The 56,656-nt window shown below is 60.6% G+C and carries 50 protein-coding genes and 1 pseudogene (1 of these 51 cut by a window edge); 32 read left to right on the plus strand and 19 right to left on the minus strand.

All coding sequences use genetic code 11. The features are described 5' to 3' along the window. The first annotated feature begins 252 nt into the window (after positions 1-252). The 14 genes and pseudogenes from AC3WTM_RS15845 (at position 253) to AC3WTM_RS15910 (ending at position 15,653) form a co-directional block, all read left to right on the plus strand. Positions 253-1,875, plus strand: coding sequence for a methyl-accepting chemotaxis protein (locus AC3WTM_RS15845; RefSeq protein ID WP_102669794.1), 1,623 nt, complete (start codon positions 253-255; stop codon positions 1,873-1,875). Then, positions 1,875-2,411 (plus strand): chemotaxis protein CheW, encoded by a 537-nt coding sequence (locus AC3WTM_RS15850; RefSeq protein WP_102669795.1) that lies wholly within the window; start codon positions 1,875-1,877, stop codon positions 2,409-2,411. Before AC3WTM_RS15845 ends, AC3WTM_RS15850 begins: the two co-directional genes overlap by 1 nt. After that, positions 2,408-3,679, plus strand: a complete 1,272-nt coding sequence (locus tag AC3WTM_RS15855; protein ID WP_102669796.1) for a CheR family methyltransferase — start codon at positions 2,408-2,410, stop codon at positions 3,677-3,679. Before AC3WTM_RS15850 ends, AC3WTM_RS15855 begins: the two co-directional genes overlap by 4 nt. Then, a complete protein-coding gene (locus AC3WTM_RS15860; RefSeq protein WP_102669797.1) occupies positions 3,676-4,356 on the plus strand; it encodes a chemotaxis protein CheW in 681 nt (226 codons plus the stop codon). Before AC3WTM_RS15855 ends, AC3WTM_RS15860 begins: the two co-directional genes overlap by 4 nt. After that, positions 4,353-6,632, plus strand: a complete 2,280-nt coding sequence (locus AC3WTM_RS15865) for a hybrid sensor histidine kinase/response regulator (protein WP_102669798.1) — start codon at positions 4,353-4,355, stop codon at positions 6,630-6,632. Before AC3WTM_RS15860 ends, AC3WTM_RS15865 begins: the two co-directional genes overlap by 4 nt. Beyond that, positions 6,629-7,639: a chemotaxis response regulator protein-glutamate methylesterase gene (locus tag AC3WTM_RS15870; protein ID WP_102669799.1), complete on the plus strand. Its 1,011-nt coding sequence runs from the start codon at positions 6,629-6,631 to the stop codon at positions 7,637-7,639. The genes AC3WTM_RS15865 and AC3WTM_RS15870 overlap by 4 nt, the downstream gene beginning before the upstream one ends. A gap of 48 nt (positions 7,640-7,687) precedes the next feature. After that, positions 7,688-8,771, plus strand: a pseudogene (locus AC3WTM_RS15875) (diguanylate cyclase domain-containing protein). 125 nt (positions 8,772-8,896) lie between these two features. Beyond that, positions 8,897-9,992 (plus strand): peptide chain release factor 2 gene (gene prfB, locus AC3WTM_RS15880; protein ID WP_095965010.1). Its coding sequence is split into 2 segments (ribosomal slippage): positions 8,897-8,968 and positions 8,970-9,992, totalling 1,095 coding nucleotides; the frame shifts between segments, so codons are not numbered across the junction. A 114-nt stretch (positions 9,993-10,106) separates the two neighbouring features. Continuing rightward, complete coding sequence (gene lysS / locus AC3WTM_RS15885; RefSeq protein ID WP_102669801.1) at positions 10,107-11,609, plus strand: lysine--tRNA ligase; 1,503 nt, start codon at positions 10,107-10,109, stop codon at positions 11,607-11,609. A gap of 98 nt (positions 11,610-11,707) precedes the next feature. Beyond that, positions 11,708-12,424 (plus strand): TetR/AcrR family transcriptional regulator, encoded by a 717-nt coding sequence (locus AC3WTM_RS15890; protein WP_102669802.1) that lies wholly within the window; start codon positions 11,708-11,710, stop codon positions 12,422-12,424. Positions 12,425-12,489: 65 nt separating this feature from the next. Next, complete coding sequence (locus tag AC3WTM_RS15895) at positions 12,490-13,044, plus strand: hypothetical protein (RefSeq protein ID WP_090453338.1); 555 nt, start codon at positions 12,490-12,492, stop codon at positions 13,042-13,044. A 32-nt stretch (positions 13,045-13,076) separates the two neighbouring features. After that, positions 13,077-14,354 (plus strand): flavohemoglobin expression-modulating QEGLA motif protein, encoded by a 1,278-nt coding sequence (locus tag AC3WTM_RS15900; RefSeq protein ID WP_102669803.1) that lies wholly within the window; start codon positions 13,077-13,079, stop codon positions 14,352-14,354. Between the two features lie 58 nt (positions 14,355-14,412). After that, the gene (locus AC3WTM_RS15905) at positions 14,413-15,327 is read left to right on the plus strand and encodes an alpha/beta hydrolase (RefSeq protein ID WP_102669804.1); all 915 of its coding nucleotides are present in this window, start codon (positions 14,413-14,415) and stop codon (positions 15,325-15,327) included. Next, complete coding sequence (locus AC3WTM_RS15910) at positions 15,324-15,653, plus strand: PA3694 family proteiin (protein ID WP_102669805.1); 330 nt, start codon at positions 15,324-15,326, stop codon at positions 15,651-15,653. Before AC3WTM_RS15905 ends, AC3WTM_RS15910 begins: the two co-directional genes overlap by 4 nt. A 74-nt stretch (positions 15,654-15,727) precedes the next feature. Here AC3WTM_RS15910 and lptF read toward each other — a convergent pair whose 3' ends face one another. From lptF to AC3WTM_RS15925, 3 genes are all read right to left on the minus strand, one after another. Next, a complete protein-coding gene (gene lptF / locus AC3WTM_RS15915) occupies positions 15,728-16,525 on the minus strand; it encodes a lipotoxin F family OmpA-related lipoprotein LptF (protein WP_102669806.1) in 798 nt (265 codons plus the stop codon). A 45-nt stretch (positions 16,526-16,570) separates the two neighbouring features. Then, positions 16,571-16,984 carry a DUF4398 domain-containing protein gene (locus AC3WTM_RS15920; RefSeq protein WP_102669807.1) on the minus strand — a complete coding sequence of 138 codons (414 nt, stop codon included), beginning with the start codon at positions 16,982-16,984 and terminating at the stop codon, positions 16,571-16,573. A 267-nt stretch (positions 16,985-17,251) separates the two neighbouring features. Then, positions 17,252-17,596: a hypothetical protein gene (locus AC3WTM_RS15925; protein ID WP_008051389.1), complete on the minus strand. Its 345-nt coding sequence runs from the start codon at positions 17,594-17,596 to the stop codon at positions 17,252-17,254. 202 nt (positions 17,597-17,798) lie between these two features. On the opposite strand from AC3WTM_RS15925, the gene ppc reads away from it, so the two are divergent. The 6 genes from ppc (at position 17,799) to AC3WTM_RS15955 (ending at position 24,411) form a co-directional block, all read left to right on the plus strand. After that, positions 17,799-20,429, plus strand: a complete 2,631-nt coding sequence (ppc, locus tag AC3WTM_RS15930; RefSeq protein ID WP_102669808.1) for a phosphoenolpyruvate carboxylase — start codon at positions 17,799-17,801, stop codon at positions 20,427-20,429. Positions 20,430-20,717: 288 nt separating this feature from the next. Continuing rightward, entirely contained in the window at positions 20,718-21,365 is a 648-nt protein-coding gene (gene adk / locus AC3WTM_RS15935; protein WP_057716198.1) for an adenylate kinase, read from the plus strand. A gap of 94 nt (positions 21,366-21,459) precedes the next feature. Further along, positions 21,460-22,134 (plus strand): tRNA (adenosine(37)-N6)-threonylcarbamoyltransferase complex dimerization subunit type 1 TsaB, encoded by a 675-nt coding sequence (tsaB, locus tag AC3WTM_RS15940; protein ID WP_057716197.1) that lies wholly within the window; start codon positions 21,460-21,462, stop codon positions 22,132-22,134. 255 nt (positions 22,135-22,389) lie between these two features. Further along, positions 22,390-22,695: a hypothetical protein gene (locus AC3WTM_RS15945; RefSeq protein WP_102669809.1), complete on the plus strand. Its 306-nt coding sequence runs from the start codon at positions 22,390-22,392 to the stop codon at positions 22,693-22,695. Continuing rightward, positions 22,695-23,555 carry a DUF72 domain-containing protein gene (locus tag AC3WTM_RS15950; RefSeq protein WP_102669810.1) on the plus strand — a complete coding sequence of 287 codons (861 nt, stop codon included), beginning with the start codon at positions 22,695-22,697 and terminating at the stop codon, positions 23,553-23,555. The genes AC3WTM_RS15945 and AC3WTM_RS15950 overlap by 1 nt, the downstream gene beginning before the upstream one ends. Before the next feature lie 34 nt (positions 23,556-23,589). After that, positions 23,590-24,411, plus strand: coding sequence for an isocitrate lyase/PEP mutase family protein (locus AC3WTM_RS15955; RefSeq protein ID WP_102669811.1), 822 nt, complete (start codon positions 23,590-23,592; stop codon positions 24,409-24,411). A 22-nt stretch (positions 24,412-24,433) separates the two neighbouring features. Here the strand turns inward: AC3WTM_RS15955 and AC3WTM_RS15960 are convergent, their stop codons facing one another. Continuing rightward, positions 24,434-25,054: an energy transducer TonB gene (locus tag AC3WTM_RS15960; RefSeq protein ID WP_102669812.1), complete on the minus strand. Its 621-nt coding sequence runs from the start codon at positions 25,052-25,054 to the stop codon at positions 24,434-24,436. A gap of 93 nt (positions 25,055-25,147) precedes the next feature. On the opposite strand from AC3WTM_RS15960, the gene AC3WTM_RS15965 reads away from it, so the two are divergent. Beyond that, on the plus strand, positions 25,148-25,930 hold the full coding sequence (locus tag AC3WTM_RS15965) for a class I SAM-dependent methyltransferase (RefSeq protein ID WP_056721019.1): 783 nt from the start codon (positions 25,148-25,150) through the stop codon (positions 25,928-25,930). Between the two features lie 112 nt (positions 25,931-26,042). Here the strand turns inward: AC3WTM_RS15965 and AC3WTM_RS15970 are convergent, their stop codons facing one another. Then, positions 26,043-26,681, minus strand: a complete 639-nt coding sequence (locus AC3WTM_RS15970) for a TetR/AcrR family transcriptional regulator (RefSeq protein ID WP_102669813.1) — start codon at positions 26,679-26,681, stop codon at positions 26,043-26,045. A gap of 93 nt (positions 26,682-26,774) precedes the next feature. Between AC3WTM_RS15970 and AC3WTM_RS15975 the strand changes: the two genes are divergently transcribed. The 3 genes from AC3WTM_RS15975 to AC3WTM_RS15985 all read left to right on the plus strand — a co-directional run bounded on the left by AC3WTM_RS15975 (position 26,775) and on the right by AC3WTM_RS15985 (position 32,149). Further along, complete coding sequence (locus tag AC3WTM_RS15975) at positions 26,775-27,875, plus strand: efflux RND transporter periplasmic adaptor subunit (protein WP_102669814.1); 1,101 nt, start codon at positions 26,775-26,777, stop codon at positions 27,873-27,875. Positions 27,876-27,881: 6 nt separating this feature from the next. Next, positions 27,882-30,947: an efflux RND transporter permease subunit gene (locus AC3WTM_RS15980; protein ID WP_102669815.1), complete on the plus strand. Its 3,066-nt coding sequence runs from the start codon at positions 27,882-27,884 to the stop codon at positions 30,945-30,947. A 920-nt stretch (positions 30,948-31,867) separates the two neighbouring features. Further along, a complete protein-coding gene (locus tag AC3WTM_RS15985; protein ID WP_102669816.1) occupies positions 31,868-32,149 on the plus strand; it encodes a DUF6124 family protein in 282 nt (93 codons plus the stop codon). Between the two features lie 67 nt (positions 32,150-32,216). Here AC3WTM_RS15985 and AC3WTM_RS15990 read toward each other — a convergent pair whose 3' ends face one another. The 3 genes from AC3WTM_RS15990 to plsB are packed head-to-tail and all read right to left on the minus strand — an operon-like array spanning position 32,217 to position 35,885. Beyond that, positions 32,217-32,906: a DUF4197 domain-containing protein gene (locus AC3WTM_RS15990; RefSeq protein WP_008019573.1), complete on the minus strand. Its 690-nt coding sequence runs from the start codon at positions 32,904-32,906 to the stop codon at positions 32,217-32,219. 27 nt (positions 32,907-32,933) lie between these two features. Continuing rightward, the gene (locus tag AC3WTM_RS15995; RefSeq protein ID WP_090453364.1) at positions 32,934-33,332 is read right to left on the minus strand and encodes a YbaY family lipoprotein; all 399 of its coding nucleotides are present in this window, start codon (positions 33,330-33,332) and stop codon (positions 32,934-32,936) included. 60 nt (positions 33,333-33,392) lie between these two features. Continuing rightward, positions 33,393-35,885 carry a glycerol-3-phosphate 1-O-acyltransferase PlsB gene (gene plsB / locus AC3WTM_RS16000; RefSeq protein WP_102669817.1) on the minus strand — a complete coding sequence of 831 codons (2,493 nt, stop codon included), beginning with the start codon at positions 35,883-35,885 and terminating at the stop codon, positions 33,393-33,395. 236 nt (positions 35,886-36,121) lie between these two features. Here plsB and AC3WTM_RS16005 point away from each other — a divergent pair, with 236 nt between their 5' ends. Continuing rightward, positions 36,122-36,331 carry a cold shock domain-containing protein gene (locus AC3WTM_RS16005; RefSeq protein ID WP_007954750.1) on the plus strand — a complete coding sequence of 70 codons (210 nt, stop codon included), beginning with the start codon at positions 36,122-36,124 and terminating at the stop codon, positions 36,329-36,331. Between the two features lie 136 nt (positions 36,332-36,467). Here AC3WTM_RS16005 and AC3WTM_RS16010 read toward each other — a convergent pair whose 3' ends face one another. From AC3WTM_RS16010 to AC3WTM_RS16025, 4 genes are all read right to left on the minus strand, one after another. Next, entirely contained in the window at positions 36,468-36,845 is a 378-nt protein-coding gene (locus AC3WTM_RS16010) for a hypothetical protein (RefSeq protein ID WP_057716183.1), read from the minus strand. An 81-nt stretch (positions 36,846-36,926) separates the two neighbouring features. Then, complete coding sequence (locus AC3WTM_RS16015; RefSeq protein ID WP_102669818.1) at positions 36,927-37,736, minus strand: putative RNA methyltransferase; 810 nt, start codon at positions 37,734-37,736, stop codon at positions 36,927-36,929. Further along, on the minus strand, positions 37,736-38,887 hold the full coding sequence (gene dapE, locus AC3WTM_RS16020; protein ID WP_102669819.1) for a succinyl-diaminopimelate desuccinylase: 1,152 nt from the start codon (positions 38,885-38,887) through the stop codon (positions 37,736-37,738). Before dapE ends, AC3WTM_RS16015 begins: the two co-directional genes overlap by 1 nt. A 235-nt stretch (positions 38,888-39,122) precedes the next feature. Continuing rightward, positions 39,123-41,714 carry a glycosyltransferase gene (locus AC3WTM_RS16025; protein WP_102669820.1) on the minus strand — a complete coding sequence of 864 codons (2,592 nt, stop codon included), beginning with the start codon at positions 41,712-41,714 and terminating at the stop codon, positions 39,123-39,125. Between the two features lie 264 nt (positions 41,715-41,978). Here AC3WTM_RS16025 and tcdA point away from each other — a divergent pair, with 264 nt between their 5' ends. Beyond that, the gene (gene tcdA, locus AC3WTM_RS16030) at positions 41,979-42,797 is read left to right on the plus strand and encodes a tRNA cyclic N6-threonylcarbamoyladenosine(37) synthase TcdA (protein WP_046041104.1); all 819 of its coding nucleotides are present in this window, start codon (positions 41,979-41,981) and stop codon (positions 42,795-42,797) included. Between the two features lie 103 nt (positions 42,798-42,900). Here the strand turns inward: tcdA and AC3WTM_RS16035 are convergent, their stop codons facing one another. The 4 genes from AC3WTM_RS16035 to AC3WTM_RS16050 all read right to left on the minus strand — a co-directional run bounded on the left by AC3WTM_RS16035 (position 42,901) and on the right by AC3WTM_RS16050 (position 46,082). Further along, positions 42,901-43,305 (minus strand): SufE family protein, encoded by a 405-nt coding sequence (locus AC3WTM_RS16035; protein ID WP_102669821.1) that lies wholly within the window; start codon positions 43,303-43,305, stop codon positions 42,901-42,903. After that, positions 43,302-44,507 carry an aminotransferase class V-fold PLP-dependent enzyme gene (locus tag AC3WTM_RS16040; RefSeq protein ID WP_102669822.1) on the minus strand — a complete coding sequence of 402 codons (1,206 nt, stop codon included), beginning with the start codon at positions 44,505-44,507 and terminating at the stop codon, positions 43,302-43,304. The genes AC3WTM_RS16035 and AC3WTM_RS16040 overlap by 4 nt, the downstream gene beginning before the upstream one ends. A 145-nt stretch (positions 44,508-44,652) precedes the next feature. After that, the gene (gene dapD, locus AC3WTM_RS16045) at positions 44,653-45,687 is read right to left on the minus strand and encodes a 2,3,4,5-tetrahydropyridine-2,6-dicarboxylate N-succinyltransferase (RefSeq protein WP_102669823.1); all 1,035 of its coding nucleotides are present in this window, start codon (positions 45,685-45,687) and stop codon (positions 44,653-44,655) included. Between the two features lie 32 nt (positions 45,688-45,719). Further along, on the minus strand, positions 45,720-46,082 hold the full coding sequence (locus tag AC3WTM_RS16050) for an ArsC family reductase (protein ID WP_154861814.1): 363 nt from the start codon (positions 46,080-46,082) through the stop codon (positions 45,720-45,722). 181 nt (positions 46,083-46,263) lie between these two features. Here AC3WTM_RS16050 and AC3WTM_RS16055 point away from each other — a divergent pair, with 181 nt between their 5' ends. Beyond that, a complete protein-coding gene (locus AC3WTM_RS16055; protein WP_102669825.1) occupies positions 46,264-47,895 on the plus strand; it encodes a Na+/H+ antiporter in 1,632 nt (543 codons plus the stop codon). A 24-nt stretch (positions 47,896-47,919) separates the two neighbouring features. Here the strand turns inward: AC3WTM_RS16055 and dapC are convergent, their stop codons facing one another. From dapC to map, 3 genes are all read right to left on the minus strand, one after another. After that, complete coding sequence (gene dapC, locus AC3WTM_RS16060; protein ID WP_102669826.1) at positions 47,920-49,119, minus strand: succinyldiaminopimelate transaminase; 1,200 nt, start codon at positions 49,117-49,119, stop codon at positions 47,920-47,922. 158 nt (positions 49,120-49,277) lie between these two features. Continuing rightward, a complete protein-coding gene (locus AC3WTM_RS16065) occupies positions 49,278-51,980 on the minus strand; it encodes a [protein-PII] uridylyltransferase (protein ID WP_102669827.1) in 2,703 nt (900 codons plus the stop codon). Positions 51,981-52,021: 41 nt separating this feature from the next. After that, positions 52,022-52,804, minus strand: coding sequence for a type I methionyl aminopeptidase (map, locus tag AC3WTM_RS16070; protein WP_102669828.1), 783 nt, complete (start codon positions 52,802-52,804; stop codon positions 52,022-52,024). A 371-nt stretch (positions 52,805-53,175) separates the two neighbouring features. Here map and rpsB point away from each other — a divergent pair, with 371 nt between their 5' ends. From rpsB to uppS, 5 genes are all read left to right on the plus strand, one after another. Then, positions 53,176-53,913 carry a 30S ribosomal protein S2 gene (gene rpsB / locus AC3WTM_RS16075; protein WP_007978390.1) on the plus strand — a complete coding sequence of 246 codons (738 nt, stop codon included), beginning with the start codon at positions 53,176-53,178 and terminating at the stop codon, positions 53,911-53,913. Between the two features lie 189 nt (positions 53,914-54,102). Beyond that, a complete protein-coding gene (tsf, locus tag AC3WTM_RS16080) occupies positions 54,103-54,966 on the plus strand; it encodes a translation elongation factor Ts (protein WP_008052779.1) in 864 nt (287 codons plus the stop codon). Positions 54,967-55,179: 213 nt separating this feature from the next. Next, entirely contained in the window at positions 55,180-55,923 is a 744-nt protein-coding gene (pyrH, locus tag AC3WTM_RS16085; protein ID WP_056720982.1) for a UMP kinase, read from the plus strand. Next, on the plus strand, positions 55,920-56,477 hold the full coding sequence (frr, locus tag AC3WTM_RS16090; RefSeq protein ID WP_008000041.1) for a ribosome recycling factor: 558 nt from the start codon (positions 55,920-55,922) through the stop codon (positions 56,475-56,477). Before pyrH ends, frr begins: the two co-directional genes overlap by 4 nt. A gap of 13 nt (positions 56,478-56,490) precedes the next feature. After that, positions 56,491-56,656: the 5' portion of a polyprenyl diphosphate synthase gene (gene uppS / locus AC3WTM_RS16095; protein ID WP_057716173.1), read on the plus strand. It continues 590 nt past the right edge of the window; the window shows 166 of its 756 coding nt (coding positions 1-166); it begins with the start codon at positions 56,491-56,493; its stop codon lies beyond the right edge, outside the window.

Here is a 56,656-nt window from a genome sequence, read left to right on the forward strand (position 1 = left end):
CAACAGTCAGAATCGAGCCTTGTCCCTCCTCCTCCCTTCAAGTCCTACCATACAAGCGAGCTTGCTCGCGATGGCGTTTTCAGCCACACCACCTTCCCAATGACCATTCTACGGTCCCTTTCTGCCCAATCACCCCTGGCACCCATCCCGCCTTTTTTTGACGGGATGAGAAGTAGCGCGCAACCGTCTTATAAATGAAACACCGCCCTCGGCTATACTCCCCGCATTTCGAATCGGCTCCGAGGAATGACTGTGAAGAACTGGACGTTACGCCAACGCATTTTGGCGAGCTTTGCGGTAATTATCGCCATCATGTTGCTGATGGTGGTCGTCTCGTATTCGCGGCTGTTGAAGATTGAAAACAGCGAGGCCAGCGTGCGTGAGGACGCTCTGCCAGGGTTGTATTACAGCTCGATGATTCGTGGCGCGTGGTCCGACAGTTATGTACGCATTCAGGCCATGCTCGGCCTGGAGGAAGGGCAGGGCTTCACTGCCGAGGATGCCGCGAGCTTCAAGGGCTACGCCGAGCGGTTGAAAGAGCAGATGGAGCTCTACCGTGGAACGATTGCCGACGAAGAAGACAGGGCCGAGTACACCGCGTTCGAAAAGCTTCACGAGGACTACCACCGGATTCTGGCCGCGGTGATCGAGTTGTATAAACGCAACCAGAACGCCGAGGCCGTCAACATGTTCAAGGGTGAACTGACCCCGACCTGGACAGCGGGTCGAATGAAGGTCAATGACATCCTGCGTCACAACAAGTCTGTGGCGGACGCAGACATCGCGGCCATTGACGATGCAGTGCTCACTGCCAAAGTCATCATGGGTATTTCCCTGGTGATTGCGGTTCTGGCGGCCGCTCTCTGTGGTCTGTTGCTGATGCGCGCCATCATGGCGCCGATGAACCGCATCGTGAAAATCCTCGAAATCATGCGCACCGGCGACCTCAGCAGCCGCCTGAATCTGGAGCGCAAGGACGAATTCGGCGCGGTAGAGACTGGGTTCAACGACATGATGACCGAGCTCACTTCTCTGGTGTCCCAGGCCCAGCGCTCGTCGGTGCAGGTGACCACGTCGGTGACCGAGATCGCCGCGACGTCCAAGCAGCAACAAGCTACCGCCACCGAAACCGCCGCCACCACCACGGAAATCGGCGCGACCTCCCGTGAGATCGCCGCCACTTCCCGGGATCTGGTGCGCACCATGACCGAGGTCTCCACCGCCGCCGATCAGGCTTCCGTGGCTGCCGGTTCCGGTCAGCAAGGCCTGGCACGCATGGAAGAAACCATGCACTCGGTGATGGGCGCGGCCGATCTGGTCAACGCCAAGCTGGCGATACTCAACGAGAAGGCCGGCAACATCAATCAGGTGGTGGTGACCATCGTCAAGGTCGCCGACCAGACCAACCTGTTGTCGCTCAACGCCGCCATCGAGGCCGAGAAGGCCGGGGAATACGGACGCGGTTTTGCCGTGGTCGCCACCGAAGTGCGGCGCCTGGCGGACCAGACCGCTGTCGCCACCTACGACATTGAGCAAATGGTGCGCGAGATCCAGTCGGCGGTGTCGGCCGGGGTCATGGGCATGGACAAGTTCTCCGAAGAGGTGCGTCGCGGGATGTCCGAGGTACAGCAAGTCGGCGAGCAGTTGTCGCAGATCATCCATCAGGTCCAGGCGCTGGCGCCGCGGGTGCTGATGGTCAACGAAGGCATGCAGGCCCAGGCTACCGGCGCCGAGCAGATCAACCATGCGCTGGTGCAGTTGGGTGATGCCAGCAGCCAGACGGTCGAGTCTCTGCGCCAGGCCAGTTTCGCCATCGATGAACTGAGCCAGGTGGCCGTCGGGCTGCGCAGCGGCGTTTCGCGATTCAAAGTCTGATGAGCGAAATCACGGCCAAACGCTCTGCCGTGAAGCAGGCGCTGCATGCCTTGTTTCTGGTGTTTCGCATCGGCAACGAGCGCTATGCCTTGAAGGCTATCGAAGTGGCTGAAGTGCTGCCGTGCCTGCCGTTGAAGCCCATTCCCCATGCCCCCGCCTGGGTCGCCGGGGTGTTCGCCTATCGGGGCACCGTGGTGCCGGTGATCGACTTGAGCGCACTGACCTTTGGCATGCCTGCACAGGCCCGTACCAGCACGCGACTGGTGCTGGTCAACTATCGCCCGGATGAAACCGCCGAGACACAACTGCTCGGGCTGATTCTGGAACAGGCGACTGACACCTTGCGCTGCGATCCGGCGGATTTTCAGCCCTATGGCCTGGACAATCGACAGACGCCTTACCTCGGGCCGGTGCGCAAGGACGAGCGGGGGTTGCTGCAATGGGTGAGGGTCGGCGATCTGCTGGACGATCAGGTGCGCGCATTGTTGTTTCCCACGCCGCCAATGGATCCGGCACTGCTGCAGGAGCGGCCATGAACAGCGACCAGCGTTTTTTCGACTTTCTCAAGGAAACTATCGGACTCGACGTGACCTCGGTAGGGCCTGCGATCATCGAGCGAGCGGTGCGCCAGCGCAGCATCGTTTCGCAAGCAGTGTCGGCCGATGAGTATTGGCACACCTTGCAGGGCTCGCGGGACGAGCAGCAGGCCTTGATCGAGGCGGTGATCGTTCCGGAAACCTGGTTCTTCCGCTATCCGGAGTCCTTCGTCACCCTGGCGAAACTGGCGAGCAAGCGTCTGGCGGAGATCAACAACCTGCGCGCACTGCGAATTCTCAGCCTGCCATGTTCCACGGGCGAAGAACCGTACTCGATCGCCATGGCGTTGCTCGATGCCGGGCTCAAACCGCACCAGTTCAAGGTCGACGGCCTGGATGTCAGCCCGTTGTCAGTGGAAAAAGCCCGTCGTGCGTTGTACGGCAAGAATTCCTTTCGGGGTGACGACATTGCGTTTCGCGACCGTCATTTCATCGCCGAAGGCGAGAGCTATCGCCTCGATCAGCGGGTGCTCGAGCAAGTGCGCCTGCAGGTAGGCAACCTGCTGGATCCGGCCTTGCTGGCCGGTGAACCGCCATTCGATTTCGTGTTTTGTCGCAACCTGCTGATCTACTTCGACCAGCCGACCCAGAAGCTAGTCTTCGAAGTGCTCAAGTGCCTGACCCACGTTGACGGCGTGCTGTTTATCGGCCCGGCCGAAGGCGGTCTGCTGGGGCGTTTGGGGATGCGCTCGATTGGTATCGCACAGTCCTTCGCGTTCAGTCGACAGGGAGCTGCGCTCCCTGATCCCTTGCCGACGTTCGTTCCTGCGCCATTGCCAGTGCCGCAACCGTTGCGCAATCCACTGCCCGCGCCAGTGCGTAGCCGTCCGTTTGACCGGGTTGCGCCGCTGCGGCCTGCGCCTGCAACCTCCAGCTCCGACACTGCCGCGCTGCTGGCCAATATCGCCGTGCTGGCCGATGAAGGTAAAAGCGCCGAGGCGCGAGCGGCGTGTGAAAGCTACTTGCGCAGCCATGAGCCGGTGGCTCAGGTCTTTTACTGGTTGGGACTGCTCAGCGATGTGGCCGGCAATACCCTTGAAGCACAGGGTTTTTACCGCAAGGCGTTGTACCTGGAACCGCAGCATCCTGAAGCGTTGATGCACCTGGCCGGCTTGCTGCAGGCCCAGGGCGACGCGATGGGAGCCAGACGATTGCAGGAGCGTGCCGCCCGCAGCGCACGTTCCGTCGACAGTGAGCGTGAACGATGATCGCCTCCGATACCTTTAGCGTCACCCGGGATGCCCAGGCTATCGACGATTGCTGGAACCGCATTGGTATCCACGGTGACAAGTCCTGTCCGCTGCTCAGCGACCATATTCATTGCCGCAATTGTGCGGTGTATTCGGCGGCTGCCACACGCTTGCTCGATCGTTATGCATTGCAGCAGGAAGATCGCGGGACTGTGTCTGTCTCGGTCGAGAGCGAGGTGAAAACCCGCTCGCTGTTGATGTTCCGTCTGGGTGAGGAGTGGCTGGGGCTTGCGACCCGTAGCCTGGTAGAGGTGGCGCCGTTGCAAGCGATTCACTCGTTGCCGCATCAACGTTCCCGGGCCTTGCTCGGCGTGGCGAATGTACGCGGAGCGCTGGTTGCCTGCCTGTCGCTGGTGGAACTGCTCGGGCTCGACGGCGCCAGCAGCGTGGCCACCGGTGCACGGGTCATGCCACGCATGCTGATCATCGCCGCCGACGGCGGGCCGGTGGTGGTACCGGTGGACGAAGTCGACGGGATTCACACTATCGACGAGCGCATCCTCGATGCCGCATCGCGCTCAGGTGCTCAGGCCAGCGCCAAATACACCCGTGGCGTGTTGCAATTCAAAGGTCGCAGCCTGCGTTGGCTGGATGAAGAGCAGCTGTTGTGCGCCGTGACCCGGAGCCTCACATGACCCCCGAGCAAATGCGCGACGCTTCGTTGCTTGAGCTGTTCAGCCTTGAGGCCGAAGCCCAGACCCAAGTCTTGAGCGCCGGCCTGCTGGCGCTTGAGCGCGATCCGACCCTGGCCGATCAACTTGAATCGTGCATGCGTGCGGCGCACTCGCTCAAGGGCGCGGCGCGGATCGTCGGTGTCGACGCGGGAGTCAGCGTCTCCCATGTGATGGAAGATTGTCTGGTCAGCGCCCAGGAAGGCCGCCTGTTGCTGCGCCCCGAGCATATTGATGCGTTGCTGCAGGGCACCGATCTGCTGATGCGCATTGCCACACCGAGCAACAACCCGGAAGTCGCGGACATCGAGGCCTATGTGGCGTTGATGGCGCAGTTGTTGGACCCTGCGGCCCCGCTGGTTGCGCTTGCCGCACCGGTGATGGCCGGACTTCAGCTCGAAGCGCCTGCGCCGAAGGTCGAGTCGCCGGCGCCTGTCGTCGAACCGCCATCGGCGCCAGCTCCGCGCAAGACCAAACGCACCACCGAAAACGGCGAACGTGTGCTGCGTGTCACCGCCGAGCGTCTGAACAGCCTGCTAGATCTGTCGAGCAAATCCCTGGTGGAAACCCAGCGGCTCAAACCGCACCTGGCGACCATGCAGCGACTCAAGCGCATGCAGAGCAACAGCCTGCGCGCACTGGAGAACCTCAATGTGCATCTCAAGGATCACGCCTTGAGCCTGGAAGCCCAGGAAGCCCTTGAGGATGCGCGGCGTTTGCTCGCGCAATCCCAGCAACTGCTCATGGAAAAGAACGCCGAACTCGACGAGTTCGCCTGGCATGCCAGCCAACGGGCGCAGGTGTTGTACGACACGGCGCTGGCCTGTCGCATGCGGCCCTTTGCCGATGTGCTGACCGGGCAAGTGCGGATGGTCCGGGATCTGGGGCGCGATCTGGGCAAACAGGTGCGCCTGGAGATTGAAGGCGAAAAAACCCAGGTCGATCGCGACGTGCTGGAAAAGCTCGAAGCGCCGCTGACTCACCTGTTGCGCAACGCGGTCGACCACGGCATCGAAACCCCGGAGCAGCGCCTGCTGGCCGGTAAGCCGGCGGAAGGTTTGATTCGCCTGCGCGCGTCCCATCAGGCCGGTCTGCTGGTGCTTGAACTGAGCGACGACGGTAACGGCGTGGACCTGGAAAAGCTCCGTCGCAGCATCGTTGAACGAAATTTGTCCCTCGCAGAAACCGCCGCTCAGTTGAGCGAAGAGGAATTGCTGACGTTCCTGTTCCTGCCAGGTTTCAGTCTGCGCGACAGGGTCACCGAGGTGTCCGGTCGCGGCGTCGGCCTGGATGCGGTGCAGCACATGGTCCGGCAGCTGCGCGGCGCGGTGGTGTTGGAACAGACGGCGGGCGAGGGCAGTCGTTTCCACCTTGAGGTGCCGCTGACCCTGTCGGTGGTGCGCAGCCTGGTGGTGGAAGTCGGCGACGAAGCCTATGCCTTCCCGTTGGCGCACATTGAGCGCATGTGCGACCTGGAGCCGGCGGATATCGTGCAGGTCGAAGGCCGCCAGCATTTCTGGCACGAAGGCCGGCATGTCGGCCTGGTGGCGGCCAGTCAGTTGCTGCAACGTCCGGCCAGCCAGAACAGCGGGCAAACCCTGAAGGTCGTGGTGATTCGCGAGCGCGATGCCATCTACGGCGTGGCCGTGGAGCGGTTCATCGGTGAGCGGACGTTGGTGGTGCTGCCGCTGGATGAGCGTCTGGGCAAGGTACAGGACATTTCCGCCGGGGCTCTGCTCGACGACGGTTCGGTGGTGCTGATCGTCGATGTCGAAGACATGCTGCGTTCGGTGGAAAAACTGCTCAACACCGGTCGCCTGGAGCGCATTGCCCGCCACAGCAATCAGGTGATCGAGGCGGCCCGCAAACGAATTCTGGTGGTGGATGATTCCCTGACCGTGCGAGAGTTGCAGCGCAAGCTGTTGCTCAATCGCGGCTATGATGTGGCGGTTGCGGTGGACGGCATGGATGGCTGGAACGCGCTGCGTTCGGAGGATTTCGATCTGCTGATCACCGACATTGATATGCCGCGCATGGACGGCATCGAACTGGTCACGCTGCTGCGTCGGGACAATCGCCTGCAATCGCTACCGGTAATGGTGGTGTCCTACAAGGATCGTGAAGAGGATCGACGTCGTGGACTGGATGCCGGGGCCGACTATTATCTAGCCAAGGCCAGTTTTCATGACGACGCCTTGCTCGATGCAGTGGTCGAGCTCATCGGAGGAGCACGGGCATGAGGATCGCAATCGTCAATGACATGCCCATGGCGGTGGAAGCCTTGCGCCGTGCCCTGGCATTCGAGCCGGCCCACGAGGTGGTCTGGGTCGCCGGCAATGGTGCCGAGGCGGTGCGCCAGTGTGCGCTGGACACGCCGGACCTGATTCTGATGGACCTGATCATGCCGGTGATGGATGGCGTCGAGGCCACGCGGCGGATCATGGCCGAGACCCCGTGTGCCATCGTCATCGTCACCGTGGATCGCCAGCAGAACGTGCACCGGGTGTTCGAGGCTATGGGCCACGGTGCGCTGGACGTAGTCGACACCCCTGCCCTCGGTGTCGGCAATGCCCAGGAAGCGGCGGCGCCGTTGTTACGCAAGATCTTGAACATCGTCTGGCTGATCGGCGACAAGGGTAACCGCCCACGCCCGGTGCCGGCACCCATGCGCAGTTCGGGCTCACGCCAGGGCCTGATCGCCATTGGCTCATCCGCCGGTGGGCCGGCAGCGCTGGAAGTATTGCTCAAAGGGCTGCCGCGTGATTTCTCTCCGGCCATTGTGCTGGTGCAACACGTTGACCAGGTGTTTGCCGCCGGCATGGCTGAATGGCTCGGCACTGCCAGTGGCCTTGATGTGCGCCTGGCCCAGGAGGGCGAGCCGCCGCAAAGCGGCAGGGTATTGCTGGCCGGCACCAATCACCATATCCGCTTGTTGAAAAACGGCACGCTGGCCTACACCGCCGAACCGGTCAACGAAATCTACCGGCCCTCTATCGATGTGTTCTTCGAGAGCGTGGCCAGTTACTGGAGCGGTGATGCCGTGGGGGTTTTGCTCACTGGCATGGGGCGTGATGGCGCCCAAGGGCTTAAACTCATGCGCCAACAGGGCTACCTGACCATCGCACAAGACCAAAACAGCAGTGCGGTGTATGGCATGCCGAAGGCGGCCGCAGCCATCGACGCTGCCGTGGAGATTCGCCCGCTGGACAAGATAGCGCCACGATTGCTGGAGATTTTCGCCAAATGAGCACCTTTTTCCTCATTCCTGGCTCAGGTAGTACTCAGGTGACTGCACATGACTGAATTACAACTCGACGACTTCAAGACCGACGAAAACGCCGCCATGGTGTTGCTGGTGGACGATCAGGCCATGATCGGCGAAGCCGTGCGTCGCGGCCTGTCGAACGAAGAGAACATTGATTTCCACTTCTGCGCCGACCCGCACCAGGCCATCGCCCACGCGGTGCGCATCAAGCCGACGGTGATCCTGCAGGATCTGGTCATGCCCGGTCTTGACGGTCTGAGCCTGGTGCGCGAATACCGCAATCACCCGGCGACCAAGGACATTCCGATCATCGTTCTGTCGACCAAGGAAGACCCGCTGATCAAGAGCGCGGCCTTTGCGGCCGGGGCCAACGATTATCTGGTCAAGCTGCCGGACAATATCGAACTGGTCGCGCGCATCCGCTATCACTCGCGCTCCTACATGACCCTGCTGCAACGGGATGCGGCGTACCGCGCGTTGCGGGTCAGCCAGCAGCAACTGCTCGACACCAACCTGGTGCTGCAACGCCTGATGAACTCCGATGGCCTGACGGGGTTGTCGAACCGTCGGCACTTTGATGAATACCTGGAACTGGAGTGGCGCCGTTCTCTGCGTGAGCAGAGTCAGTTGTCATTGCTGATGATCGATGTCGACTACTTCAAGGCCTACAACGACAGCTTCGGCCACCTGGAAGGCGATGAAGCCCTGCGCAAGGTCGCCGCGGCGATCAAGGACGCCAGTGCCCGGCCTTCGGACCTCCCGGCCCGTTACGGCGGCGAAGAGTTCGCCCTGGTGCTGCCCAACACCTCCCAGGGCGGTGCACGGTTGGTGGCTGAGAAGCTGCGCCAGACCGTGGCAGCCCTGAAGATCCCGCATAACTCGCCGGCCGAAGGTTCGAGCCTGACCATCAGCATCGGCCTGTCGACGATTACCCCGAAAGCGGGCAGCAACTGCCGCGACCTGATCCTGGCGGCGGACAAGGGGTTGTATCTGGCGAAGAACAATGGGCGCAATCAGGTAGGCATCGGTTGAACAACCTCCCCCTGTAGGAGCGAGCCTGCTCGCGATGGTCGTCAACGATGACGATGGCTATCTGAATAAACGCGGTGCCTGAGCGTTTTTCGCGAGCGAGCTCGCTCCTACAAGGGCTTGGCTTTTCGGCCGGGCGGACTGCCGTTTTCGGCTGTTTCCCGGTATACTCGCCGGCTTTCAAAAGTTCGCCTACGAGTGCTGCCCGTCATGGAAATCAACCCGATCCTGAATACCATCAAGGACCTGTCCGAGCGCTCCGAAACTATTCGGGGGTATCTTTGACTACGATCAAAAGCATGAGCGTCTGACCGAAGTCAACCGCGAGCTTGAAGATCCGAGTGTCTGGAACAAACCTGAATACGCCCAGGAACTGGGTCGCGAGCGCGCTGCGCTGGCGCAGATCGTCGATACCCTGGACGAATTGAACACGGGTCTGGCCGATTGCCGCGACCTGCTGGACATGGCCGTCGAAGAGAACGACGAAGGCGCAGTGGACGATGTCGTCGCCGAGCTGGCCCGTCTCGAGGAAAGTCTGGCCAAGCTGGAATTCCGCCGCATGTTCAGCCACGAAATGGACCCGAACAACGCCTACCTGGACATCCAGGCCGGTTCCGGCGGCACCGAAGCCCAGGACTGGGCCAATATCCTGCTGCGGATGTACCTGCGCTGGGCCGACAAGCGCGGCTTCGACGCGACCATCATGGAGCTGTCCGCCGGTGAAGTCGCCGGGATCAAGGGCGCGACCGTGCACATCAAGGGTGAATACGCGTTTGGCTGGTTGCGAACCGAGATCGGCGTGCACCGTCTGGTGCGCAAGAGCCCGTTCGACTCCGGCAACCGTCGCCACACCTCTTTCTCGGCGGTGTTCGTCTCCCCCGAGATCGATGACAAGGTGGAAATCGAAATCAACCCGGCAGACTTGCGGATCGACACCTATCGTTCCTCCGGTGCCGGTGGTCAGCACGTAAACACCACCGACTCGGCCGTACGTATCACCCACGTACCGACCAACACCGTGGTCAGCTGCCAGAACGAACGTTCCCAGCACGCCAACAAGGACACCGCCATGAAAATGCTGCGGGCCAAGTTGTACGAGCAGGAAATGCAGAAGCGCAACGCGGCGTCCCAGGCGCTGGAAGACACCAAGTCCGATATCGGCTGGGGTCATCAGATCCGTTCGTACGTGCTCGATGCCTCGCGCATCAAGGATCTGCGCACCAACATCGAACGCAGCGACTGCGACAAGGTGCTCGACGGCGACATCGACGAATACCTGGAAGCGAGCCTGAAGTCCGGGCTGTAAGCAATGCAATACAGGATCGGCTGACCCGGCGCGATCCTTGTAGGAGCCAGCTTGCTGGCGATCCCCAGGCCGCAGGCCTGGGGGCAACGAACCTGTGATGGAATATTTAAAGACATGAGCGACCTAGATCTCGACCCGCAAGCCCTGCAACAGGAAGAAAACTCCCTGATCGCCCTGCGCAAGGAAAAGCTTGCTGCCGAGCGCGCCAAGGGCAATGCCTTCCCGAACGACTTCCGCCGCGAAAACTACTGCGAACAACTGCAGAAACAGTACGCGGACAAGACCAAGGAAGAGCTGGCAGAGGCTGCGATCCCGGTCAAGGTTGCCGGTCGTATCATGCTCAACCGTGGCTCGTTCATGGTGATCCAGGACATGACCGGTCGTATCCAGGTCTACGTCAACCGCAAGACCCTGTCCGAAGAAACCCTGGCCGCGGTGAAAACCTGGGACATGGGCGACATCATTGCCGCCGAAGGCACCCTGGCCCGTTCCGGCAAGGGCGACCTGTACGTCGAAATGACCAGCGTGCGCCTGCTGACCAAATCCCTGCGCCCGCTGCCGGACAAGCACCACGGCCTGACCGACACCGAACAGCGCTATCGCCAGCGTTACGTCGACCTGATCGTCAACGAAGACGTGCGCCAGACGTTCCGCGTGCGTTCGCAAGTCATCGCCCACATCCGCAGCTTCCTGATGAAGCGTGACTTCCTGGAAGTGGAAACGCCGATGCTGCAGACCATTCCAGGCGGCGCGGCAGCCAAGCCGTTCGAAACCCACCACAACGCGCTGGATATGGAAATGTTCTTGCGCATTGCGCCTGAGCTGTACCTCAAGCGGCTTGTTGTTGGCGGCTTCGAGAAAGTGTTCGAGATCAACCGCAACTTCCGTAACGAAGGCGTTTCGACTCGTCACAACCCTGAATTCACCATGTTGGAGTTCTACCAGGCCTACGCCGACTACGAAGACAACATGGACCTGACCGAAGAACTGTTCCGTGAGCTGGCACAGTTGGTTCTGGGCAGCACCGACGTGCCATACGGCGAGAAGGTGTTCCACTTCGGCGAGCCGTTCGTGCGTCTGTCGGTGTTCGACTCGATCCTCAAGTACAACCCTGAGCTGACCGCCGATGATCTGAACGACATCGACAAGGCTCGCGCCATCGCCAAGAAGGCCGGCGCCAAGGTGCTGGGCTTCGAAGGCCTGGGCAAGCTGCAGGTGATGATTTTCGAAGAGCTGGTCGAGCACAAGCTGGAGCAGCCGCACTTCATTACCCAGTACCCGTTCGAAGTGTCGCCGCTGGCCCGTCGTAACGACGACAACCCGAACGTCACCGACCGTTTCGAACTGTTCATCGGTGGTCGTGAAATCGCCAACGCCTACTCCGAGTTGAACGACGCGGAAGACCAGGCCGAGCGCTTCATGGCCCAGGTGGCCGACAAGGATGCCGGCGACGACGAAGCCATGCACTACGACGCCGACTTCGTTCGTGCGCTGGAGTACGGCATGCCGCCAACGGCGGGTGAAGGCATCGGTATCGACCGTCTGGTGATGCTGCTGACCAACTCCCCGTCGATTCGCGACGTGATCCTGTTCCCGCACATGCGGCCGCAAGCGTAAGTGTTTCAAATAAAAAGCCGCCTTTGAGGCGGCTTTTTATTGCCTGTCTGGTACAAACGTATCAACTTGTTAGTTTCATTTGAGAGGAAATACCTGTCGTGATTCGTGCAATAGCTCAAGAAGGTGCAGCGGGTATCGCCACTGCGGTCGCTGAAAGCGTTCAGTACCAGGGCCGCAAGGCCAGCCGACAGGGCAGTGAGCAGCGTCGACAGGACATTCTCGACGCAGCCATGCGCATTGTCGTGCGTGACGGCGTGCGTGCCGTCCGACACCGCGCAGTGGCCGCCGAGGCACAAGTGCCGTTGTCGGCCACCACTTATTATTTCAAGGATATCGATGACCTGCTCACCGATACCTTCGCCCAATACGTGGAACGCAGTGCGGCGTACATGGGCAAGCTGTGGGTGAACAATGAGGGCCTGCTGCGCGAGATGATCGACAGTGGCGACGGCAGCCCGCAGGCGCGCTCGAAACTGGCGGACGACATTGCGCGGCTGATGACCGATTACGTTCACCGGCAATTGGTCAATCGTCGCGAACATTTGATGGCCGAGCAGGCGTTCCGTCAGGAGGCGTTGCTCAACCCGCGCCTGGCCGAACTGGTGCGCTCGCATCAGCAGATCCTGTTGCAGGGCTCTTGCCAGCTGTTCCAGGTATTGGGCTCGCGCGAGCCGCATCAGGATGCCAAGATGTTGACGGCGATTATCGGCCGGATGGAATATCAGGGCCTGCTCAACGTAGACGAGCCTGCCGCCGAAGAGGAAATGCTCGGCATCCTGACGCGCTACATGCACCTGGTGCTGGCGTCGGTGTAGTCCGGCTGGCTCCGACAGGGGAAGGTGTCCACTTCAGGGCGGCGTATGTTCATAGGGAGTATTGAATGAAAGCCTGGCGTGTCGTTGTGATCGCCTTGTCGTTCCTGCTGCTCAGTGGCTGTCTGGTGACCTTCAAGGAACCGCTGCCCACGAGCGAGCCCGCGCCCAAAGGGTTGCTCGGCAAGTGGACCAGCACCAGCGCCTGGGGCGAGCCCGTCAATCTGGAGTTGACCCGCATCGCCGACAATCGCTACCAGGCAGTCAGCTACTTCAAGGCCAAACCCAAGGAGCGTGAAGCCTACCCCTTTACCGTGTCGCGCCATGGCAACCGTTGGTACTTGTCGGCGAAGGTGCCGGCGCAGTTCGGCGGGTATTTCATCATCGGCGGCTTCGAGCTGACCGACCAGCGTGAACTGGTGCTGTACAACCTCGACCCCGAACAGATCAACCAGGCGCTGAAGCAAAACGCCCTGAGCGGAGAAGCGTTTCAGACTGACGACGGCGCAGGCGTGCTGATCAACAGCTCCATGGATCAAGTCGCCGCCTACCTCGACGACCCGGCCAATTCCGATGTGTTCGTCGAAGCCGTACGCTACCAGCGTCAGGCCAAAGCCAAATAAGCAGCACAATCAGGTTTCTACAGGAGTTTCGGGTGGACGATTACCAACAGTCGATACGCATTTTGTCCGATCGCATCGTGCTCGCGCAGACGCCGATCCGCGTCCTCGATGCGGTCAAGTGGGACGACAACATCCGTAAGGGCTTCCTCAAGGCCAAAGGCAAGGAAATGCCGGCGGTGGACCGCGACTACTACCTCAACCGGCCGCTGGCGTTCGACTCCAGCAAAGTGAAGCTGGAGTTCCAGAACATCGAGCGCGACATCACCCGCCAGCTCGGCCAGTTCAACCCGGTCGGCCAGATCATGCGTCGCATGTGCAAGGAATACCGCATGGTGGTGCGCATGCTCGAAGCGCGCGGCACCGAGGATTTCGGCCTGATCTCGCAGGAATTGTACGGTGCCGCCTCCGACGCGTTCCACGCCGGCGACCCGACGCTGTCCGACCTGGGCATGATGTTGTCCGAATACCTGAACAACATCGACGGCCGTGGCGACCTCAAGGATGAGCCGAAGACGCTGACGGCCAAGGATGCGGTCGAACTGTTGCAGCATCGCTTGAACAAGGTATTTGGCGAAGCCGAGGAAACCATCCGGGTGTTCGAGTCCGACGGCATCGTCGCCGATGCGGCGGCCGGCGCCGACTACATCAAGATCCGCTCCGATGCGATGTTCAATCAGCGCGATGTGCGCGCCCTGGAGGTCCACGAAGGGCTGGTGCATGTCGGCACTACCCTCAATGGTCTGAACCAGCCGATCTGCACCTTCCTCTCCAAGGGGCCGCCCTCGTCAACGGTGACCCAGGAAGGCCTGGCGATCCTGATGGAAATCATCACCTTCGCCTCGTACCCCAGTCGCCTGCGCAAACTGACCAACCGCACGCGGGCCATTCATATGGTGGAGGAGGGTGCCGACTTCCTGCAGGTGTTCGAGTTCTTCCGCGAGCAAGGCTTCGAAATGCCCGAGAGCTACAGCAACGCCAGTCGCGTTTTCCGCGGCTCGGTGCCGACAGGTCTGCCATTTACCAAAGACTTGTCCTACCTCAAGGGCTTCATCATGATTTACAACTACATTCAACTGGCCGTGCGTAAAGGCAAGCTGGAGCAGATACCGCTGTTGTTCTGCGGCAAGACCACTCTGGAAGACATGCGTACCTTGCGCCAGTTGGTGGATGAAGGTCTGGTGGTTCCGCCCAAGTACCTGCCGGAACAGTTCCGCGACATGAACGCGCTGTCGGCGTGGATGTGCTTCTCCAACTTCCTCAACCACCTGAGCCTGGACCGGATCGAGGCGGATTACTCGAACATCTTGTGAACAAAGAATTCCCCTGTGGGATTGTGTTCCAATCCATTATTTCGCGAGGTTTCAACGGATGAGAATCCTCGGCATCGTCTGCCTTCTCCTGGCCCTGAGCGGTTGCAGCTCCTTGCTGTTTTATCCCGAACCCGGCCAGTTGTTCACGCCGGAAAAGGCCGGGCTCGAATACCGCACCGTCACATTGAACACCGCCGATGGTCTCAAGCTGAACGCGTGGTGGCTGCCGGTGAAGCCGGGTGTCGAGGTCAAAGGCACGGTGCTGCACCTGCACGGTAACGGCGGCAATCTGCCAATGCATCTGGGCGGGAGTTGGTGGTTGCCGGAACAGGGCTATCAAGTGCTGCTGGTTGACTATCGCGGTTATGGCTTGTCCGAAGGCAAACCGAGCCTGCCGGCGATCTATCAGGACATCGATGCGGCGTTCAAATGGCTCGACCAGGCCCCCGAGGTCAAGGGCAAGCCGCTGATCCTGCTCGGCCAAAGCCTTGGCGGTTCAATGGCTGTCCATTATCTCGTTCAACACCCCGAGCGGCAGAAACAACTCAAGGCGTTCGTCCTCGACGGCGTGCCCGCCAGTTATCGCAGTGTCGGCCGGTATGCGCTGAGTAATTCATGGGTGTTCTGGACGTTCCAGGTGCCGTTGTCGTGGCTGGTGCCGGACGGCGACAGCGCGATCAACTCCATGACGCAACTCAAGGACGTGCCGAAACTGATCTACCACAGCATCGACGATCCGATCGTGCCTCTTTCCAACGGCATCCGACTGTATCAAGCTGCGCCGCCGCCGCGGGTGCTGCAACTGACCCGTGGCGGTCATGTGCAGACGTTCGCCGACCCGGTCTGGCGCAAGGTCATGCTGCGTTATCTCGATGACCCGCAACATTTCAACGGCCTGCGCCGCCTGGGTGAAATCCCCAACCACCCGGCGCCCCCGAATTCAGAAGATGAACCACCAGAGAGTCCGCAATGAGTGAAGAACGCAACGCCATCCCGCTGATCATCACCGGTATCTGCAGCATCCTCGGCACCGTCGGTGCCCTGTGGTGGTACGGCTACCTGCACTTCGCCAAGCCCGAGGATGCGTTGCTGCTCAGCGACTTCACCATGCTCAAGACCGTGCCGGGCGAGGACTACAAAGTTTCCCTTGCGCCGGCGGCCCAAGTGGCCCAGTGCATCGATGGCGTGCTGGTGCTGTTCGACACCGAACAGAAAGGCCTGACAGGCGTGCTGGTCGACAGCAAGAAAAAAGCCGTGCGCTGCATGGGGCAGGAGACGCCGCAGAAGCTGGAGCCGTAAACCGGTTCTAACTCACAACACAGATCCAATGTGGGAGCGGGCTTGCTCGCTCCCACATTGGTTTGTGTTGTGGATTACTGGGTGTATGAACTCACCGCCGAACGCGGCATTACCGGCTGATTGTCATTGGAGATGGTCACCTCCACCCGACGGTTCATCGCCCGGCCCGAAGTGCTGCTGTTATCCGCCACCGGATATTCCTTGCCGTAACCCTGGGCAACGATACGCGCAGGATCGACGCCCATCTTCACCAGTGCCGCACGCACGGAACCCGCGCGACGTTCCGACAGCGACTGGTTGTGCGACGCCGTACCGGTGCTGTCGGTATAGCCCTCGACAATCACTTTGCGCTCAGGGTTTTCCTGTAGGTACTGCGCCAGTTTGTTGATGTTCGCCAAGCCATTGGAGTTCAGCTCGGCCTTGTCGGTGGCGAACAGCACATCACCGAAGGTCACCAGTGTCCCGCGATCGGTCTGCCTGGCGTTGAGGCTGTCCTTCAACTGTTTGATCTGCTGATCACGGGCGTCAAGGCGCGCCTGAGCCCGTTGCGCCGAGGTATCTTTCAGGCTGGCCTCGGCGGTGCGCAGGGCGATGGTCTGCTTGGCCACTTCGACGCGCTGGTTGGTCAAATAGGCAAGCTGGTCGATCGTGGCCACGTCCTCCTTGTCCCTGTAGGCCTTATCGGCCATGTCCAGATAGTCGCTGGCTTCCTTGGTTTCCAGGGCCGCAACCTTGGCCGCTTGCGGATCGGATTGCAGGCCAGTGTAGTTGGTGCGGGCCTGTTCGAGGTTGGCGTTCGGTGGTGTGGAGCAGGCTGCCAGGGTTACGGTGGCAGCCAGCAGGGCAGGGATCATCAATTGAATGGATTTCATGATTTCGTCCTTTTAGTCGAGTGGGAATGCGTGGTGCCGCGCCGCTTACTGAACGGTGCGCTGGCTTTCCTGGCGCAATTCCTGAACGCCTTTCTGCGCGTCCTTCACTGATTGTTCAGCCTTCATCGCCTGGGCCTTGCGCTCGGCCACGCGAGCGTCCCACTCGGCCTGTTCGGCGAGCATACGGGCCTGGTCGTATTTTTTGTCGTGCATGGCGATTTCGGCTTGCTTGAGCTTGTCTTGGGCCGACTTCATTTCCACGGCGGCGAACTCGGTGCCGCCGGCGCTCACGGCGTCGTTGACGGCCGATTGGGTGACCGCGTACTGCTCGGTCGGCGGGTTGCCGGCGCAGCCAGCCAGGACCAGGCTGCTGCCCAGGGCCAGCGCCGCCAGTTTGAGGCTACGCGAACAGGTGAATGAGGGGCTTGCGATTCGGGTTTTCATGGTCTTCAACTCCATTGGGCCAGTTCCTGAAAAACGTCGAAGTCCACCCTGGGCAGGGCGTTGAAACCATCAATTGCGGGGTATTTTGAAACGCTCGTCCCAGGTGTGGTTACTTGGGTTGACCCGAGGCTTTTTTTGAAAGTTCAGAGAATTTAGCCGGCTATCGAAAAACCTGGATCGAGTCGACAGCGCCTTATAGGGCAGGACAAGCGCAATTTTTTGAATTGGCACACGGGCTAATGTGGGAGCGAGCAAGCCCGCTCCCACAAGTTCTGTGGAAAATCAGTGTTTCTGTTTGTCGTCGGGCACCGACAAATCGTGCAAATGCCGACGGGACAGCGCGAGAAAGCGCGGGGTCGGCCCAATGTCTTCGTACAGCGGATCGCCTTCTTCATCGGTGGCGACCACAGTTGTGCCCTTGACGTACGGGAAGCTTCTTTCCAGCTCTTCCAGTGCGGCGCCGATCAGATCGCCGAGCAGTTCTTCAGGATGCCGCTTGGGATACATCTCGACGAGCGCGGCCAGGCGTGCGGCAGACTCCACGTCCAGATGAATCGAGTAGCCGGTGTCGGTCAGGCGGCCTTTGGCGTTTTCTTCCCAGTGGTGGGCAAGTTCGCGGATTTTCATATTGACCTCATTGCGCTCCCGCTCGTGGCAGGCAGGGTGAGTGTCCGGCATTGGCCGGCGACAACCGTTGTACGGCTTACCGTTCAGACTAGCTTCAACAGGCAAGGTTTAAAGGCCCTTCGTCGTCTTGCTTGTAAGAACCTGTCTGGGGCGGCACTCTCTTGTTCCTTAGCCGCCCGGATTTTTTGCTGGAGACCTGCTGATGACCGATATTGATGCACGCTTGCGCGAGGACGTTCACCTGTTGGGTGAGCTGTTGGGCAACACCATTCGTGAGCAATATGGCGACGGTTTTCTCGACAAGATCGAGCAGATCCGCAAGGGCGCCAAGGCTGACCGGCGCGGCTCCATGGATGCCGAGCTCAGTGCCAGCCTCAATCAGCTGAGCGAAGACGAACTGCTACCGGTGGCGCGGGCGTTCAACCAGTTCCTCAACCTGGCCAACATCGCCGAGCAATATCAGTTGATTCACCGGCGCGAGGAATCCCGGGAGGCGCCGTTCGAAGCCCGAGTGCTGCCGGAGTTGCTCGCGCGCCTGCGCGCCGAAGGGCATGGCGCCGACGCGTTGGCCCGGCAACTGGGTCGGCTTGAGATCGAGCTGGTACTCACGGCGCACCCTACTGAAGTAGCACGCCGCACACTGATCCAGAAGTACGACGCCATCGCCGCGCAGCTGGCGGCTCAGGATCACCGTGACCTGACCAGCACCGAGCGCGAGCAGATCAAGACCACCTTGCAACGCCTGATCGCCGAAGCCTGGCACACCGAGGAGATCCGCCGCACGCGCCCGACGCCGGTGGACGAAGCCAAGTGGGGTTTCGCGGTGATCGAGCATTCGCTGTGGCAGGCCATCCCCAACTATCTGCGCAGGGCCGATCAGGCCCTGTACGCCGCCACCGGCCTGCGCCTGCCATTGGAGGCGGCACCGATCCGCTTTGCCTCGTGGATGGGCGGCGACCGTGACGGCAACCCGAACGTGACGGCGGCGGTGACCCGAGAGGTATTACTGTTGGCGCGCTGGATGGCGGCCGATTTGTACCTGCGCGATGTCGATCGCCTGGCCGCTGAGCTGTCGATGCAACAGGCCAGCGATGAATTGAAGGCCAGGGCGGGAGACAGCGCCGAGCCGTACCGGGCAGTGCTCAAACACTTGCGCGAACGCCTGCGGGCAACGCGTAACTGGGCACATGCCGCCTTGTCGACGTCCGCGCCGGCACCGATCGATGTGCTGCAGGACAACCGCGAACTGCTCGATCCACTGGAGCTTTGCTACCGCTCCCTGCACGAGTGCGGCATGGGCGTGATCGCCGATGGGCCGTTGCTTGATTGCCTGCGTCGGGCAGTGACATTCGGTCTGTTCCTGGTTCGTCTGGATGTACGCCAGGACTCGTCGCGGCACACCGCCGCGATGACCGAAATCACCGACTACCTCGGCCTGGGACGCTACGAGGACTGGAGCGAGGAGGAGCGCATCGCCTTCCTGATGCGCGAATTGAGCAATCGTCGGCCCTTGTTGCCGACGTATTTCAAACCCTGCGCCGACACTGCCGAAGTGCTGGCGACCTGCCGGGAAATCGCCGCTGCGCCGCCGGCATCCCTCGGTTCCTATGTGATTTCCATGGCCGGTGCGGCTTCCGATGTACTCGCCGTGCAATTGCTGCTCAAAGAGTCCGGCGTGTTGCGGCCGATGCGTGTGGTACCGCTGTTCGAAACCCTGGCAGACCTCGACAACGCGGGTCCGGTGATCGAGAAGCTGCTGCTGTTGCCGGGCTATCGCGCACGCCTGCAAGGGCCGCAGGAAGTGATGATCGGCTACTCCGACTCGGCCAAGGACGCCGGCACCACCGCGGCGGCCTGGGCGCAGTACCGGGCGCAAGAGCGATTGGTGGATATCTGCCGCTCGCACGACGTAGAGCTGCTGTTGTTCCACGGTCGCGGTGGCACTGTGGGGCGCGGCGGCGGCCCGGCCCACGCGGCGATCCTGTCGCAGCCACCGGGTTCGGTGGCGGGGCGTTTCCGCACCACCGAACAGGGCGAAATGATTCGATTCAAATTCGGCCTGCCGGACATCGCCGAGCAAAACCTCAATCTGTACCTGGCCGCCGTGCTTGAGGCGACCTTGCTGCCTCCGCCGCCACCTACGCCCGAGTGGCGCCATTTGATGGACGAGTTGGCCGCAGACGGTGTCAGCGCCTACCGCGCTGTGGTGCGGGAAAACCCGCAGTTCGTTGAGTATTTCCGCCAGTCCACGCCGGAACAGGAACTCGGTCGTTTGCCGCTGGGCAGTCGTCCGGCCAAGCGCCGGGCTGGGGGGATCGAAAGCCTGCGGGCGATCCCGTGGATTTTCGGCTGGACCCAGACGCGCCTGATGCTGCCGGCCTGGTTGGGTTGGGAAGCGGCCCTGAGCAAGGCGCTGGAGCGTGGCGAAGGCGAGCTGCTGGGGCAAATGCGCGAGCAGTGGCCGTTCTTCCGCACCCGCATCGACATGCTGGAAATGGTCCTGGCCAAGGCCGATGCCGACATTGCACAGTCCTACGATGAGCGTCTGGTTGAGCCGAATCTGCTGCCATTGGGTGCGCACTTACGCGACCTATTGTCGCAGGCGTGCACCATCGTTCTCGGCCTGACCGGGCAGTCGCAGCTGCTGGCACATAGCCCAGCGACCCTTGAGTTCATCCGCTTGCGCAATACCTACCTCGACCCGCTTCATCTATTGCAGGCCGAGTTGCTGGCCCGTTCTAGAGTGCAGGACGTGGCGCAGGGCAGCCCGGTAGAACAGGCCTTGCTGGTGTCTGTGGCGGGGATTGCCGCCGGTTTGCGCAACACCGGCTAAGGTCTTTGCCATGGGATCAGGCATCCGGCAGGTGAGCCGGATGCCGCCATTTAACGGGTGCAAAAGTGCTGCCAGGCGACACTTAATGATGGGGTTGCGACTTGGGAAACTGTGCGCAATGGTCGCAGGAGGCAGCGGTTTCTCCGACTTTTGGCGTCTTGTGTGGGCGCAGCCTGCTGTGTATCTTGATCAGCCTTTGACCGTTTGGGCGGTCACGACCCTATTTTTGAGATTGGCCCCACGAGGCGAATCTGACGTTATCCATATAAAAAATTGAGGAGCACATCGATGCGCGTCATTCTGCTGGGAGCTCCCGGGGCCGGTAAAGGTACTCAGGCACAGTTCATCACCGAAAAATTCGGCATTCCGCAAATCTCCACCGGCGACATGTTGCGTGCAGCGGTCAAGGCCGGCACCGAGCTGGGCATCAAGGCCAAGAGCATCATGGATGCCGGTGGCCTGGTGTCCGATGACCTGATCATCGCGCTGGTCAAGGACCGCATCGCCCAGTCCGACTGCGCCAACGGTTTCCTGTTCGATGGCTTCCCGCGCACCATTCCCCAGGCTGAAGCCTTGGTGACTGCAGGCGTCGAGCTCGATGCCGTGGTTGAAATCGCCGTTGAAGACGAAGAAATCGTCCAGCGTATCGCCGGTCGCCGTGTTCACGAGGCCAGCGGCCGCGTGTACCACATCGTCTACAACCCGCCGAAAGTGGCTGGTATTGACGACGTCACCGGTGAAGAGCTGGTACAGCGCAAGGACGACACCGAAGAAACCGTGCGTCATCGCCTGTCGGTCTACCACTCCCAGACCAAGCCGCTGGTGGACTTCTACCAGAAGCTGTCGGCTGCCAATGGCAAGCCGAAGTACAGCCACATCGAAGGCGTCGGCTCGGTTGAAGCGATCACCGCCAAGGTGCTTGCAGCCCTGAGCTGAAAAGTCTGACCCGCTGCATCATCCACGGCCCGCTTGCGGGCCGTAGTTGTTTATACTGACGCACTTTTTTCTGATCTCTCTTGTGGATACATCGATGAGCACCTTGCTGGCCCTGGACACCGCGACTGAAGCTTGCTCCGTTGCCTTGCTGCATGACGGCAAGGTCACGAGCCATTACGAGGTGATCCCGCGCCTGCACGCGCAGAAGTTGTTGCCGATGATCAAGCAATTGCTGGCCGATGCGGGCACCACGCTGCAAGCGGTCGATGCCATTGCGTTCGGCCGTGGCCCGGGCGCCTTCACCGGTGTGCGCATCGCCATCGGCGTGGTGCAAGGCCTGGCGTTTGCCCTGGATCGCCCGGTGCTGCCGGTGTCGAACCTGGCCGTGCTGGCGCAACGTGCGCTGCGCGAACATGGCGCCACGCAGGTCGCCGCCGCCATCGATGCGCGCATGGATGAAGTGTATTGGGGTTGCTATCGCGAAACGGCCGGGGAGATGCGCCTGGTGGGGGCGGAAGCGGTACTGCCGCCGGAGTCCGCTGCATTGCCGGCCGATGCCGGCGGCGAATGGTTCGGCGCAGGCACCGGTTGGGGATATGGCGAGCGTATTGCCGTCAGCCTGAGCGGGCAGGACGCGGGCATGTTGCCCCACGCGCAAGACTTGCTGACACTGGCGCGATTTGCCTGGGCGCGCGGCGAGGCGATCGTGGCCGATGAGGCGCAGCCGGTGTATCTGCGCGATAAAGTGGCGACGCCCAAGGCGCGTTGATTCACGCAGTACCTGTGGGAGCGGGCTTGCTCGCGAAGGCGGTATAACATTCAATATTTCTGTTGCCTGGCACACCGTCTTCGCGAGCAAGCCCGCTCCCACAGGGTTAGTGTTCTGCACCAGTTCTGCCAATCGTCATTTTCTAACCCCAGCTTTTAAACCTTTTGCCTTTTATGTGTTCTAGTTATCACTCGGCGGTTTGCGAAGTGGATTTTGCGCCACTAAACTGCCATCACTGATTCCGAGTATGCACTTATGCGTATAGACGGCGTTTCCTCTCAGTCCTACCCCATCAAGCGCAAACCCCGCAAAGGCCGCGTTGTGGAAGACGACGCCATTGATATCGAAGGCGAGCTGGAATTCCCGAATGAAGAGCAATTGGCTGCCCGCGCCGCCAAATCCTCTGCGCAAAAACTGAGCAATCTTCCCGCCCGTCAGCAAGACATGATTTACCACCGTGCCATGAGCAAAAGCGTAGCGACAGCCCTGGCCAGCTACCTGAGCACCGCCGGTTTCGTCGATTGGGAAGCGGATGTGCTGGGTCTCGACCTGTACATCTGATGGTGCTGCCGTATTACCTCGGTTGCCCATCCTGGAGCGAAAACGCCTGGCGCGACTACCTGTATCCGCCGGACGCCAAACCCGCCGACTTTCTTGATCTCTATTGCCAGGTTTTCAATGCCGTGGAAGGCAACACGACCTTCTACGCGAGCCCGGCTGCCAGCACCGTGCAGCGTTGGGCCGAAACCATGCCCGAACATTTTCGCTTCACTGCCAAGTTTCCCGGCGAGATCAGCCACGGTGGCGATCTGCGCGAGCAACTGACCGCCGCCGAAACCTTCCTGCAATTGCTCGGCCCTCTGGGTGAACGGGTGTCGCCACTTTGGTTGCAGTTGTCGAAAAGCTTCACGCCCCAACGTTTGCCTGAGCTGGCCGGGTTTATCGATGCCCTGCAGCGACCACTGGCCGTTGAAGTGCGGCATGACGAGTTTTTCGCCAAGGGTGACAGCGAACGAATGCTCAACCGGCTGCTGCTGGATCGCGGTGTCGAACGCATCTGTCTCGATCCCCGTGCGCTGTTCAGTTGCACCTCGACCGAGCCTTCGGTTCTCCACGCCCAGTCGAAGAAACCCCGTGTGCCAACGCGGCCGGCGGCATTCACGCAATTTCCGCAGGTGCGTTTTATCGGCCATCCGACGCTTGAGGCCAACGATACGTTCCTGGAACCATGGGTCGAGAAAATCGCGTTATGGATCGAAGAAGGTCGTACGCCGTACATCTTCCTGCACACGGCCGACAACCTGCTGGCCGCGAAACTGGCGCAGCGTTTTCACGCCCGGCTGATGCTGCGTTTGCCTGGCTTGCCGGCGCTGCCTGAGCTATACAGAGAACCCGCCGCCGAGCAACTTGGCCTGCTCTGAGGCGGATTATTTCCCCTCTTCAGGAGCCTGCCCAATGGATGCGCAAACCCTTCGAGCCCAGGCGTTCAAAGCCCTACATGAGCGCCCCGGCGTATTTGTGATTCCCAATCCGTGGGATGCCGGTTCGGCAAAAATGCTTGCCAGCCTCGGCTTCGAGGCGCTGGCGACTACCAGTGCCGGTTATGCCTTTTCCCAGGGTCGTGCCGATGGCGGATTGACCCTCGACGATACCTTGATGAACGTTCAGGCGATTGTCGCCGCCACCGACCTGCCGGTTGCCGTCGACCTGGAAAACGGTTTTGCCGACAACCCGGCTGATTGCGCCAAAAGTATCTTGCGCGCAGCAGAGGTCGGAGCGGTCGGCGGTTCGATCGAAGATGCCACCGGCCGCGAAGAAGGCCCGATCTACTGTTTTGAACACGCCGTGGCGCGCATCGAAGCTGCTGTGGCTGCCGCTCGCAGTCTACCGTTCCACTTTACGTTGACTGCCCGGGCGGAAAACTTCCTGCACGGCAATCCTGATCTGGCCGACACCATCCGCCGTTTGCAGACATTCGCCGAGGCCGGTGCCGATGTGCTCTACGCACCGGGCTTGCGCAGTGCTGAGGATGTGTTGGCGGTGGTCCGAGCCGTGTCGCCAAAACCGGTGAATGTGTTGATGTCGGGCGGCTTGAAGCTGACGGTCGCGCAGTTGGGTGAAATGGGCGTCAAACGTATCAGCGTCGGTTCGGCGCTGGCATTGGCGGCCTATGGCGAATTCTTCCGCGCCGCCGAAGAAATCCAGACGTCAGGCACGTTCGGTTTCACGTCCCGGTCGATGCCGTATCAGAAGGCCAATCAGTTCTTCAAAGGTTGAGGGAAGAGGGCGCGGCTGAGGATCAGGCGGCGATGCGCAGGTTCTGCAGGATGATCGGGCGCGCCCAACCATTGTCGAAATCGAGTTGTCTCTGCTGCTCCACCCGTTCCTCTGGCGAGAACGGCGGGAACGGTTTGTCGAGCAGTTCGAGTTCGAACTCGGCGATGGGCAGGTGCAGCGGACGCGGTTGCGGGGCAGGGCCAGCTTCTGGCAGCGGTTGACCGGCGTTCAATACGATCGGGCGAACCCAGCCGCTTTCGAAGTCCTGCTGTTTTTGCTGGGCGACGATTTCGTCCGCCGGGAGCGGTGGGAACGGCTTGTCCGCCAGGTCCATTTCGAATTCGGCAATCGGCAGGAACAGCGGCTCGGGCGGGCGGATCACGTTGTCCTTCACGTCGCATTCCCGCTGGGACACGATGTGGGCCAGCAGGTCGCTGCCGACCGTGGGTTCAACAGGGCTTTCGAGATCGACCGGTGGAAAGTTCAGCGATTGCGGCAGCACTTCACCCGACTGTTCGGCCAGCGCCCGGGCAAAGAAATCCTGCCAGATGTGGCTGACGCCACTCAGTGCCTGGGTGTTTCGCAGGTTGTAGTCGCCGTAGGGCGAGATAAAACCTGTGATTGTGGGTTGAATGTCTGACATTTCTCTCGGTAGACGCTCAGCTCTGGCAAAATGCTCGATAGTTTTGTTATCGGCCGTTTTTGCCGATCATTAATTTTTTGAGCGTGTTTTCCCATGATTGATCAACCTGCGGCCTGCCGCATCCATGTCCAGGCCCTGGACGCGGCTTTCGAGCCACAAGCCGAGCAATGGGCCGAGCGCCTGGGCTTGCCGATGCAAGTGGCGGACGGCGAATTTGCCTTGCAGGTGGGTGACATGGGCTTGCAGCTGCAACAGCTGGGGCCGGATGCGCCGGGGCCGGTGCGGGTGGACTTCGTCGAGGGTGGTGCGGCCCATCGCCGACTGTACGGCGGTGGCAGCGGGCAGATGATCGCCAAGGCTGTTGGCGTCGCCCAAGGCGTGCGCCCGCGGGTGCTGGATGCCACGGCGGGGCTGGGCAAGGATGCGTTCGTGCTGGCCAGCCTCGGTTGCGAGATGAGCCTGATCGAGCGTCAGCCGCTGATCGGTGCCTTGCTGGAAGACGGCCTGGCCCGTGGCGCGGAAGATTTCGACGTGGCGCCTATCGTGGCGCGCATGCGCTTGCTCAAGGGCAATTCGATCGAGGTCATGCGCAACTGGGAGGGCGAACCGCCCCAGGTGATCTACCTTGACCCGATGTTCCCGCACCGCGAGAAAACCGCGCTGGTGAAGAAGGAAATGCGCCTGTTCCGGCCGCTGGTGGGCGATGATCCGGATGCGCCGGCATTGCTCGAGGCCGCGTTAGCCCTGGCCAGCCACCGGGTGGTGGTCAAGCGTCCGCGCAAGGCGCCGTGCATTGATGGGCCGAAGCCGAGTCATGCGCTGGATGGCAAGTCCAGTCGGTATGACATCTATCCGAAGAAGGCGCTCAAGCCTTAAGACCGAGTCGTCCCAATCGCGAGCAAGCTCGCTCCCACAGGTACGGTGAAATCCTTGCGGGAGCGAGCTTGCTCGCGATGGCGTCAGTCCAGACACCAACAATCCATCAGGCTCACTCAGGCCGATAAGCCCGCATAAACAACCCCACCACCTCCCGCACATGGCTCTCCGCCTCTTCGCCAACCGGCGGCTCGCCGCAGCCATACAGCAAACGGAAATTCCCGGCGCCCTTGAGCAGGCAGAAGAAGTGCTCGGCCGCGTTGTGCGGCTTGTCGATACGCAGCACGCCACTTTCGTCGATCTTGTTCAGCAGGCGTTCCATGCCGTGCAGCATGCGCTGCGGCCCGGCCTCGAAGAAAATTTGCGCGAGTTTCGGGTCCTGGCTGCCCAGGGTCATCATCAGGCGGTGCAGGTTCACTGATTCATCACTGTTAATCAGTTGATGAAAACCGCGCGCGATGTTCAGCAGCACGGTTTCCACGGCCACGCCTTCCGGCAGTTCGAAGAACAGCGGTGGCAACTGTTCCTCGCACTTGGCCATCACGGCGGAGGAGAACAGCGTCTCCTTGTCGTTGAAGTGGCTATAGACCGTCAGCTTCGACACGCCGGCCTCGGCCGCGACGGCATCCATGCTGGTATTGGCATAACCCTTACTCAGAAACAGCACTTTCGCTGCATCGAGAATTGCCTGGCGCTTGACCAGGTCCTTGGGTCTGCCTGGGCCATTGGGTGCTGAAAGATTGTTTGGCATATTCGTTTTTATTACTGGACTGGTGAGTTTGCTATTAATAACATACTGCTCAGTATAATTATTCAAAGCACCATTAGCGAAAGGTCCTTCACCATGTTCCGCTATGCCTTGTCCCTCGCTTTGCCAGTCACCCTGGCTTTTTTATTGTCTGCGTGTGGTCATGAAGAGGCGCCGCAAGTCAGCGTGCGTCCGGCCATGGTGGTCCAACCAGAGCCTTCGGCGCAGGCCATGGAAAGCTATCCCGGTGAAGTTCGCGCGCGGTATGAGCCGGATCTGGCGTTCCGCATCGGCGGCAAAGTAAGCCGACGACTGGTCGAGGAGGGGCAGCGGGTCAAGGCCGATCAACCCTTGGCGGAGCTCGACCCCCAGGACGTGCGCTTGCAACTGGAGGCTATCCGCGCCCAGGTCGCAGCCGCCGAAGCCAATCTGAACCTGGTGCGATCCGAGCGTGATCGCTACAAGACCCTGATGGAGCGCCAACTGGTCAGTCGTTCGCAATACGACAACGCCGAAAACCTCTACCGTTCCGGTGAAGCGCGCCTCAAGCAAATCAAAGCCGAATTCAACGTTTCCAATAATCAGGCCAGCTACGCCGTATTGCGTGCGCCGCAGGACGGCGTCGTAGCCAAGCGCCTGGTGGAAGTCGGGCAAGTCGTGGCAGCCGGGCAAACGGTATTCACACTGGCAACCGATGGCGAGCGTGAAGTCTTGATCAGCCTGCCGGAGCAGAACTTCGGTCGCTTCAAGGTCGGTGAGCCGGTGTCAGTGGAACTCTGGACCCAGCCCGACCAGCGTCTCGCCGGGCGCATCCGTGAATTGTCGCCGTCAGCCGACCCCAAGTCGCGTACCTTCGCGGCGCGTATCGCCTTCAAGACAGGCACTGTGCCTGTCGAACTGGGCCAGAGCGCCCGAGTGTTCGTGCAGGCCACCGAAGTGGTTCCACTGTCCGTTCCGCTGTCTGCGCTGACGGCGGAAAACGGCGTGACCTATGTCTGGGTCGTCAGCGCCAACAACACCTTGAAAAAGACTCCGGTGCGCGTTGGTGCCTTCGGCGAGAAAAGCGTACCGGTGCTCGAAGGGCTCAACGCCAGCGACTGGGTGGTGGCCGCTGGTGTTCATGTGCTTCTCGAAGGGCAGCAGGTACGCCCGGTGGATCGTTCGAACCGCGTGGTCAATCTGGCAAACAAGGAGTAAGCCCCAATGCGCTTCAACGTTTCCGAATGGGCGCTGCGTAATCGCCAGATCGTCCTGTTCCTGATGCTGTTGCTGGCCATTGTCGGCGCACTTTCCTACACCAAGCTCGGCCAGAGTGAAGACCCACCGTTCACCTTCAAGGCCATGGTGATTCGCACCAACTGGCCGGGGGCGACCGCCGAGGAAGTCTCGCGCCAGGTCACCGAACGCATCGAAAAGAAACTGATGGAAACCGGCGAATACGAACGCATCGTGTCGTTCTCCCGTCCGGGCGAATCCCAGGTGACCTTTATTGCGCGCGACTCCATGCACTCGGTGGAGATCCCGGAGCTCTGGTATCAGGTGCGCAAGAAGATCAACGACATCCGGCATACCCTGCCGCCGGGGATTCAGGGACCGTTTTTCAACGATGAATTCGGCACCACTTTCGGCAATATTTACGCCCTGAGCGGCGAAGGCTTCGACTACGCCGTGCTCAAGGATTACGCCGACCGCATCCAGATCCAGCTGCAACGGGTCAAGGATGTGGGCAAGGTCGAGCTGCTGGGGCTGCAGGACGAGAAAATCTGGATCGAACTCTCCAACGTCAAGCTCGCCACCCTCGGCTTGCCGCTGGCGGTCGTCCAGCAAGCCCTTGAAGAACAGAACGCGGTATCGACGGCAGGTTTCTTCGAAACCAGCAGCGAGCGCTTGCAGCTACGGGTGACGGGGAATTTTCAAACGGTCGACGAGATCAAGAACTTCCCGATCCGGGTCGGTGATCGCACCTTCCGCATCTCCGACGTGGCTGACGTGCGCCGTGGTTTCAACGATCCACCGGCGCCGCGCATGCGCTTCATGGCGCAAGATGCCATCGGCCTGGCGGTGGCAATGAAGAACGGCGGTGACATCCTGGTACTGGGCAAGGCGCTGGAAATCGAATTTGCCCGCATTCAGAAAAACCTCCCGGCCGGCATGGAGTTGCGCAAAGTCTCCGACCAACCGGCGGCGGTGAAAACCGGTGTTGGTGAGTTCGTGCAAGTGTTGGTCGAGGCGCTGGCCATTGTGTTGCTGGTGAGCTTCTTCTCCCTCGGTGTGCGTACCGGCATGGTGGTGGCCCTGGCGATTCCGCTGGTGCTGGCGATGACGTTCGCGTGCATGTATTACCTGGGCATCGGCCTGCACAAGATCTCTCTCGGCGCGCTGGTACTGGCGCTGGGCTTGCTGGTGGACGATGCGATCATCGCCGTGGAAATGATGGCGATCAAAATGGAGCAGGGTTTCGATCGGGTCAAAGCGGCGAGTTATGCCTGGACCAGTACCGCGTTCCCGATGCTCACCGGGACGCTGATCACCGCGGCCGGCTTCCTGCCGATTGCCACGGCGCAATCGGGCACCGGCGAATACACCCGTTCGATCTTCGAGGTGGTCACCATCGCGCTGTTGGCGTCGTGGGTTGCCGCCGTGGTCTTCGTGCCGTACCTCGGGGAAAAACTCCTGCCGGACCTGGCGAAGATTCATGCCGCCAAACACGGTGCCGGCCAACCCGATCCATATGGCACGCCGTTTTATCAGCGCGTCCGGCGGCTGGTGGAGTGGTGCGTGCGCTGGCGCAAAACCGTGATCCTGGCGACCGTGCTGTTGTTCATCGCTTCCATCGTGCTGTTCAAGTTTGTGCCGCAGCAGTTCTTCCCGGCATCGGGGCGCCTGGAGTTGATGGTCGATCTGAAACTGGCCGAGGGTGCTTCGCTGAGCAACACCGCCGACGAGGTCAAGCGCCTCGAAGCACTGCTCAAGGACAAGGCGGGGATCGACAATTACGTAGCCTACGTCGGCACTGGGTCGCCGCGTTTCTACCTGCCGCTGGATCAGCAACTGCCGGCGGCGAGCTTCGCCCAGTTTGTCGTCCTGGCGAAAACCATCGAGGAACGCGAAGCCCTGCGTACCTGGTTGATCGCAACCCTCAACGAGCAATTCCCTGCTCTGCGTTCGCGGGTCACGCGTCTGGAAAACGGTCCGCCGGTTGGCTACCCGGTACAGTTCCGCGTGACCGGGGAGCACATCGAGGAGGTGCGGGCGCTGGCACGCAAGGTCGCGGCCAAGGTTCGCGAGAACCCGCATGTGGTCAACGTCCACCTGGATTGGGAAGAGCCGAGCAAGGTGGTGTACCTGAACATCGATCAGGACCGCGCGCGGGCGCTGGGCGTGAGCACGGCGAACCTGTCGAGGTTCCTGCAAAGCTCCCTGACCGGTTCCAGCGTCAGCCAGTACCGTGAAGACAATGAGTTGATCGAGATCCTGTTGCGCGGCACCGTGCATGAGCGCACCGAGTTGTCGTTGCTGCCGAGCCTGGCGGTACCGACCGATAACGGTCGTAGCGTCGCGCTGTCGCAGATCGCGACCCTGGAATACGGCTTCGAGGAGGGCATCATCTGGCACCGCAACCGTCTGCCCAACGTGACGGTTCGTGCCGACATCTATGGCAAGGAGCAACCGGCGACGCTGGTGCAGCAGATCATGCCAACCCTCGATCCGATCCGCGCCGAGCTGCCAGATGGCTACTTGCTGGATGTCGGCGGCACGGTGGAAGACTCGGCGCGGGGACAGAACTCGGTGAAGGCCGGCGTGCCGTTGTTCATCGTGGTGGTGTTGACCTTGCTGATGCTGCAGCTGCGAAGTTTTTCGCGCACGGCGATGGTGTTTCTGACGGCGCCGCTGGGGTTGATCGGGGTGACGCTGTTTCTGTTGGTGTTCCGCCAGCCGTTCGGTTTTGTGGCCATGCTGGGGACTATCGCCTTGTCCGGGATGATCATGCGTAACTCGGTGATTCTGGTGGATCAGATCGAGCAGGATATTGCGGCGGGGCTCAAGCCTTGGCAGGCGATCATCGAGGCGACGGTGCGGCGGTTCCGGCCGATCGTGCTGACGGCGCTGGCGGCGGTGTTGGCGATGATTCCTCTGTCGCGCAGTGTGTTTTTCGGGCCGATGGCGGTGGCGATCATGGGGGGGTTGATTGTGGCCACGGCGTTGACGCTGCTGTTTTTGCCTGCCCTTTATGCGGCCTGGTTTCGGGTTCGCAAAGAGTCGGTTTGAGGGGGTGACCTTGGCGGCCTTCGGGCCGACCAGGCTGTTTTTTGATGGTGTACATATCCATTCCTGCGGTAACGGCCACTGGCGGTTTCGCCCTTACGGCGAGTCACTTTTAACAAGCGCCTTAAAAGTAACCAAAAGCGCTCGCCCCTTGCGTACGGCCCCTCGCTAAGGCTCGGGGTTCCTTCGCTCCGGTATTCATCCGGGGGCATTGCCCTCCGGTCGGCTTCGCTTCGACCTACATGCAATTAGTTCGACTGCGTCGAACGGCGCTGCGCGCCAATCCCCGGATGAACACCTCCACTCAGCCTGCCGAGGGGGCGGGTGGATCAAGATCAAGAGCTGCAGGCGAGCTAACGCTCGGCCTGATGAGTGGTGAAGAGCGTGGTGTACGCCACTCTGCCTTTGCTCTTCTGTGGGAGCGAGCTTGCTCGCGAAGACGGCCCGCCAGCCAACCAATTCCTCACAGATGTACCCAGCCCAATTGTGGGAGCGGGCTTGCTCGCGAAGGCGGCCTACCAGCCAACTCATTCCTTGCAGATGTCCCCCAGTCCAACTGTAGGAGCGAGCCTGTTCGCGATGACGGACTTACAGTCAACGCTGTTTATCGCCCAAGCCATTCATTCAGACCATTCCCACAAGACTTTCAGCTTGCTCGTCGGAAGCCCGATCTCTAGCCTTTGCTCGTCGCTGTCAATCCAGCGACCGGGACTGCAAGCCCGCCAATAGTTTGTTAGGCGCCCACTGGCGCACCTATAATCGTGGCGCTTTTTTAGCGACCACCGATTTATGGTGGCTGTGTGCGGGAGATCTTCGGATCTGCCGAGGTTGCCTAACGACTCGGTCTTGCAGACCTGCACACAGCTGCCACCCATCATCTGCAAGTGATGCTGGCTGCTCCAACTTTCGTTAGGAGCTTCACAATGATCAAACCCAGCCCAAACCCCCCGGCTTCAGAAACCGCAGAACATATCGGCGCTTCAAGTCGCCCCTGCCCAATTTTCACCATCCGCCCAGACGTCGATTCCAAAACCCTGCTGGTCCATGCCTACGAAACCCTTGCCTCAGCGAATGAAATGGCAACCGAACTGTCATCCATCCTGACCGGCCCCACCTCCAATCTGGCACTCGGCATTCAGCAGATGATCGTATTGGCGCAGCTATCGGTGAATCGCGTGCTGGATCAACTCGATTCACCTCAATAGCACAACGAAAAAGCCCGCTGAACCTGTGAAGGTCAGCGGGCTTTCTGGTGTTGCCGTCAGCTAAGAATTACAACGTACCAAACACTTTCTTCGCCAAACTGGTCGCCGCAGCCGCCGGGTTCTGGCGGATGGTTTCTTCCTGTTTGCCGATCATTTCGAACAAGCCATTCAATGCCTGTTCGGTGACGTAGTTTTCAACGTTGGCATTCTTCGCATCCACTACGCCCATGGTCGCCGCTTGTCCGGCGAACGAGTTGTACTGCTGGGCCAGGCCAACCTTGTCGGTGGCTTGCTTGACGATGGGCAGGAATTTGGCGCGGATCTGCTCGCGACTGGTCTTGTTCAGGTATTGGGTGGCCGAGTCGTTGCCGCCGCTGAGGATGCCCTTGGCATCTTCCACGGTCATTTTCTTCACGGCATCGACGAGGATTGGCTGGGCCTGGGTGACGGCGGTTTCCGCCGCTTTGTTCATGCTGGCTTCCAGTTCATCGACCTGGTCACCCATGCCGAACTGTTTCATCTTGCTCGCGACTTTGCCCAGCTTGCCCGGCAGTTCGATTTTCACATCGGGGTTGTTGCTGAAGCCACCCGGGGTGCCGAGTTGTTTGACGGCCAGTTGCGCGCCTTGGGTCAGTGCGTCCTTGAGGCCGCCGGTGGCGTCTTTCTGCGACAGGTCGCTGAGGGACAGCGCGAGTGCGCTCGCGGAGATCATCAGGCCTGCGCACAGGCCGGCAAAGCGGAGGGTAGGGCGGAACATGGCAACTTCCTTTTTCGAAAAAGACACTTAGCGGGCCGGGTCGACACGGACCTTCAGCGGTTGTGGGTCGGTGCCGTCCAGGCGCACGGCATGATTCTCGGTGGTGATGAACATCAGTTTGCCGTCGACTTCGATGCGCGCGTTCACCGAGTAACGATGGTTGGGCTCTATCTTCAGCGGGTCGTAGCTGAGATGGAAGGCCAGCGGCACCTGCCCTTTGATCTGGCCGCGCTGTTCGTCGATGACCTTCGCCGGGGCATCGGCGAGTGAAATGTCCTGCAGGCTGACACTCAGGACCGCCGTCGGTGGCAGGGCGATGCGTTGCAGGTAGAAGACTTCTCCATCAAGGGAAGCCTTGGGCGCCGGTGTCGGGTGCTGGCAGGCTGTCAGCAGGATGGCGGCTGCGATCAGTGGCAGTTTTTTCATCGGTCAATCTCCGTATCGAGGGCGGCAGAACCGACTGGCGCCCTGATCAATCTAGACGGTTTACAAAGGCGGGGCGGCGTCGGCTGCATCTTCACTGCGATGCAACGCCACCTGCCGGATCGACAAGCGAATCTCTGCTGGCAACACTCGCTTGGCCGCGCCTTCGGCCAGTTCACCGAGCAATTCGTGATAGCTCAGCTTGCCCGCTTCATCGCGCTTGAGCACCTCAAGGTCGAGCATCGTCTGGATGAAGTGGCGGAATAGGCTCTTGTCGAAGAATTCCGGGGCGTTCAGGCCATGCAGGATCGACAGGCGTTGGGCCATGACTGTGCACAGGTCTTCCAGTTCTTCGGCGCTGATGCTGTTCTGGCCGCTGTTGAGCAGCAGGGACACGGTCATGTAGAAGCGCTGCAAGGTCTGGGCGATGCTTTTCGACAGCAAGGTCAGCAGCACGAAATGCCGCGAGCTTGGCGCCGGACGCAGGTACACAGCGTTCTCGTAACGCAGCAGGCCTTGCTCGACGAACGCTTCCAGCCACTGGTCGATCACTGCATCCAGTTCGTCGAGCGTCCAGCGGATGAACAGCTCCGCTTGCAGGTAGGGATACAGCGCGCGGGTGTAGCGCAGGATCTGTTCGCGACTCATGCGCGAGGCGCTCTGGAAGAAGCTTGCCAGCAACGCCGGCAGCGCGAAGATGTGCAGTACGTTGTTGCGGTAGTAGGTCATCAGGACGGCGTTTTGTTCGCCCAGATAGAGAATCTTGCCCAGGGCATCGCTTTGCTCGGACAGCAGATCCATGTCCTTCACATGCTTGATCAACGCCCGGCCATCGCCTTCCGGCAAGGTGGTGTGTGGCGAATAAGGGACCTTGCGTAGCAGCGCCAGGTACAGATCCAGCACCCGCGCCATAGCCCGGTCATCCAGCGCCAGTCGGGTGGTCGACAGCAGCGCCAGTGCCACCAGGTTGACCGGGTTGATCGCCGCCGCTTCGTTGAGATGCTGTGCGACTTTCTCGCCGAGGCGGTTGGTGGTTTCGTTGAGCCAGGCTGGTCTGAACTGCGGGCCGAGTTCCTGTTTGCGCCAGTCCGGCTGTTCGCTGTCGAGGAATTCCGCCAGTTTGATCGGCTCACCGAAGTTCACCGCCACTTGGCCGAAGCGTTGCTTGAGTGCGCCAATGACTTTGAAAATATCGAAGATCGACTCTTTTTTCTTGGCCGCACCGCGCAGTTCGCCGAGGTAGGTCCGGCCTTCCAGCACGCGCTCATAGCCGATGTACACCGGCACGAAGACGATGGGCATGCGCGACGAACGCAGGAAGCTGCGCAGGGTGATCGCCAGCATTCCGGTTTTTGGTTGCAGCATGCGCCCGGTGCGCGAGCGGCCACCCTCGACGAAATACTCCACCGGGAAACCCTTGGTGAACAGGGTGTGCAGGTATTCGTTGAACACCGAGGTGTACAGCGGGTTGCCCTTGAACGTGCGGCGCATGAAGAACGCACCGCCGCGACGCAGCAGGCCGCCGATCACCGGCATGTTCAGGTTGATGCCCGCGGCAATGTGCGGCGGGGTCAGGCCGTTGCGGAACAATAGATAGGACAGCAGAAGATAGTCGATGTGGCTGCGATGGCACGGCACGTAGATCACTTCGTGACCCTGGGCGACCTTCTGCACGCCTTCGATGTGGTTGACCTTGATGCCGTCGTAGATCTTGTTCCAGAACCAGCTCAGCACCACTTCCATAAAACGGATCGCAGTGTAGGTGTAGTCCGAGGCGATTTCGTTGCCGTAGCGTAGCGCTTGAGCTTTGGCTTTCTCCGTCGAGATGTTCTCGCGCTCGGCTTCGTCGAGGATCGCTTGTTTGACCTGTGGCTGGTTCAGCAGGCCTTTGACCAGGTTGCGGCGGTGGGAAATGTCCGGGCCGATCACCGCTGCCTTCAGGTTGCGAAAGTGCACCCGCAGGATGCGCTGGGCCATGCGCACGGTGCGTTCGTGGCCCTTGTCGTGCTCGATCAGTTCGCGCAGGTGGATCGGCGCGGAGAACTGCACGCGAGTCTTGCGTCCCAGGACGATGACGCTCAGTAACCGACGCAGACGCCCGGTAACGGCCCAGCTGTCGGCGAACAGGAGCTTCCATGGGCTGTTTTCGCTGTCCGGCGACTGCCCCCAGAACACGCTGACCGGAATGATCTGCGCATCTTCGGCGGCGTTCTGGCTCAGGGCGCTGACTAGGCGGGTCAGTGTCGGCGGCGCTCCGCGCTTGTCCTGGCGGCCGAGCCAGTCCGGGTCCGGCGTCAGGTAGAAGAACGCGGCAGGTTCCAGCAGGTTGCCCACCGAAACCGGCAGCACCAGACGCGGCAGACCGGCCTTGCTGCATTCGGTGTCGACCACGGCAAGGTCGGTCAGCGAAGGGTTTTGCAGGACGTAGAACACCGGACGACTGCGGTCGAGGTCAAGGGTGAACGACGACTGGTTGATCGTCTCGGAGCGAACCCAGAGGTACAACAGTCGGCGCAGGGTGCCAAACACAAGACGGCGGAACGGGGAGCGGGTCATACGGCTTCTGCGTGAGTGGAAAAAACCAAGCGTTTGCTCGGGCGGTCGATAGTGTGCCGGATTCGTCGAAAATCGGCAAAAAAGCGTGGAAGTAAACTCCTGTTGAGAGTTTTAACGTCTGTCATATACTCGGCGCTCTGTCGCCGTTGCCCTCATGGGACCGGTATGCGCAGGCTGACGTTCCCGAGGCTTTCCTGCGAAAAGCCCGATCAATAATAAAAAGGGAGTATGAACAAATGGCAACACGCGAAACCGGCAACGTGAAGTGGTTCAACGACGCCAAGGGCTACGGCTTCATTCAGCGCGAGGACGGGGTGGATGTGTTCGTGCATTACCGCGCGATTCGCGGTGAAGGCCACCGTTCGCTGACCGAAGGCCAGCAGGTTGAATATGCGGTGGTGGAAGGGCAGAAGGGGTTGCAGGCTGAGGATGTTGTAGGTCTGTAACCAGAATCTTCAGAACGCCCAAAAACACTGTGGGAGCGAGCTTGCTCGCGATAGCGGACTGACATTCAACATGGATGTTGGCTGAAAGGGCCTCATCGCGAGCAAGCTCGCTCCCACAGGTTTGGTGTGTAGTCTTTTACGCGGTTTTCCAGGTGATTTCTTCTTCACCATCGGCGCTGATGCGGATCCAGCGGTCCGCCGTCTCTTCACCTTCTTCCTCGACCCAGGTGCCCGGTGCACAACGCACTTCCACGTTGAGCGCGGCAAACGCGGCGCGGGCGCAGGCGATGTCATCGTCCCATGGGGTCTGGTCGCTTTCCAGATACAGGCTGTTCCATTTGCCGACCGCTTTTGGCAGCCAGGTCACTGGCACGTTGCCAGCCTTGCACTTGTAGGTCTGGCCCTTCTGGACCCAATCGGTGCACGGACCCAATGCCGCACCGAGCCAGGCGGCAATGGCTTTGTGGTCGACGTCGGCGTCTTTCAGGTAAATCTCGATATCGGGTTGGCGCATGGATGTCCTCACTGCGGGTCTGAAAAATCCATTCGCGGATTTAGCCGGTCTTGAGCATTTGCCCGAGACCAAAAATTAAGGTTATTGAAGTACGAAATAATCGTAGCGCATCGACACGGTGACCTCGAACGGCTCGGCCTGCTCGATAACGGCAGCACGGCGCTCGGCACTGGCGCGCCAGCCGTGAGGCGTCATGGCCAGCAGATTCGCCCGGTCCTGACCGCTTGCCAGCGTCAGTTTGAACTCCAGGGTTTCGCTGTGTTCAAGCGCCATGCCTTCTGGCACCAGGGCCAGATGCTTGTCGTCGGTGTACTCACGGACTTCGTCATACAGCCGCTCACGCAGTTCCATCAGGTGACCGCTGGTCGGCCCGACTTTCATCAGGCCGCCGCCGGGGCTGAGCAGGCGCTTGGCTTCTTCCCAATCCAGCGGACTGAAGACGCTGGCCAGGAATTGGCAACTGCCGGAAGCCAACGGCACCCGCGCCATGCTGGCGATCAACCAGGTGAGCTTCGGGTTGCGTTTGCAGGCGCGTTTGACCGCTTCGCGGGAGATGTCCAGCGCGTAGCCGTCAGCATCCGGCAAGGCCTCGGCGATCTGCGCGGTGTAGTAACCCTCGCCACAACCGATATCGACCCAACGTTGCGGCGCATAACCTGCCGCCAGCTCTGCCAGGCGCTTGGCCACCGGGGCATAGTGCCCGGCATTCAGGAAGTCGCGGCGGGCTTCGACCATCGCCTGGTTATCCCCGGGATCACGGCTGTTCTTGTGTTGCACCGGCAACAGGTTCAAGTAACCCTGGCGCGCACGATCGAAACGATGCCCGGCGGGGCAGACCACGCCGTTGTCGACCGCGTTCAGCGGTTCACTGCAGATCGGACACGCCAGCATCAGGCGAGCAACTTGATCAGGGTCTGGTAGTAGATTTCGGTCAGCACGTCGAGATCGGCCGCCAGCACACGCTCGTTGACCTGGTGAATGGTCGCGTTGACCGGGCCCAGCTCAACGACCTGGGTGCCCATGGTTGCGATGAAGCGGCCGTCGGAGGTGCCACCGCTGGTGGACGCCTTGGTTTCACGACCGGTGATGTCCTTGATGCTCGACGACACCGCGTCCAGCAGTGCGCCCGGCTCGGTGAGGAACGGCAGGCCGGACAGGGCCCAGTCGATGTGCCAGTCCAGACCGTGTTTGTCGAGGATGTCGGCGACGCGCTTTTGCAGGCCTTCGACGGTGGACTCGGTGGAGAAACGGAAGTTGAACACCGCCACCAGGTCACCCGGGATCACGTTGGTCGCACCGGTGCCGGAGTTGACGTTGGAGATCTGGAAACTGGTCGGCGGGAAGAAATCGTTGCCGTGGTCCCAGTGCTCGGCAGCCAGTTCGGCCAGGGCCGGGGCCGCGAGGTGGATCGGGTTCTTCGCCAGGTGCGGGTAGGCCACGTGGCCTTGCACACCGCGCACGGTCAGCTTGGCGCCGAGGGAGCCGCGACGACCGTTCTTGACCACGTCACCCACCAGGGTGGTGCTCGACGGTTCGCCGACGATGCACCAGTCCAGACGTTCCTTGCGCGCAGCGAGGCGTTCAACCACCGCCTTGGTACCGTGGTGCGCCGGGCCTTCTTCGTCGCTGGTGATCAGGAAGGCGACTTTGCCCTTGTGATTCGGGTAGTCGGTGACAAAACGCTCGGAGGCGACGGTCATGGCGGCGAGGCTGCCTTTCATGTCGGCGGCGCCACGACCGCAGAGCATGCCGTGTTCGTCGATCAGCGCGTTGAACGGTTCGATCTGCCAGGCCGCCACCGGGCCGGTCGGGACCACGTCGGTGTGGCCGGCGAAGCACAGTACCGGACCGTCGTCCTGGCCGTGGGTGGCCCAGAAGTTATCCACATCTTCGATGCGCATCGGTTCCAGGGTGAAACCGGCATCGCCCAGGCGCTGCATCATCTGCTTCTGGCAATCGGCGTCGATCGGTGTCACGGACGGACGGCGGATCAGGTCGATGGCGAGTTGGAGGGTCGGCGAAAGGTCGGCGTGGGCCGTCATGGAAAACTCCGGAATCAGTAAATGTGTAGGAGCAGCCGGTCGACGCTCGATTGCTCGCGATGGACGTTAACGATATTGCGTGCGATCTGTGTGACCGCGTTGTCCTTGCGTTTCTCGCGAGCAAGCTCGCTCCTACAGGTATTGGGGTTGGCCCTTGAGCCAAGCCCTGCAAAATGGCGCTTATCTTAAAGCAAAACGGCGACCATTGGCCGCCGTTTAGTGCATCCGCGCAGATTTAGACGACAGGTGCCGTTTCAGGCTCGGCGGCCGGTTTCGGCAGCGACGACAGGAACGCCATGATCAGCGCCGCGACGTACGGCAGCGACTGCACCAGCAGCATGGTGACCCAGAAGCGCATGTCGTTGCTCGGCATGCCGTTCACCAGGTAGATCCCCAGGGCCGCGCTCCACAACAGCAGCATGATGAACATCTCTTCCCGGGCTTCGGAAATCGCCACCCAGAAGCCGTGGTTGTCGGCATTCTTCGGCGTACGGAAGAACGGAATGCTGCTGGTGAAGAAGCCGTACAGCACCGCTTTGGCGATGGTGTGGGACAACGCCAGACCGGCCAGCGCCGCGCAGAAGGCGTCCTTCAGATTCACCCCGACCGCACGACGGTAGAGGAAGATGATCTTGGCGACCTTGAACACGAACAACGCCAATGGCGGGATTGCGAAGATCAGCAGCGGCGGATCGACCCGTTGCGGCACGATGATCATCGCCGCCGACCACAATAGTGCGCCGACAGTGAAGAAGATGTTCATGCCGTCCGCCACCCACGGCAACCAGCCCGCGAGGAAGTGGTAGCGCTGGCCACGGGTCAGCTCGGTGTCCTTGCCGCGCAGCAGGCTGGCGGTGTGGCGCTTGATGATCTGGATCGCTCCGTAGGCCCAGCGGAAACGCTGTTTCTTGAAGTCGATGAAGGTATCGGGCATCAGCCCCTTGCCGTAGCTGGTGTGGTAGTACGCTGCCGACAGGCCTTTTTCGAATACCCGCAGGCCCAGTTCGGCGTCTTCGCAGATGCACCAGTCGGCCCAGCCCAGTTCTTCGAGCACCGAGCGACGGGTCATGGTCATGGTGCCGTGCTGGATGATCGCGTCGCGGTCGTTGCGGGTGACCATGCCGATATGGAAGAAGCCTTTGTATTCCGCGTAGCAGAGCTTCTTGAAGGTGCTTTCGTTCTGGTCGCGGTAATCCTGCGGCGACTGCACCACGGCGATTTTCGGGTCGGCGAAGTGCGGCACCATGTGCTTGAGCCAGTTCGGATGCACGCAGTAATCGGAGTCGATCACCGCAATCACTTCGGCATCCTTGGCGGTGTGCGGGATCAGGTAGTTCAGCGCGCCGCCCTTGAAGCCGGCCAGCGGTGCCACGTGGAAGAACTTGAAGCGCGGGCCGAGGGTTTCGCAATAATCGCGCACCGGTTCCCAGACCGCCGGGTCCTTGGTGTTGTTGTCGATGATCAGGACTTCGAAGTCCGGATAGTCGAGGTTGGCCAGGGCGTTGAGGGTCTGTTTGACCATCTCCGGCGGCTCGTTGTAGCAGGGCACGTGAATCGACACTTTCGGGCGGTAGCTGGAGTCGCCTTCCACCGGCAGGAACTCGCGCCGGCGCTTGTGCACCCACACCGCTTCGGCCAGTTCATGGGCTTCGGTCAGCAGCACGATAAACACCCCGAGCGCACCGAGGGCGAGCAAAAAGCCCACTGTCAGGCTGAACCAGGTGCTGTATTGCTGGCTGTAGTCGTAACCGATCCACACCAGCACCGAACCGCACAGGAACGCAATGAAGGTCAGGAAGGTACGGCCACGCTGGCGCAGGGCCGAGCCGTCGATCATCAGCAGGGTCAGCGACAACAGCGCCAATACCACCGAACCAATGGCCAACACGCGCCATTGCGGAATCGCCACCACCGGGCCTTCGAAGTTGAACTTCTGCTGGCGCGCGGCGTTGAACACGCCCCAGTAGGCGCCGACGGAACCTTCGTCGCTGGCTTTCCACGGCTGGTCAAACGCTTCGATCACGAAGTAGTTGAAGCCCTGGCGATTGAGCTTGTTGACCAGGGTTCGCAGATAAATCGCCTGGTCCGCCGGGGAGGCGTCGGCGCCACCACGCATGCGGCCGTTGCTCGGCCAGCCCACCTCGGACAGCAGCAGTGGTTTTTTCGGGAACATCTTTTTCAGGTCGCGGGCGCGGTCGAGGACGAACTGCCCGGCCTTGTCCATCGGGACGAATTCCCAGTAAGGCAGGACGTGCGCGGCAATCAGGTCGACGTGCTTGGCCAGTTCCGGGTGTTCTTCCCACACGTGCCACTGTTCGGACGTGGTCACCGGCACTTTCACGGCGGCACGCACGCGATCGAGCATGACGCTGAGTTCCTGTGCGGTGATTTCCTTGCGGTAAATGGCTTCGTTGCCGACCACCACGCGAACCACGCTGCGTGAAGCGTTGGCAATTTCAATGGCACGGGTAATTTCCCGTTCGTTGCGTTCCTGGTCCGGGCTGATCCAGATCCCCAGGGTCACCCGCAAGCCGAACTCTTCCGCCAGTTTCGGGATGTTCTGCAGCGTGCCGTCGACCGAGTAGATGCGGATGTTGTCCGTCAGCTTGCTCATGATCTCCAGGTCGCGACGCATTTGATCGTCGGTCGGGTACTGGTCTTTCTGCGGGAACTGGCCCTGCTGGAATGGCGAGTACGAGAAGCCGGAGATCTGTTCAGGCCAGTTGGGGGCGGTGACCGGGCGGTTGATCAGCGCCCAGAAGCCGGTAAACAAGGCTGCGATGGCGAGCACCACGACCAGGTTGAGTCCAAATTTACGCGATGACATAGTTATTTCGGGTTCCAAAGACTGTGGAACGAAGGAACGGTTGGCGGTCGCCAAGGGGCGCGCATCCTACACCGGGCATTCTCTGGTCGTACAGCGGACAGGGAATTGCCGGACATTGGGCAATCCAAGTCGGTTTAAGTTCTTTCTTTAGAGCGTGTAGGACGAATCTTTGTTCGATTTAGTTTTCGTGGATGTTGCCCGTTCATAGCGCAATGATGCTCTTGGGCGCCGACGGCCCTATAATGCGCGCCGGTTTTTGGGGTAATGGTCATGAGTACAGAAGATCCGCGGTTTGCTGGCATCGCCCGCTTGTATGGCATTGAAGGCCTTGAGCGCCTGAAAGCGGCCCATGTGGCGATCGTGGGCGTCGGTGGCGTCGGTTCCTGGGCGGCGGAAGCCATGGCCCGTTGTGGTGTTGGCGAAATTTCGCTGTTCGACCTCGATGACGTCTGCGTCAGCAACGCCAACCGTCAGTTGCACGCGCTGGACAGCACGGTGGGCAAGCCCAAAGTCGAGGTGATGGCCGAGCGTCTGCGCGGGATCAACCCGGATTGCACGGTGCATGCGGTGCCTGACTTCGTCACCCGCGACACCATGGCCGAGTACATCACGCCGAATATCGACTGCGTGATCGACTGCATCGACAGCGTCAACGCCAAGGCCGCGTTGATCGCCTGGTGCAAGCGGCGCAAGATCCAGATCATCACTACCGGCGGCGCGGGCGGGCAGATTGACCCGACGTTGATCCAGGTCTGCGACCTCAATCGCACGTTCAATGATCCATTGGCGTCGAAGGTGCGCTCCACATTGCGCCGCGACTACGGCTTCTCACGCACCGTGACCCGCCACTACAGCGTGCCGTGCGTGTTTTCCACCGAGCAACTGCGCTACCCGAAACCGGACGGCAGCATTTGCCTGCAGAAGAGTTTTGTCGGTGATGGCGTGAAGCTCGACTGTGCCGGCGGGTTTGGCGCGGTGATGATGGTGACGGCGACCTTCGGCATGGTCGCGGCGACCAAGGCGGTGGACAAGATTGTCGCGGGTGTGCGGCGGCCGGCGGAGCGGGTCAAACCGCAGGTTTAGTCGGTGTGGCTGAAGGCCTCATCGCGAGCAAGCTCGCTCCCACATTGGAATGCGTTCCTCCTGGAGGAGCGAGCTTGCTCGCGATGGCCCGCGTAGCAGTCCTTTATTGAGCCAACTCCCGCATTCGCTGAAGCACCGCATTCAAGCCATTGCTGCGGGACTCGGATAACTGCCGTCCCAACCCCAGCTGATTGAACCAGTCCGGCAAATCCACCTGTTGCAACTCGGCTGCGGACAAGCCGTTGACCCGCGCCAGCAGCAACGCCACCAACCCGCGAATCAACCGTGCATCACTGTTGGCGCTGAACTGCCAATGACCGTCGCGCAGTTCGCCCACCAGCCACACCTGGCTTTCACAGCCGTGCACCCGGTTGGCATCGCACATCTGCGCATCACTCAACGCTGGCAGACGCTCGCCCCATTGCATCAGCAGGCGTGCGCGCTGTTCCCAGCCGGCAGCTTTCTGAAAGGTGTCGAGCGCCGTCACGGCATCGGCAGGCAAGCTCATCGCAGCAACTCCAGCGCCTGATCCAGGGCTTCAAAGAACCGTTCCAGGTCTTCGGAATCGTTGTACAGCGCCAACGACACTCGAATCGCTCCGGCCAGTTCGAAGCGTTTGAGCAGCGGCATCGCGCAGTGGTGGCCGGCACGCACCGCGATCCCTTGTTCGGTCAGCAAATGCGCGAGATCGGAGTTATGCACACCCTCGACGGTGAAACTGGCCAGTGCCACTTGCGGCTTGCCCAACAGGCGAATGCCGTTGCGCGCCTCCAGGCCCTTGAGCAGACAGGCATGCAACGCGGCTTCATGGGCAGACACGGCGTCCTGATCGAGTCCGGCGAGGTAGTCCAGGGTCGCTCCCAGGCCGATCACGCTGGCAATCGGCGGCGTCCCGGCCTCGAAACCCAGCGGTGCCGGGCGAAAGCGTGCGTCGTGATAATTGGCATCGAGCACCATTTCACCACCGAACTGCCAGGGACGCAGTTGTTGCAGTGCTGTATTGCGCCCGAACAGCACGCCCAGGCCATCGGGGCCGTAGAGCTTGTGGCTGGAGAACACATAGAAATCGCAGCCCAGCGCCTGCACGTCGTGGCGACCATGGACCACGCCCTGGGCGCCGTCGATCACGGTCAGGGCGTTGTGCGCCTTGGCCTGTGCCAGCAATTGTGGCAGCGGTTGCCACGCGCCAATCACGTTGGACAGTTGGCTGACCGCCAACAGACGCGTGCGTGGGCCGATCAAACCGGCGGCTGCTTCAAGGTCGATCACGCCGTCGGTATCCAGCGGCAGGATCACCAGTTTCAGCTCGCGACGGTGCGCCAGTTGCTGCCAGGGCAACAGGTTGGCGTGATGCTCCAGGGCGCTGATGACAATCTCGTCGCCCGGATTGAAAAGATGTTCCAGACCATAGGCCAGGAGATTCAGCGCGGACGTCGCGCCGTGGGTAAAGATGATCTGCCCGCAATCACCAATATTGAGCCATTGCGCGACTTTGCGGCGGCTGTCCTCGAACGCCTGGGTGGCGTGGGCGCCGGGCAAATGCTGCGCCCGATGCACGTTGGCCGCGCCGTTGGCGTAGTAGTGCGCCAGGGCATCGAGCAGGGCTTGAGGTTTTTGCGTGGTGGCGGCGTTGTCCAGATAGGTCTGGTCTTGCCGTTGCAGGGCGGCGATGGCCGGAAAATCGGCACGCCAGGGGGAGAGAATCATCATGCTGTTCGGCCTATGCACTTGATCCCTGTAGGAGCGAGTTGGCTCGCGATGATCGCTTGGACGACACGGGCTGTCTGATGCCCCGCGTTATCGTTGACGTCCATCGCGAGCAGGCTCGCTCCTAAAGGAACAGGGATCGTGTGGCTTAGTTGTGAGCGTGCAGCGCTTCGTTCAGCTCGATGGCCGATTTGTGGGTTTTGCATTCCACGGCACCGGTCTCCGAATTGCGACGGAACAGCAGATCCGGCTGGCCGGCCAGTTCACGGGCCTTGACCACTTTGACCAGTTGATTGTTCTCGTCCAGCAGCGCGACTTTGGTACCGGCGGTCACGTACAGGCCCGACTCGACGGTGTTGCGGTCGCCTAACGGGATACCGATACCGGCGTTGGCGCCGATCAGGCAGCCTTCGCCGACCTTGATCACGATGTTGCCGCCACCCGACAGGGTGCCCATGGTCGAGCAGCCGCCGCCCAGGTCCGAACCTTTGCCGACGAATACGCCAGCGGATACACGGCCTTCGATCATGCCCGGGCCTTCGGTGCCGGCATTGAAGTTGATGAAACCTTCGTGCATCACGGTGGTGCCTTCGCCCACATAGGCACCGAGACGCAGGCGCGCAGCATCAGCGATACGCACGCCGGCCGGCACCACGTAGTCGGTCATTTTCGGGAACTTGTCCACCGAGAACACTTCCAGCAGCTCGCCGCGCAGGCGGGCTTCGAGTTGCAGTTCGGCCAGTTCGCTCAGGTCGACAGCGCCCTGGCTGGTCCAGGCCACGTTCGGCAGCAGCGGGAAGATCCCGGCCAGGTTCAGGCCGTGTGGCTTGACCAGGCGATGGCTCAGCAGGTGCAGCTTGAGGTAGGCCTCAGGGGTGGACGACAGCTGGGCGTCTTCGGCCAGCAAGGTGGCAACCAGCGGCTTGTGGCTCTCGGCCAGGCGGGTCAGCAGTTTGCCTTGTACCGCGTCGATGCCTTTCACGGCTTCAGCCAGTTGCGCGGCCTGCGCGGTGGTGAAGGTGATGGCCTGGTTGCCTTCGCTGTAACCGAGGATCGGCGCAATGGCGGCGACCAGTTCGGCGGGCGGGTTGAGCAGTGGCTGGGCGTAGAACACTTCCAGCCATGCGCCTTGACGGTTTTGAGTGCCGACACCAAAGGCCAGGCTGAACAGGGTAGTAGACATGTTGATACCTCTAGCAAATTGAAACGGGCTGCTTACTTGAGCGCGGCCGCGTAGATATCTGGCTTGAAGCCAATCAGGGTTCGGTCACCGAGATCAAGCACCGGGCGCTTGATCATCGAGGGTTGTGCGAGCATCAGTTCGATGGCTTTCGTCTGGTCGAGATCGGCTTTGCATTCGTCGTCGAGCTTGCGAAAGGTCGTGCCTGCACGGTTCAACACCACTTCCCAGCCGTGCTCGTTGCACCATTGGGTCAGGTGTTCACGGTCGATACCGACCGCCTTGTAATCATGAAAGTCATAGCTGACAGCGTGTTCATCGAGCCAGGTGCGCGCCTTTTTCATGGTGTCGCAGGCTTTGATGCCGAAAAGGTGCAACGTTTTGCTTGAAACGGTCAAGGAATTGCCCCCTTTGCAGGTGCCGTAAATAAAAGGTGACGGATTATGCCATGGAAGCGCAAATCCTGCGGGAATACGGTGCTTCGGCGACCTGCGTGCGACATTGGTGCAAGGGTCAGCAGACAGTCTAGGCGGCTAATATGGCACTTCAATGCTGTCGATTGTCCGGGAACCTCGCTTTATGCAAACCGCTTACACCGTCCTGATCCTGTTGATGCTGGTCGGCGTTTCGCGCCTGATTGGACGGGTCGTTCCGCTGCCGTTGCCGTTGGTGCAGATTGCCGCCGGGGCCTTGCTTGCCTGGCCGACGCTCGGCCTGCATGTAGCCCTCGATCCCGAGCTGTTCCTGTTTCTGTTCCTGCCACCACTGTTGTTCTCCGACGGCTGGCGCATGCCCAAGCGCGAATTCTGGCACTTGCGCGGCCCGATCCTGACCCTGGCAGTGGGCTTGGTGTTGTTCACCGTGGTCGGCGCCGGGTATTTCATTCACTGGTTGCTGCCCGGTGTACCGTTGCCGGTGGCGTTCGCCCTGGCAGCGGTGCTGTCACCGACGGATGCGGTGGCGGTGTCGGCCATTTCCCGCAATCGACTGCCGACCCCGTTGATGCACATCTTGCAGGGCGAGGCGCTGATGAATGATGCCTCGGGCCTGGTGACATTCAAGTTTGCCCTGGTGGCGGCGGTGACCGGTGTGTTCTCGCTGGCCAATGCCAGTCTGACGTTCGTGCTGGTCGCTGTCGGTGGTCTGGCGGTCGGGGTGGCCTTGAGCTGGCTGGTCGGCCGTCTGCGGGCGTGGATGATCGAGCGGGGCTGGGATGATCCGGCGACGCATGTGGTGTTCATGTTGCTGCTGCCGTTTGCGGCCTACGTGCTGGCCGAGCGCATGGAAGTGTCGGGCATCCTCTCGGCGGTGGCGGCGGGAATGATGCAGAGCTGGCTCGACCTTCTGCCGCGCCAGACCAACACGCGCTTGCTCAACCGAAGTGTCTGGTCGCTGCTGGAGTTCGCGTTCAACGGTTTGATCTTCCTGCTGTTGGGTTTGCAGTTGCCGGACATCATCAAGGCGGTGGCCAGTCACGAAACTTCGCTATGGCCGACGTTGTTGTATCGCGGGCTCGACGTGGTGGCAATTTTCCTGGTGCTGCTGGTTTTGCGGTTCGTCTGGGTGCAAAGCATCTGGCGATTGTCGGTACTGCTGCGGCGATTGCGCGGCAAGGGTGAAGTGACCCGGGTGCCGACGGCGCGATCCTGTTGGTTGCTGACCGTGGGCGGCGTGCGCGGGGCCGTGACGCTGGCGGGTGTGATGTCGGTGCCGATGCTCATGGGCGGGAGCGCATTTCCCGAGCGCGATCTGCTGATTTTCATCGCCGCCGGGGTGATTCTGCTTTCGTTGATTGCGGCCTGCATCGCGCTGCCACTGTTGTTGCGTGGCATCGAAGCCAGTCCGGACGACAAGCGGCGCAACGAAGTGCGCGACGCTTGGCGCAAGACCGCCGAGGCGGCCATTCATGCGCTTGAGACAGAAGAGGTCAATCCACAGGACGCCGCCCAGTCCGCACTGGCCGTCGAGCTCAAGGCGCGGATCATGTCCGAGTACCGACATCAGTTGGAGGTGTTCAACGACTCCGCTGAGGCGCAAGCCCTGGCGTTTCAGATGGATTTGCTGGAGCGGCGCTTGCGCTTGAAGGCGCTGCGGGCGCAGCGTCTGGAGTTGTATAGCCTCAGTCGTCAGCACCAGATTGGTGATGACGTGTTGCGCGAAGTGCTGGGTGAGCTTGATCTGAGCGAGGCCAAGCTGGGCCAGGTGAAGTAAACCTGGCCGTCACCGGATGGGCGGTTATTTGCGGCGCTGGATGAAATCGCGAATCCGCTCGGCGGCTTCAACGCACTCCGCCAGCGGCGCAACCAATGCCATGCGCACGCGCCCGGCCCCAGGATTGACGCCATCGACGTCCCGCGACAGGTAAGAGCCCGGCACCACGGTCACGTGCTCCTGTTCGAACAAGTCGCGGCAAAACGCAGCGTCGTCACCGGCGACATTCGGCCACAGGTAGAAACTGCCATCCGGACGCTGTACGTCCAGCACCGGGCTGAGGATTTCCAGCACCGCATCGAACTTCTCGCGATACAGCGCACGGTTGGCACGTACGTGTACTTCGTCATTCCACGCGGCAACGCTGGCCAGTTGGGTTTGAACCGGCATCGCGCAGCCGTGGTAGGTGCGGTAGAGAAGGAAGCCCTTGAGGACATCGGCATCACCGGCTACAAAACCCGAGCGCAGGCCTGGCAGGTTGGAGCGCTTGGACAGGCTGTGGAACACCACGCAACGCTTGAAGTCCTTGCGACCCAGTTCCGCGCAAGCGCTGAGCAGGCCTGGTGGCGGCGTTTGTTCGTCGAAGTACAGCTCGCTGTAGCACTCATCCGCGGCAATCACGAAGTCGTACTCGTCGGCCAGGGCGATCAGCTTTTTCAGGGTTTGCACCGGAATCAAAGCGCCGGTCGGGTTGCCTGGCGAGCACAGGAACAGGATCTGGCAGCGTTTCCAGATGTCCGGCGATACGGCGTCGAAATCCGGGTTGAAGCCGTTTTCGTCCAGGCATGGCAGGTAATGCGGCTTGGCCCCGGCGAGGAACGCCGCGCCTTCGTAGATCTGGTAGAAGGGGTTCGGGCTGACCACCAGCGCATCATCGCCACGGTTGACCACGGTCTGGGTGAAGGCGAACAGCGCTTCGCGGGTACCGTTGACCGGCAGTACGTTGCGCGCCGGGTCGATCCAGCCCTTGGGTACATCGAAGCGACGCTCACACCATGCCGCGATGGCTTCACGTAGCTCCGGGATACCGAGTGTGGTCGGGTACACAGCCATTTTTTCCAGATTGCTGGCCAGGGCCTTGGCGACAAAGCTTGGTGAACGGTGTTTCGGCTCGCCGATGGACAGCGCGATCGGACGCTTGTCCGGATTGGGCGTCACGCTGCCGAGCAGGGCGCGGAGTTTCTCGAACGGGTAGGGCTGGAGCTGGGACAGGGCGTTGTTCATCGATAAATCTCGTTCGGTGTTGGAGCGGCGCTGGTCCCTGTAGGAGCGAGCTTGCTCGCGATGGTCGTCAACGATAACGCGTTCTTGCCAGAATAACGCGGCGTATTTGAGTTCATCGCGAGCAAGCTCGCTCCTACAAAAGGCGGGCCGTTGTTAAGTCAGATGCTGATGCGCGACAGTTTGATATCAGGTTCCTGGTTGACGCTCAGTTGTTCGACGATCGCATCCTGCAGGCGGCTGCACAGCAGCGGGTCGGACAACGGCTGATTGTTGGCGTCGGTGATGAAGAACACGTCTTCCACACGTTCTCCAAGGGTGGCGATCTTGGCGTTCTGCAACGACAGATCGAACTCCAGGAAGATCGTGCCGATCCGCGCCAGCAGGCCCGGGCGGTCGGGCGCGGTGAGTTCCAGCACCGTCACCGGGCGTTGGGCGTCGTTGTGGATCGTCACTTGTGGTGCAAAGGCGAAATGCTTGAGCTGACGTGGCACCCGGCGCTGGATGATGGTCGGGTAGTTGTCCGGGTTGCGCAGGGCTTCGGTCAGACCCTCGCGGATCTGTTTGACCCGTGCCGGATTATCGCCAATCGAGTCGCCGTCGGTGTCGAGCACGATATAGGTGTCGAGGGTGAACTGGCTGCTGGAGGTGATGACCCGGGCGTCGTGAATATTCAGGTTGAGTTGGTCCATCGTTGCCACGGTCACGGCAAAGAAGTCGTGCTGGTCCGGGGCATAGATGAAGATCTGCGTGCCACCTTCGAACTCGCGCTGGGTGGTTTCCTTGATCAGCACCAGTGGTCCGCCGTCAGCCGGTTGCTGGAGTATCGCGTCGCTGTGCCAGGCCACGTCGCCGGCGGTGTGGCGCAGGAAATAGTCATCACCCAACTGCGCCCACAACTGCTCGACATCGTCCGGGTCGGTGCCACCGCGCACCAGGATATCCAGGGCGGCGCTCTGGGTCTGGCGGATCTGCTCTTCGCGATCCACCGGGTTCTCCAGGCCACGGCGCAGGGCGCGCTTGGTCTCGGTGTAGAGCTGGCGCAGCAGGCTGGCGCGCCAGGAGTTCCACAGGGTCGGGTTGGTGGCGTTGATGTCGGCGACAGTCAGCACGTACAGGTAGTCGAGGCGGGTTTCGTCGCCAACGATCTGGGCGAAATCGTGGATCACCTGCGGGTCGGACAAGTCCTTGCGCTGGGCGGTGGTCGACATCACCAGGTGGTTTTGCACCAGCCACACGATCAGGCGACTGTCCCACGTGGGCAGTTGATGACGCTGGCAAAAGGCCTCGGCATCCACGGCGCCGATGTCCGAATGATCGCCATGCCGGCCTTTGCCGATGTCGTGGTACAGGCCGGCCATGTAGATCAGCTCGGGCTTTGGCAGCTTGCCCATGACTTTGCTGGCCAGCGGGAATTTTTCCGACACCTGGGTGTACTGCAACTTACGCAGGTGTTTGATCAGGTTCAGGGTGTGGGCATCGACCGTATAGATGTGGAACAGGTCGTGTTGCATCTGCCCGACGATAAAGCCGAATTCGGGCAGATAACGCCCAAGGATGCCGTAACGGTTCATTCGCCGCAGGTTGCGGTGGATGCCGATCTTGCATTTGAACAACTCGATAAACAGGCTGGTGTTGCGAATATCGTTGCGGAAGTCGTCGTCGATCAGGTGGCGGTATTCCCGCAGCAGGCGAATGGTGTCGGCGCGCACGCCCTTGATTTCGGGTTGCTGGGCCATCAGCACGAAGATTTCGAGCATGGCGAATGGCGTGCGGCGAAAGACGTTGTCGTTGCGTGCCTCGATGTAACCGTCATGCAACTGGAAACGCGAGTTGATCGGCTGCGGTGGCGCTTCGTCTTCCGGTGCGAGGATGACTTCCTCGAAGTGCTGGATGATCAGGTCGCTGAGTTGGGCGATGCTCATGACCACTCGATAATACTGTTGCATGAAGTTTTCGATGGCTTGCTTGGCGTCGTCGCCTTTGAAGCCCAGCAGCCCGGCAATGGTGCGCTGGTGATCGAACAGCAGGCGGTCTTCGGCGCGGCCGGCCAGCATGTGCAGGGCATAGCGAACCTTCCACAGGAACTCCTGGGAGGAGGCGAGCAGGGCGTTTTCGCTCTCTACCAGGAATCCTTCGCCTGCCAGTGCCCGCAGGTTCAGGGTGCCGTACTCGCGACGGGCCACCCACAGAATCGTCTGGATATCCCGCAGGCCGCCGGGTGAGCCTTTGACGTTGGGTTCCAGGTTGTATTCGGTGTCGTTGTACTTGTGGTGGCGAGCCTTTTGTTCGGCATGCTTGGCCAGGAAGAAGTCCTTGCTCGGCCACATGTGCCCGGTGCTGGTGACATCCAGCATGCGCTGGCGCAAACGCTCAGGGCCGGCGATGGTGCGGCTTTCCATCAGGTTGGTGACGACCGTCAGGTCGGCGCGGGCCTCGACGGCGCATTCTTCGACCGAGCGAACGCTCTGACCGACCTCCAGGCCGATGTCCCACAACAGCGTCAGAAAACGCTCGATGGAATCGCGGAAAACCTCGTGGTCGGCGCTATCGAGAAGGATCAGCAAGTCGATATCGGAATAAGGGTGCAATTCGCCACGGCCGTAGCCGCCGACCGCGACCAGCGCGATGTCGGCGTCCTCGCTCCAGCTGAACTGCTCCCAGGCCTTTTGCAGGATGTTATCGACGAACCAGGCGCGATCCTCGATCAGCCGGCGAATGTCCCGGCCATTGCGAAAACGCGTATCAAGCACTTCGCGAGCCTGGCGGATCGCCTTCTTGAAGGCCCCGATCGGGCTTGCCTTCAGGGCCAGTTCAGCCTGGAACTGGCCGCGGTCGAAGAGTTCGGGATCCACCTGCGGCATCGATTGGCTTTCCTTTCTATAGGCGATATACGGTCGCGGGATCAGGCCGAAACGCGAGGGATGGTGTCATCGCTGCGCAAGGTGAAGATCTCGTAACCGGTTTCGGTCACCAGCAGGGTGTGTTCCCACTGTGCCGAGAGCTTGCGGTCCTTGGTGATCGCGGTCCAGCCATCGCCCAGCACCTTGGTGTCGGCGCGGCCCTGGTTGATCATCGGCTCGATGGTGAAGGTCATGCCAGCCTTGAGTTCCATGCCGGTGCCAGCGCGGCCGTAGTGCAGGATCTGCGGCTCCTCGTGAAACACCTTGCCGATACCATGGCCGCAGAATTCGCGAACCACCGAGAAGCCGTTCTTCTCCGCATGCTTCTGGATGATTTCGCCGATGTCGCCCAGGCGGCAGCCGGGTTTGACGATCTCGATCGCCTTGTACATGCATTCCTGGGTCACCTGGGACAGGCGCTCGGCCCAGACCGGTACGTTGCCGACGTGGAACATCCGGCTGGTGTCACCATGGTAACCGTCCTTGATGACGGTGACGTCGATGTTCAGGGTGTCGCCATCTTTAAGCGGCTTGTCGTTTGGAATGCCATGGCAGACCACATGGTTGATCGACGTGCAGATCGACTTTGGATAGCCCTTGTAATTGAGCGGGGCAGGGATGGCTTTCTGCTCATTGACGATGTAGTCGTGGCAGATCTGGTTCAGTTGATCGGTGGTAACGCCCGGCTTGACGTATTCGGCAATCATTTCCAGCACATCGGCGGCCAGTTTGCCGGCGATACGCATTTTGGCGATATCCTCGGGGGTTTTGAGGGTGACGGTCATACAGGCTCTCTCTGCGCCAGGCGGCGCTTTCTAAACGGAAAGGGCAGCGCGCGATCGAACTTCGCAGCCCTGAAAAATACGATTCTACCAGACGATCAGCGCAAATCTGCGGCTGTGTGCATCGCTTCTCTCTATAGAATGGTGCATTCTTGGCGGATTCCAAGGGGTGGAGCAAAGCGCTCGCCAGGATTTCAGAATCCGGGTTCCGTTTTGCCCTGTCTTGTGATATAAAATGCGCCGCTTTCCGGGGATGTCCCGGGAAGCCTAAATCCACACACGTGTCGACACGATGACCTGGGTGCCTTCAGCTGATGCTGCTGGTTGGTCATTGGGATACGTGGAGGCCAAACCCGACTTATTAAGGAACTATCATGTCCCAAGTCAACATGCGCGATATGCTGAAGGCCGGTGTGCACTTCGGTCACCAGACCCGTTACTGGAACCCGAAAATGGGTAAGTACATTTTCGGCGCGCGTAACAAGATCCACATCATCAACCTTGAAAAAACCCTGCCAATGTTCAACGAAGCTCTGACTTTCGTAGAGCGTCTGGCCCAGGGCAAAAACAAGATTCTGTTCGTCGGCACCAAGCGTTCCGCTGGCAAGATCGTTGCTGAAGAAGCAGCACGTTGCGGCTCGCCGTACGTCGATCACCGCTGGTTGGGCGGCATGCTGACCAACTTCAAGACCATCCGTGCTTCCATCAAGCGTCTGCGTGACCTTGAAGTGCAGGCCGAAGACGGTACTTTCGCCAAGCTGACCAAGAAAGAAGCGCTGATGCGCACTCGTGACCTGGAAAAGCTGGATCGTTCCCTGGGTGGTATCAAGGACATGGGCGGTCTGCCAGACGCTCTGTTCGTTATCGACGTTGATCATGAGCGCATCGCGATCACCGAAGCCAACAAACTGGGCATTCCGGTTATCGGCGTAGTCGATACCAACAGCAGCCCGGAAGGCGTTGACTACATCATCCCAGGCAACGATGACGCAATCCGCGCTATCCAGCTGTACATGGGTTCGATGGCTGACGCTGTCATCCGCGGTCGCAACAATGTTGCTGGCGGCACCGAAGTTTTCGTTGAAGAAGCTCCGGTAGCAGCAGCTGAGTAATTGACGCCTTGGCGTTGACTCAGTAAGCAAAAAGGGGGCTTGGCCCCCTTTTTGCCACCTCGAAAACCATTTGTCGGCGCCCACTGCTCTATCTGTAACGTGCGGCAGCTAACAAGGGTGGTTCGGGAAGAATTGATCGCCCGTTCGATCGGGTGGAATGGTTGAAAACCTATCCAAGAGGATTTTGAAATGGCAGAGATTACTGCAGCGTTGGTCAAAGAACTGCGCGAGCGTACTGGCGAAGGCATGATGGACTGCAAAAAGGCCTTGACCAAGGCTGGCGGCGACATCGAGAAAGCCATTGATGACATGCGTGCTTCGGGCGCCATCAAGGCTGCCAAGAAGGCTGGCAACGTTGCCGCTGAAGGCGCTATCGCCATCAAGGCTGACGACAAGGCAGCCGTGCTGCTGGAAGTTAACTCGCAGACCGACTTCCTGGCCCTGCAAGACGACTTCAAGAACTTCGTTGCTGCCTGCGTAGAAAAAGCCTTCGACGAAAAACTGACCGACGCAGCTCCGCTGATCGCCGCTCAGGAATCGGCTCGTGAAGCTCTGGTCGCCAAAGTAGGCGAGAACGTCAACATTCGTCGTCTGGTACGCGTAGAGGGCGACGTTGTCGGCACCTACCTGCACGGTAACAAGATCGGTGTTGCTGTTGTTCTCAAGGGCGGCGATGTTCAGCTGGCCAAAGAGATCGCCATGCACGTGGCGGCAAGCAACCCTGAGTTCCTGCTGCCATCGCAGGTTTCGCCAGAAGCCATCGAGCGCGAGAAGGGCGTTTTCCTGACCCTGAACGAAGACAAGATGAAAGGCAAGCCAGCTGAAATCGTCGAGAAGATGATTGCTGGCCGTATCACCAAGTTCCTGGCTGAAGCCAGCCTGGTAGAGCAAGCTTTCGTGATGAACCCGGAAGTCACCGTTGGTGCCCTGGCCAAGAAAGCCGGCGCTGAAATCGTTTCCTTCACTTACTTCAAAGTAGGCGAAGGCATCGAGAAGCCAGTGGACAACTTCGCAGAAGAAGTTGCTGCCCAGCTGGCTGCCGCCAAGCAATAAGACGGTTTTTTAACTGTCGCCCAGAAGAGGCTGCCCGCTCACGCGCGCAGCCTCTTTTCAGATGGGGTATCAATTTTTATTTGGTTTCCCTTTGGAACTGGCTTACAAAGCCATGTTCCGATGGCGCTGAAGCAGTGCCAAGCTAGAGTGAGCGTCAGCTGTAAACAGCTCGCAAAGACTTTTTTTTAAAATACGCCGCAGGAGAGATTCGCAATGGCTCAGCAGGGCAGTGGTTATCAGGCTCGCTATAAACGCATTCTACTCAAGCTTAGCGGCGAGGCCCTGATGGGCTCGGAAGAGTTCGGGATCGATCCGAAAGTTCTGGATCGCATGGCATTGGAAGTTGGCCAACTGGTCGGCATCGGTGTTCAGGTTGGTCTGGTTATCGGTGGTGGCAACCTGTTCCGCGGTGAAGCGCTGAGCAAGGCTGGCATGGACCGGGTCACCGGCGACCACATGGGCATGCTGGCCACTGTGATGAACGCCCTGGCCATGCGCGACGCCCTTGAGCGCGCCAACATCTCGGCCATCGTGATGTCCGCTATTTCCATGGTTGGCGTGACCGATCACTACGATCGTCGCAAGGCCATGCGTCACCTGAATTCCAAGGACGTGGTGATTTTCGCGGCCGGTACCGGCAACCCGTTCTTTACGACGGATTCGGCAGCCTGCCTGCGTGCAATCGAAATCGATGCCGATGTCGTGCTCAAGGCGACCAAGGTCGATGGTGTCTACACCGCTGACCCGTTCAAAGACCCGCATGCCGAGAAGTTCGATCATCTGACTTATGATGAAGTGCTGGATCGCAAGCTGGGTGTGATGGATCTGACGGCCATTTGTCTGTGCCGCGACCACAAGATGCCACTACGCGTATTTAACATGAACAAGCCCGGCGCCCTGCTGAATATCGTACATGGCGGCGCGGAAGGGACCCTGATCGAGGAAGGCGCACAATGATCAACGAAATCAAGAAAGACGCTCAAGAGCGCATGCAGAAGTCCGTGGAGTCGCTCGCGCACAACTTCGGCCGTATTCGTACAGGCCAGGCGCACCCGAGTATCCTGGAAGGTGTGATGGTGCCGTACTACGGCTCCGACACCCCAATCAAGCAAGTGGCCAACATCACCGTCAAGGACGCCCGTACCCTGCAAGTCGTTGCTTTCGAGCGCAACATGCTGGGTGCCGTCGACAAGGCGATTGGTAGCGCAGGTTTGAACCTGAATCCGACCAACCTTGGCGAATTGCTGTTGATCTCCATGCCTGCCCTGACTGAAGAAACCCGCAAGGGCTTCACCAAGCAGGCTCGTGACGTCGCTGAGGATGCCCGTGTTGCCGTGCGCAACATCCGTCGTGATGCCAACAGCCAGCTCAAGGATCTGGTCAAGGAAAAAGAGATCAGCGAAGACGAAGAGCGTCGTGCGACTGGCGAGATCGATGATCTGACCAAGAAGTTCGTGGCTAAAATCGACGCGGATCTGGCGCAGAAAGAAAAAGACCTGATGGCCGTATAAGGGTCGCGTTTTCATGGAAAAGACTAAGCAGACTGCACCGTCCGCGGTGCCGCGCCATGTCGCGATCATCATGGATGGTAACAATCGCTGGGCGAAAAAACGCTTTATGCCAGGTGTCGCCGGGCATAAAGCGGGCGTGGATGCAGTGCGTGCAGTTATTGAAGTCTGCGCCGAGGCCA

It is taken from the genome of Pseudomonas sp. EU05-FHT14B02, assembly GCF_058791055.1.

Bases quoted from the DNA above. Each gene is read 5' to 3' on its own strand.
- AC3WTM_RS15860 (WP_102669797.1), top strand. From the start codon at position 3,676: ATGATCGCCTCCGATACCTTTAGCGTCACCCGGGATGCCCAGGCTATC.
- AC3WTM_RS16040 (WP_102669822.1), bottom strand. From the start codon at position 44,507: ATGATGATTCTCTCCCCCTGGCGTGCCGATTTTCCGGCCATCGCCGCC.
- frr (WP_008000041.1), top strand. From the start codon at position 55,920: ATGATCAACGAAATCAAGAAAGACGCTCAAGAGCGCATGCAGAAGTCC.
- tcdA (WP_046041104.1), top strand. From the start codon at position 41,979: ATGGTCATGAGTACAGAAGATCCGCGGTTTGCTGGCATCGCCCGCTTG.
- dapD (WP_102669823.1), bottom strand. From the start codon at position 45,687: ATGTCTACTACCCTGTTCAGCCTGGCCTTTGGTGTCGGCACTCAAAAC.
- AC3WTM_RS15945 (WP_102669809.1), top strand. From the start codon at position 22,390: ATGCGTATAGACGGCGTTTCCTCTCAGTCCTACCCCATCAAGCGCAAA.
- AC3WTM_RS16005 (WP_007954750.1), top strand. From the start codon at position 36,122: ATGGCAACACGCGAAACCGGCAACGTGAAGTGGTTCAACGACGCCAAG.
- AC3WTM_RS15955 (WP_102669811.1), top strand. From the start codon at position 23,590: ATGGATGCGCAAACCCTTCGAGCCCAGGCGTTCAAAGCCCTACATGAG.
- AC3WTM_RS15990 (WP_008019573.1), bottom strand. From the start codon at position 32,906: ATGTTCCGCCCTACCCTCCGCTTTGCCGGCCTGTGCGCAGGCCTGATG.
- AC3WTM_RS15895 (WP_090453338.1), top strand. From the start codon at position 12,490: ATGAAAGCCTGGCGTGTCGTTGTGATCGCCTTGTCGTTCCTGCTGCTC.
- ppc (WP_102669808.1), top strand. From the start codon at position 17,799: ATGACCGATATTGATGCACGCTTGCGCGAGGACGTTCACCTGTTGGGT.
- dapC (WP_102669826.1), bottom strand. From the start codon at position 49,119: ATGAACAACGCCCTGTCCCAGCTCCAGCCCTACCCGTTCGAGAAACTC.
- AC3WTM_RS16065 (WP_102669827.1), bottom strand. From the start codon at position 51,980: ATGCCGCAGGTGGATCCCGAACTCTTCGACCGCGGCCAGTTCCAGGCT.
- AC3WTM_RS15960 (WP_102669812.1), bottom strand. From the start codon at position 25,054: ATGTCAGACATTCAACCCACAATCACAGGTTTTATCTCGCCCTACGGC.
- AC3WTM_RS15975 (WP_102669814.1), top strand. From the start codon at position 26,775: ATGTTCCGCTATGCCTTGTCCCTCGCTTTGCCAGTCACCCTGGCTTTT.
- tsf (WP_008052779.1), top strand. From the start codon at position 54,103: ATGGCAGAGATTACTGCAGCGTTGGTCAAAGAACTGCGCGAGCGTACT.
- AC3WTM_RS15995 (WP_090453364.1), bottom strand. From the start codon at position 33,332: ATGAAAAAACTGCCACTGATCGCAGCCGCCATCCTGCTGACAGCCTGC.
- AC3WTM_RS16015 (WP_102669818.1), bottom strand. From the start codon at position 37,736: ATGCTGGCGTGTCCGATCTGCAGTGAACCGCTGAACGCGGTCGACAAC.
- AC3WTM_RS15910 (WP_102669805.1), top strand. From the start codon at position 15,324: ATGAGTGAAGAACGCAACGCCATCCCGCTGATCATCACCGGTATCTGC.
- AC3WTM_RS15865 (WP_102669798.1), top strand. From the start codon at position 4,353: ATGACCCCCGAGCAAATGCGCGACGCTTCGTTGCTTGAGCTGTTCAGC.
- AC3WTM_RS16035 (WP_102669821.1), bottom strand. From the start codon at position 43,305: ATGAGCTTGCCTGCCGATGCCGTGACGGCGCTCGACACCTTTCAGAAA.
- AC3WTM_RS15905 (WP_102669804.1), top strand. From the start codon at position 14,413: ATGAGAATCCTCGGCATCGTCTGCCTTCTCCTGGCCCTGAGCGGTTGC.
- AC3WTM_RS15970 (WP_102669813.1), bottom strand. From the start codon at position 26,681: ATGCCAAACAATCTTTCAGCACCCAATGGCCCAGGCAGACCCAAGGAC.
- map (WP_102669828.1), bottom strand. From the start codon at position 52,804: ATGACCGTCACCCTCAAAACCCCCGAGGATATCGCCAAAATGCGTATC.
- rpsB (WP_007978390.1), top strand. From the start codon at position 53,176: ATGTCCCAAGTCAACATGCGCGATATGCTGAAGGCCGGTGTGCACTTC.
- AC3WTM_RS15920 (WP_102669807.1), bottom strand. From the start codon at position 16,984: ATGGAGTTGAAGACCATGAAAACCCGAATCGCAAGCCCCTCATTCACC.
- AC3WTM_RS16025 (WP_102669820.1), bottom strand. From the start codon at position 41,714: ATGTCATCGCGTAAATTTGGACTCAACCTGGTCGTGGTGCTCGCCATC.
- lptF (WP_102669806.1), bottom strand. From the start codon at position 16,525: ATGAAATCCATTCAATTGATGATCCCTGCCCTGCTGGCTGCCACCGTA.
- AC3WTM_RS16010 (WP_057716183.1), bottom strand. From the start codon at position 36,845: ATGCGCCAACCCGATATCGAGATTTACCTGAAAGACGCCGACGTCGAC.
- pyrH (WP_056720982.1), top strand. From the start codon at position 55,180: ATGGCTCAGCAGGGCAGTGGTTATCAGGCTCGCTATAAACGCATTCTA.
- AC3WTM_RS15855 (WP_102669796.1), top strand. From the start codon at position 2,408: ATGAACAGCGACCAGCGTTTTTTCGACTTTCTCAAGGAAACTATCGGA.
- AC3WTM_RS15985 (WP_102669816.1), top strand. From the start codon at position 31,868: ATGATCAAACCCAGCCCAAACCCCCCGGCTTCAGAAACCGCAGAACAT.
- AC3WTM_RS15950 (WP_102669810.1), top strand. From the start codon at position 22,695: ATGGTGCTGCCGTATTACCTCGGTTGCCCATCCTGGAGCGAAAACGCC.
- tsaB (WP_057716197.1), top strand. From the start codon at position 21,460: ATGAGCACCTTGCTGGCCCTGGACACCGCGACTGAAGCTTGCTCCGTT.
- AC3WTM_RS16055 (WP_102669825.1), top strand. From the start codon at position 46,264: ATGCAAACCGCTTACACCGTCCTGATCCTGTTGATGCTGGTCGGCGTT.
- AC3WTM_RS15965 (WP_056721019.1), top strand. From the start codon at position 25,148: ATGATTGATCAACCTGCGGCCTGCCGCATCCATGTCCAGGCCCTGGAC.
- lysS (WP_102669801.1), top strand. From the start codon at position 10,107: ATGAGCGACCTAGATCTCGACCCGCAAGCCCTGCAACAGGAAGAAAAC.
- dapE (WP_102669819.1), bottom strand. From the start codon at position 38,887: ATGACGGCCCACGCCGACCTTTCGCCGACCCTCCAACTCGCCATCGAC.
- plsB (WP_102669817.1), bottom strand. From the start codon at position 35,885: ATGACCCGCTCCCCGTTCCGCCGTCTTGTGTTTGGCACCCTGCGCCGA.
- adk (WP_057716198.1), top strand. From the start codon at position 20,718: ATGCGCGTCATTCTGCTGGGAGCTCCCGGGGCCGGTAAAGGTACTCAG.
- AC3WTM_RS15850 (WP_102669795.1), top strand. From the start codon at position 1,875: ATGAGCGAAATCACGGCCAAACGCTCTGCCGTGAAGCAGGCGCTGCAT.
- AC3WTM_RS15925 (WP_008051389.1), bottom strand. From the start codon at position 17,596: ATGAAAATCCGCGAACTTGCCCACCACTGGGAAGAAAACGCCAAAGGC.
- AC3WTM_RS15980 (WP_102669815.1), top strand. From the start codon at position 27,882: ATGCGCTTCAACGTTTCCGAATGGGCGCTGCGTAATCGCCAGATCGTC.
- AC3WTM_RS15870 (WP_102669799.1), top strand. From the start codon at position 6,629: ATGAGGATCGCAATCGTCAATGACATGCCCATGGCGGTGGAAGCCTTG.